The organism is Streptomyces sp. CBMA291, from assembly GCF_014596525.1.
In the GTDB taxonomy this organism is placed as follows: Bacteria; Actinomycetota; Actinomycetes; order Streptomycetales; family Streptomycetaceae; genus Streptomyces.
On the sequence record NZ_MSJP01000028.1, the window covers coordinates 1 to 56,922 of the forward strand.

55 protein-coding genes, 3 tRNA genes and 1 pseudogene (1 of these 59 only partly in view) are annotated in these 56,922 nt (G+C 70.8%); 31 read left to right on the forward strand and 28 right to left on the reverse strand.

Features of this window, described 5'->3' with window-relative positions; translation table 11 throughout:
* Positions 1-142 (forward strand): annotated as a pseudogene (locus tag BU197_RS07715) (IS5/IS1182 family transposase); the annotation flags it as partial.
* A gap of 6 nt (positions 143-148) precedes the next feature.
* Here the strand turns inward: BU197_RS07715 and BU197_RS07720 are convergent.
* The 9 genes from BU197_RS07720 to rpmH all read right to left on the reverse strand — a co-directional run bounded on the left by BU197_RS07720 (position 149) and on the right by rpmH (position 6,945).
* Positions 149-766, reverse strand: coding sequence for a GNAT family N-acetyltransferase (locus BU197_RS07720; protein WP_188267474.1), 618 nt, complete (start codon positions 764-766; stop codon positions 149-151).
* Between the two features lie 219 nt (positions 767-985).
* Positions 986-2,095 carry a ParB/RepB/Spo0J family partition protein gene (locus BU197_RS07725; protein ID WP_188267475.1) on the reverse strand — a complete coding sequence of 370 codons (1,110 nt, stop codon included), beginning with the start codon at positions 2,093-2,095 and terminating at the stop codon, positions 986-988.
* A complete protein-coding gene (locus tag BU197_RS07730) occupies positions 2,092-3,171 on the reverse strand; it encodes a ParA family protein (RefSeq protein WP_188267476.1) in 1,080 nt (359 codons plus the stop codon). Before BU197_RS07730 ends, BU197_RS07725 begins: the two co-directional genes overlap by 4 nt.
* A gap of 236 nt (positions 3,172-3,407) precedes the next feature.
* On the reverse strand, positions 3,408-4,124 hold the full coding sequence (gene rsmG / locus BU197_RS07735; RefSeq protein WP_188267477.1) for a 16S rRNA (guanine(527)-N(7))-methyltransferase RsmG: 717 nt from the start codon (positions 4,122-4,124) through the stop codon (positions 3,408-3,410).
* Positions 4,125-4,243: 119 nt separating this feature from the next.
* Complete coding sequence (locus tag BU197_RS07740) at positions 4,244-4,756, reverse strand: protein jag (protein WP_188267478.1); 513 nt, start codon at positions 4,754-4,756, stop codon at positions 4,244-4,246.
* Between the two features lie 29 nt (positions 4,757-4,785).
* Positions 4,786-6,087 (reverse strand): membrane protein insertase YidC, encoded by a 1,302-nt coding sequence (yidC, locus tag BU197_RS07745; RefSeq protein ID WP_188267479.1) that lies wholly within the window; start codon positions 6,085-6,087, stop codon positions 4,786-4,788.
* Positions 6,088-6,090: 3 nt separating this feature from the next.
* Positions 6,091-6,417: a membrane protein insertion efficiency factor YidD gene (yidD, locus tag BU197_RS07750; RefSeq protein WP_015034858.1), complete on the reverse strand. Its 327-nt coding sequence runs from the start codon at positions 6,415-6,417 to the stop codon at positions 6,091-6,093.
* Positions 6,414-6,785, reverse strand: a complete 372-nt coding sequence (gene rnpA, locus BU197_RS07755; protein WP_188267480.1) for a ribonuclease P protein component — start codon at positions 6,783-6,785, stop codon at positions 6,414-6,416. The genes yidD and rnpA overlap by 4 nt, the downstream gene beginning before the upstream one ends.
* A gap of 22 nt (positions 6,786-6,807) precedes the next feature.
* Entirely contained in the window at positions 6,808-6,945 is a 138-nt protein-coding gene (gene rpmH, locus BU197_RS07760) for a 50S ribosomal protein L34 (protein ID WP_005482975.1), read from the reverse strand.
* A gap of 396 nt (positions 6,946-7,341) precedes the next feature.
* On the opposite strand from rpmH, the gene dnaA reads away from it, so the two are divergent.
* From dnaA to BU197_RS07815, 11 genes are all read left to right on the forward strand, one after another.
* Positions 7,342-9,117, forward strand: coding sequence for a chromosomal replication initiator protein DnaA (gene dnaA, locus BU197_RS07765; protein ID WP_188267481.1), 1,776 nt, complete (start codon positions 7,342-7,344; stop codon positions 9,115-9,117).
* Positions 9,118-10,259: 1,142 nt separating this feature from the next.
* Positions 10,260-11,390, forward strand: coding sequence for a DNA polymerase III subunit beta (dnaN, locus tag BU197_RS07770; protein WP_188267482.1), 1,131 nt, complete (start codon positions 10,260-10,262; stop codon positions 11,388-11,390).
* Between the two features lie 121 nt (positions 11,391-11,511).
* The gene (gene gnd / locus BU197_RS07775) at positions 11,512-12,390 is read left to right on the forward strand and encodes a phosphogluconate dehydrogenase (NAD(+)-dependent, decarboxylating) (protein ID WP_188267483.1); all 879 of its coding nucleotides are present in this window, start codon (positions 11,512-11,514) and stop codon (positions 12,388-12,390) included.
* Positions 12,391-12,449: 59 nt separating this feature from the next.
* Entirely contained in the window at positions 12,450-13,571 is a 1,122-nt protein-coding gene (gene recF / locus BU197_RS07780; RefSeq protein WP_188267484.1) for a DNA replication/repair protein RecF, read from the forward strand.
* Positions 13,568-14,122, forward strand: a complete 555-nt coding sequence (locus BU197_RS07785) for a DUF721 domain-containing protein (protein ID WP_188267485.1) — start codon at positions 13,568-13,570, stop codon at positions 14,120-14,122. The genes recF and BU197_RS07785 overlap by 4 nt, the downstream gene beginning before the upstream one ends.
* Before the next feature lie 683 nt (positions 14,123-14,805).
* Positions 14,806-16,833, forward strand: a complete 2,028-nt coding sequence (gene gyrB, locus BU197_RS07790; RefSeq protein WP_188267486.1) for a DNA topoisomerase (ATP-hydrolyzing) subunit B — start codon at positions 14,806-14,808, stop codon at positions 16,831-16,833.
* 40 nt (positions 16,834-16,873) lie between these two features.
* Positions 16,874-19,489 carry a DNA gyrase subunit A gene (gyrA, locus tag BU197_RS07795; protein WP_188267487.1) on the forward strand — a complete coding sequence of 872 codons (2,616 nt, stop codon included), beginning with the start codon at positions 16,874-16,876 and terminating at the stop codon, positions 19,487-19,489.
* Positions 19,490-19,493: 4 nt separating this feature from the next.
* Positions 19,494-20,156: a DUF3566 domain-containing protein gene (locus BU197_RS07800; protein WP_188267488.1), complete on the forward strand. Its 663-nt coding sequence runs from the start codon at positions 19,494-19,496 to the stop codon at positions 20,154-20,156.
* Between the two features lie 108 nt (positions 20,157-20,264).
* Positions 20,265-20,338 (forward strand) — tRNA-Ile (locus BU197_RS07805).
* Between the two features lie 156 nt (positions 20,339-20,494).
* Complete coding sequence (locus tag BU197_RS30305; protein WP_003958712.1) at positions 20,495-20,629, forward strand: DLW-39 family protein; 135 nt, start codon at positions 20,495-20,497, stop codon at positions 20,627-20,629.
* Positions 20,630-20,766: 137 nt separating this feature from the next.
* Positions 20,767-22,122: a hypothetical protein gene (locus BU197_RS07815; RefSeq protein WP_188267490.1), complete on the forward strand. Its 1,356-nt coding sequence runs from the start codon at positions 20,767-20,769 to the stop codon at positions 22,120-22,122.
* Positions 22,123-22,160: 38 nt separating this feature from the next.
* Here BU197_RS07815 and BU197_RS07820 read toward each other — a convergent pair whose 3' ends face one another.
* Positions 22,161-23,558, reverse strand: a complete 1,398-nt coding sequence (locus tag BU197_RS07820) for a serine/threonine-protein kinase (RefSeq protein ID WP_188267491.1) — start codon at positions 23,556-23,558, stop codon at positions 22,161-22,163.
* A gap of 62 nt (positions 23,559-23,620) precedes the next feature.
* Entirely contained in the window at positions 23,621-24,169 is a 549-nt protein-coding gene (locus tag BU197_RS07825; RefSeq protein WP_188267492.1) for a helix-turn-helix domain-containing protein, read from the reverse strand.
* Between the two features lie 130 nt (positions 24,170-24,299).
* Between BU197_RS07825 and BU197_RS07830 the strand changes: the two genes are divergently transcribed.
* A tRNA-Ala gene (locus BU197_RS07830) sits at positions 24,300-24,372 on the forward strand.
* 89 nt (positions 24,373-24,461) lie between these two features.
* On the opposite strand, the gene BU197_RS07835 is transcribed toward BU197_RS07830, so the two are convergent.
* Entirely contained in the window at positions 24,462-25,883 is a 1,422-nt protein-coding gene (locus tag BU197_RS07835) for an NAD(P)-binding domain-containing protein (RefSeq protein ID WP_188267493.1), read from the reverse strand.
* Positions 25,884-26,117: 234 nt separating this feature from the next.
* On the opposite strand from BU197_RS07835, the gene BU197_RS07840 reads away from it, so the two are divergent.
* A complete protein-coding gene (locus BU197_RS07840; RefSeq protein WP_188267541.1) occupies positions 26,118-26,417 on the forward strand; it encodes an ArsR/SmtB family transcription factor in 300 nt (99 codons plus the stop codon).
* 82 nt (positions 26,418-26,499) lie between these two features.
* Here BU197_RS07840 and arsB read toward each other — a convergent pair whose 3' ends face one another.
* Together arsB and BU197_RS07850 are read right to left on the reverse strand one after the other, a co-directional pair.
* On the reverse strand, positions 26,500-27,588 hold the full coding sequence (arsB, locus tag BU197_RS07845) for an ACR3 family arsenite efflux transporter (RefSeq protein ID WP_223183757.1): 1,089 nt from the start codon (positions 27,586-27,588) through the stop codon (positions 26,500-26,502).
* A complete protein-coding gene (locus BU197_RS07850; protein ID WP_188267494.1) occupies positions 27,585-27,890 on the reverse strand; it encodes an ArsR/SmtB family transcription factor in 306 nt (101 codons plus the stop codon). Before BU197_RS07850 ends, arsB begins: the two co-directional genes overlap by 4 nt.
* 132 nt (positions 27,891-28,022) lie before the next feature.
* Between BU197_RS07850 and BU197_RS07855 the strand changes: the two genes are divergently transcribed.
* Entirely contained in the window at positions 28,023-28,430 is a 408-nt protein-coding gene (locus tag BU197_RS07855; RefSeq protein ID WP_188267495.1) for an arsenate reductase ArsC, read from the forward strand.
* A 281-nt stretch (positions 28,431-28,711) separates the two neighbouring features.
* A complete protein-coding gene (locus BU197_RS31270; protein WP_188267496.1) occupies positions 28,712-29,086 on the forward strand; it encodes a DUF6344 domain-containing protein in 375 nt (124 codons plus the stop codon).
* Positions 29,087-29,113: 27 nt separating this feature from the next.
* Here the strand turns inward: BU197_RS31270 and BU197_RS07865 are convergent, their stop codons facing one another.
* Positions 29,114-29,887 carry a DUF5324 family protein gene (locus tag BU197_RS07865; RefSeq protein WP_188267497.1) on the reverse strand — a complete coding sequence of 258 codons (774 nt, stop codon included), beginning with the start codon at positions 29,885-29,887 and terminating at the stop codon, positions 29,114-29,116.
* A 172-nt stretch (positions 29,888-30,059) separates the two neighbouring features.
* Between BU197_RS07865 and BU197_RS07870 the strand changes: the two genes are divergently transcribed.
* Both BU197_RS07870 and BU197_RS07875 read left to right on the forward strand, forming a co-directional pair.
* On the forward strand, positions 30,060-30,587 hold the full coding sequence (locus tag BU197_RS07870) for a peptidylprolyl isomerase (RefSeq protein ID WP_188267498.1): 528 nt from the start codon (positions 30,060-30,062) through the stop codon (positions 30,585-30,587).
* Between the two features lie 23 nt (positions 30,588-30,610).
* Complete coding sequence (locus tag BU197_RS07875; RefSeq protein WP_188267499.1) at positions 30,611-31,495, forward strand: rhomboid family intramembrane serine protease; 885 nt, start codon at positions 30,611-30,613, stop codon at positions 31,493-31,495.
* A gap of 458 nt (positions 31,496-31,953) precedes the next feature.
* Here the strand turns inward: BU197_RS07875 and crgA are convergent, their stop codons facing one another.
* Entirely contained in the window at positions 31,954-32,208 is a 255-nt protein-coding gene (crgA, locus tag BU197_RS07880) for a cell division protein CrgA (RefSeq protein WP_188267500.1), read from the reverse strand.
* Between the two features lie 140 nt (positions 32,209-32,348).
* On the opposite strand from crgA, the gene BU197_RS07885 reads away from it, so the two are divergent.
* From BU197_RS07885 to BU197_RS07910, 7 genes are all read left to right on the forward strand, one after another.
* Positions 32,349-33,116, forward strand: coding sequence for a DUF881 domain-containing protein (locus BU197_RS07885; protein WP_188267501.1), 768 nt, complete (start codon positions 32,349-32,351; stop codon positions 33,114-33,116).
* 43 nt (positions 33,117-33,159) lie between these two features.
* The gene (locus tag BU197_RS07890) at positions 33,160-33,855 is read left to right on the forward strand and encodes a class E sortase (protein WP_188267502.1); all 696 of its coding nucleotides are present in this window, start codon (positions 33,160-33,162) and stop codon (positions 33,853-33,855) included.
* Between the two features lie 64 nt (positions 33,856-33,919).
* Positions 33,920-34,081: a hypothetical protein gene (locus tag BU197_RS07895; protein ID WP_188267503.1), complete on the forward strand. Its 162-nt coding sequence runs from the start codon at positions 33,920-33,922 to the stop codon at positions 34,079-34,081.
* Entirely contained in the window at positions 34,078-34,716 is a 639-nt protein-coding gene (locus tag BU197_RS07900; protein ID WP_188267504.1) for an aminodeoxychorismate/anthranilate synthase component II, read from the forward strand. Before BU197_RS07895 ends, BU197_RS07900 begins: the two co-directional genes overlap by 4 nt.
* 13 nt (positions 34,717-34,729) lie before the next feature.
* Entirely contained in the window at positions 34,730-35,230 is a 501-nt protein-coding gene (locus BU197_RS31445; RefSeq protein WP_188279188.1) for a pentapeptide repeat-containing protein, read from the forward strand.
* On the forward strand, positions 35,118-36,005 hold the full coding sequence (locus tag BU197_RS30945; protein ID WP_411158461.1) for a class E sortase: 888 nt from the start codon (positions 35,118-35,120) through the stop codon (positions 36,003-36,005). Before BU197_RS31445 ends, BU197_RS30945 begins: the two co-directional genes overlap by 113 nt.
* A 48-nt stretch (positions 36,006-36,053) precedes the next feature.
* Complete coding sequence (locus tag BU197_RS07910) at positions 36,054-36,731, forward strand: class E sortase (RefSeq protein ID WP_188267506.1); 678 nt, start codon at positions 36,054-36,056, stop codon at positions 36,729-36,731.
* 94 nt (positions 36,732-36,825) lie between these two features.
* Here BU197_RS07910 and pknB read toward each other — a convergent pair whose 3' ends face one another.
* The 6 genes from pknB to BU197_RS07940 all read right to left on the reverse strand — a co-directional run bounded on the left by pknB (position 36,826) and on the right by BU197_RS07940 (position 45,056).
* The gene (pknB, locus tag BU197_RS07915; RefSeq protein WP_188267507.1) at positions 36,826-38,916 is read right to left on the reverse strand and encodes a Stk1 family PASTA domain-containing Ser/Thr kinase; all 2,091 of its coding nucleotides are present in this window, start codon (positions 38,914-38,916) and stop codon (positions 36,826-36,828) included.
* A gap of 142 nt (positions 38,917-39,058) precedes the next feature.
* Complete coding sequence (locus BU197_RS07920) at positions 39,059-40,525, reverse strand: peptidoglycan D,D-transpeptidase FtsI family protein (RefSeq protein WP_188267508.1); 1,467 nt, start codon at positions 40,523-40,525, stop codon at positions 39,059-39,061.
* Positions 40,522-41,964 carry an FtsW/RodA/SpoVE family cell cycle protein gene (locus BU197_RS07925; RefSeq protein WP_188267509.1) on the reverse strand — a complete coding sequence of 481 codons (1,443 nt, stop codon included), beginning with the start codon at positions 41,962-41,964 and terminating at the stop codon, positions 40,522-40,524. Before BU197_RS07925 ends, BU197_RS07920 begins: the two co-directional genes overlap by 4 nt.
* Positions 41,965-41,990: 26 nt before the next feature.
* On the reverse strand, positions 41,991-43,484 hold the full coding sequence (locus BU197_RS07930) for a Stp1/IreP family PP2C-type Ser/Thr phosphatase (protein WP_188267510.1): 1,494 nt from the start codon (positions 43,482-43,484) through the stop codon (positions 41,991-41,993).
* A 179-nt stretch (positions 43,485-43,663) separates the two neighbouring features.
* On the reverse strand, positions 43,664-44,191 hold the full coding sequence (locus tag BU197_RS07935; protein ID WP_188267511.1) for an FHA domain-containing protein: 528 nt from the start codon (positions 44,189-44,191) through the stop codon (positions 43,664-43,666).
* A 10-nt stretch (positions 44,192-44,201) separates the two neighbouring features.
* Positions 44,202-45,056: an FhaA domain-containing protein gene (locus BU197_RS07940; protein ID WP_188267512.1), complete on the reverse strand. Its 855-nt coding sequence runs from the start codon at positions 45,054-45,056 to the stop codon at positions 44,202-44,204.
* Positions 45,057-45,466: 410 nt separating this feature from the next.
* Between BU197_RS07940 and BU197_RS07945 the strand changes: the two genes are divergently transcribed.
* From BU197_RS07945 to BU197_RS07970, 6 genes are all read left to right on the forward strand, one after another.
* Positions 45,467-45,553: transfer RNA gene (locus BU197_RS07945), tRNA-Leu, on the forward strand.
* A 761-nt stretch (positions 45,554-46,314) separates the two neighbouring features.
* Positions 46,315-48,129, forward strand: coding sequence for a sensor histidine kinase (locus BU197_RS07950; RefSeq protein ID WP_188267543.1), 1,815 nt, complete (start codon positions 46,315-46,317; stop codon positions 48,127-48,129).
* 42 nt (positions 48,130-48,171) lie between these two features.
* Complete coding sequence (locus BU197_RS07955) at positions 48,172-48,831, forward strand: response regulator transcription factor (RefSeq protein ID WP_188267513.1); 660 nt, start codon at positions 48,172-48,174, stop codon at positions 48,829-48,831.
* A gap of 333 nt (positions 48,832-49,164) precedes the next feature.
* Positions 49,165-50,625 (forward strand): DUF2252 domain-containing protein, encoded by a 1,461-nt coding sequence (locus tag BU197_RS07960; RefSeq protein WP_188267514.1) that lies wholly within the window; start codon positions 49,165-49,167, stop codon positions 50,623-50,625.
* A 249-nt stretch (positions 50,626-50,874) separates the two neighbouring features.
* Positions 50,875-51,615, forward strand: coding sequence for a hypothetical protein (locus tag BU197_RS07965; protein WP_188267544.1), 741 nt, complete (start codon positions 50,875-50,877; stop codon positions 51,613-51,615).
* A 66-nt stretch (positions 51,616-51,681) separates the two neighbouring features.
* A complete protein-coding gene (locus BU197_RS07970) occupies positions 51,682-52,026 on the forward strand; it encodes a rhodanese-like domain-containing protein (RefSeq protein WP_188267515.1) in 345 nt (114 codons plus the stop codon).
* 167 nt (positions 52,027-52,193) lie between these two features.
* Here the strand turns inward: BU197_RS07970 and BU197_RS07975 are convergent, their stop codons facing one another.
* The 6 genes from BU197_RS07975 to paaA form a co-directional block, all read right to left on the reverse strand.
* Positions 52,194-53,327, reverse strand: a complete 1,134-nt coding sequence (locus BU197_RS07975; protein WP_188267516.1) for an acyl-CoA dehydrogenase family protein — start codon at positions 53,325-53,327, stop codon at positions 52,194-52,196.
* Positions 53,328-53,517: 190 nt separating this feature from the next.
* Entirely contained in the window at positions 53,518-54,606 is a 1,089-nt protein-coding gene (locus tag BU197_RS07980; protein WP_188267517.1) for a 2Fe-2S iron-sulfur cluster-binding protein, read from the reverse strand.
* The gene (paaD, locus tag BU197_RS07985) at positions 54,607-55,104 is read right to left on the reverse strand and encodes a 1,2-phenylacetyl-CoA epoxidase subunit PaaD (protein WP_188267518.1); all 498 of its coding nucleotides are present in this window, start codon (positions 55,102-55,104) and stop codon (positions 54,607-54,609) included.
* Positions 55,098-55,796, reverse strand: coding sequence for a 1,2-phenylacetyl-CoA epoxidase subunit PaaC (gene paaC / locus BU197_RS07990; RefSeq protein ID WP_317452229.1), 699 nt, complete (start codon positions 55,794-55,796; stop codon positions 55,098-55,100). The genes paaD and paaC overlap by 7 nt, the downstream gene beginning before the upstream one ends.
* Before the next feature lie 179 nt (positions 55,797-55,975).
* Positions 55,976-56,263 carry a 1,2-phenylacetyl-CoA epoxidase subunit PaaB gene (gene paaB / locus BU197_RS07995; RefSeq protein ID WP_188267519.1) on the reverse strand — a complete coding sequence of 96 codons (288 nt, stop codon included), beginning with the start codon at positions 56,261-56,263 and terminating at the stop codon, positions 55,976-55,978.
* On the reverse strand, positions 56,260-56,922 hold the 3' portion of the coding sequence (gene paaA, locus BU197_RS08000; RefSeq protein ID WP_188267520.1) for a 1,2-phenylacetyl-CoA epoxidase subunit PaaA. Its footprint extends 369 nt past the window's final position; 663 of the gene's 1,032 nt are visible here — the last part of the coding sequence; its start codon lies beyond the right edge, outside the window; its stop codon occupies positions 56,260-56,262. Before paaA ends, paaB begins: the two co-directional genes overlap by 4 nt.

Below are 56,922 nucleotides of genomic sequence, written 5' to 3' on the forward strand. Positions count from 1 at the left end.
GGTCGTCGAACGCACCAACGCCTGGATCCACGGCTTCCGGCGCCTACGGATCCGCTGGGACATCCGCGACGACATCCACGAAGCCTTCCTGAAACTCGCCTGCTGCGTGATCACCTACAGACGAGTCAAAGCATTGTGTTAGCTCCTCTTAGAGGGGCCGCAGGGCCGGTTCCTTCTGTACGGCGCCGAGGAGGCGGTCGAGGGCCATCTCCACGTCCTCCTTCCAGGAGAGCGCCGTACGGAGATCCAGCCGCAGCCTCGGGAAGGCCGGGTGCGGCCGTACGGTCTTGAAGCCCACCGCCAGGAGGTGATCCGCCGGCAGCACACAGGCCGGTTCCTTCCAGCGCGCGTCCCCGAAAGCCTCGATCGCCTTGAACCCGCGCCGCAGCAGATCCTTGGCCACCGTCTGCACGACCACCCTGCCAAGCCCCTGCCCCTGATAGCCGGGCATGATCCACGCCGTCATCAGCTGTACCGCGTCGGCGGCCACCGGACTCGTCGGGAAGGCCGTCGATCTCGGTACATAGGCCGGGGGAGCGTAGAGAACGAAGCCGACCGGCACGTCGTCGACATAGACGACCCGGCCGCAGGAGCCCCACTCCAGGAGAACGCCCGAGATCCAGGCCTCCTTCTCCGGCTCCGCGCGCCCCGCCTTCAGGGCAGCCTCGCCACTGACCGGGTCGAGCTCCCAGAACACACAGGAGCGACACCGCTTGGGCAGATCCGGAAGGTTGTCCAGCGTGAGCGGTACGAGCCGACGCCCCACGGCAGCTCCTCGTTTCCCTCGCCGACGAGTACGGATACGCCTTTCGAATCGTATCGATCGGGAGATCGGGAGGACACCGCTCACAGGCAAAGGGCGGGCCGCGTTCCGGTGAAGACCGGAGCGTGGCCCGCCCTGGGCGGCCTCGGGACGGCGGGAGGGGCCAGCCCTTCCCGCCCTCGGGACGGCGGGAGGACGGTCCCTCCACGCCTCCTCTCGCTGCTACCCCTTCGGGCTCTTGGCGTCCGTCTCGCCGTGCTTCTGGTCCATGACGCGGCCCTCTCCGGGGGCCATGGTCGACAGAATCCGCTCCAGATCTTCTATCGAGGCGAACTCGACGACGATCTTGCCCTTCTTCTGGCCGAGGTCGACCTTCACCCGGGTGTCGAAGCGGTCCGAGAGCCGGGTGGCGAGATCGGTGAGCGCGGGCGCCACCCGGGTCCCCGCACGGGGGCCCTTCGCCTTGATCTCGCCGGTGGGCGCCTCGGAGCCCATGAGGCTCACGATCTCCTCCACGGAACGTACCGAGAGCCCCTCGGCGACGATCCGGTACGCGAGCTTGTCCTGGGCCTCCGGATCCTCCACCCCGAGCAGGGCGCGGGCGTGGCCGGCGGAGAGCACTCCGGCGGCGACCCGGCGCTGCACCGCCGGGGGGAGGCGCAGAAGGCGCAGCGTGTTGGAGATCTGCGGGCGGGAGCGCCCGATCCGCTCCGCGAGCTGGTCGTGGGTGCAGCCGAAGTCCTTGAGCAGCTGCTCGTAGGCGTGTGCCTCTTCGATCGCGTTCAGCTGGGCGCGGTGCAGGTTCTCCAGGAGGGCGTCCAGGAGCATCTTCTCGTCGTCGGTGTCCCGGACGATCGCGGGGATGCGCTCCAGACCGGCCGCCTTGGAGGCGCGCAGCCTCCGCTCGCCCATGACCAGCTCGTAGCTCTCGGCGTCGGTCCTGCGCACCACGACGGGCTGGAGGAGGCCGACCTCCTTGATGGAGACGACGAGTTCGGCGAGGGCGTCCTCGTCGAAGATCTCGCGCGGCTGGTGCCGGTTGGGCACGATCGCGTCAAGTGGAAGCTCGGTGAAGTAGGCGCCCGCCGGGGGCTCCGGCAGGACGGGGACCCCCGCGCCGCCACGGAGCCGCAGGGAGTCCGGGGACTGCCCGCTCTGCGGGAGGTTCGCCAGCTTCGCGGCGGCCACTCCCCGGCCCGGGGGCAGCACCGGGACCGCCGTGGGGGAGACCGTGCCGGTCCCGGCGGTGGTCGTCGGCACCTGCCGCTCCGGGGAAGCCGCGGGAATCAGCGCACCGAGTCCACGTCCCAGTCCTCTGCGTCGCTCGCTCACTGCATCCCCTCCGACATACTGCGCTGGTTGTTCTGGTGCCCGGTCTGGTGGGCGTGGTGCGGGTCGTAGTGCATGGCCGCCCCCCGCAGGGCGATCTCACGGGCCGCTTCGAGGTACGACAGGGCGCCGCTGGAGCCCGGGTCGTAGGTGAGGACCGTCTGCCCGTAGCTCGGTGCCTCCGAGATGCGGACCGAGCGCGGAATGCTGGTCCGCAGGACTTCCTCGGCGAAGTGGGTGCGCACTTCTTCGGCGACCTGGGAGGCGAGCCTCGTCCGGCCGTCGTACATGGTGAGCAGGATCGTCGAGACGTGCAGTCCGGGGTTGAGATGCCCCCGGACGAGTTCGACGTTCCGCAGGAGCTGCCCGAGTCCTTCCAGGGCGTAGTACTCGCACTGGATCGGGATCAGCACCTCCGCTCCGGCCACCATGGCGTTGACCGTCAGGAGGCCGAGGGAGGGCGGGCAGTCGATCAGGATGTAGTCGAGAGGCTGCTCATAGGCCTGGATGGCCCGCTGGAGCCTGCTCTCCCGGGCCACCAGCGACACCAGCTCGATCTCCGCACCGGCGAGATCGATGGTGGCGGGGGCGCAGAAGAGGCCTTCCACGTCGAGGACGGGCTGCACCACTTCGGAGAGCGGTCGGCTGTCCACCAGGACGTCGTAGATCGAGGGGACCTCGGCGTGGTGATCGATCCCGAGCGCCGTCGAGGCGTTGCCCTGCGGGTCCAGGTCGACGACCAGGACGCGGGCGCCGTGGAGGGCCAGGGAGGCGGCCAGATTGACCGTCGTGGTCGTCTTGCCCACGCCGCCCTTCTGGTTGGCGACCACCATGACACGCGTCTGAGCAGGGCGGGGCAGCCCCTCACCGGCACGGCCCAGGGCCTCTACCGCCAGTTGGGCGGCGCGACCGATGGGGGTGTCGTCCATCGGGGGAGGTGTTTCACGTGAAACATCCTCCCCCACCGATTCGGCTCGGGGACCGGGGACCGGGTCGGTCATCGGTCCCGCGATGTTGGCGTCGGACCGCAAGGATTCACTCTCCTCGGCTTCAGGCTCGCGATGTGAAGAGCCTGCCATGCTTCCGGGGTCGTGAACCAGCGAGGTCGGTGGTTCTGTGGATGAATCCGCCTCTGGGGACAACTCCGTGACCCTCGCGGGTGGATTCACACGGGATCTCTGGTCCCGGGCTGTGACAGCCGCGCGCCCGCGACTGATCATCCCTTGCAGCAGTGAGCGACGTTTCACGTGAAACACGATGCCCCTGCTGCTTCACCGGGACCGTTCGACACTCCGAAATGGGGCGTATACGGAACTTAGCGACGTCGGCGGGTCTTGCTCGTCCGGGCCGCCTTGGCCCGCTTGGCCGCGAACCGTACGCCACCGGGGCTCTCCCCGACCTCCACCCGCACGACCGTGGAGAGCGGGTCGACGATCCCCTCGCCCACGTGCAGCACCGAGGTCTCCACCACACCGAGGCGGGAGAGCGCGGCGCGGGCACCGTTGATCTCCTCCTCCGCGGTGTCGCCCTTGAGCGCCAGCATCTCGCCGTACGGCCGCAGCAGGGGAACGCCCCAGCCGGCCAGCCGGTCGAGCGGGGCCACCGCGCGGGCGGTCACCACATGGACCGGGGTGATCTTCCCGAGCATCTCCTCGGCCCGCCCGCGGACCACGGTCACATGGTCGAGCCCGAGCAGCTCGACGACCTCCTGAAGGAAGTTCGTCCGGCGCAGGAGGGGCTCAAGGAGGGTGATCTTCAGGTCGGGCCGGACCAGCGCCAGCGGGATGCCGGGAAGGCCGGCGCCCGAGCCCACATCGCAGACCGTGACGCCCTCGGGGACGACCTCCGAGAGGACGGCGCAGTTCAGCAGATGGCGTTCCCAGAGCCTGGGGACCTCGCGCGGGCCGATGAGACCGCGCTTCACGCCCGCGTCCGCAAGAAGCTCCGCGTACCGCACGGCCTCCGGGAAGTACTCGCCGAAGACTGTCCGCGCCTGCTCCGGAGCCTCGGGGAGCTCCGCTGCCTCCGTCACGGGAACCGTCCTTCCGTACCGCACGCGTCGCGTGCGAGCGCACTGTGGTGGCTGACTATCAAGGCTGACAAAGATCGGCCCCGCCTGTTGAACAGACGGGGCCGAGACTACGTGAGGGGTCAGGCCGGGAGCACGACGACGAAGCGCTGCGGCTCCTCGCCCTCGGACTCGCTGCGCAGACCGGCGGCGGCGATCGCGTCGTGCACGACCTTGCGCTCGAACGGCGTCATCGGGTCCAGCTTGACCGGCTGGCCCGAGGTCTTCACGTCGTTCGCGGCCTTGGCGCCCAGCTCGGCCAGCTCGGCGCGCTTCTTGGCCCGGAAACCGGCGATGTCCAGCATCAGACGGCTGCGGTCGCCGGTCTCGCGGTGCACGGCGAGACGGGTCAGCTCCTGGAGCGCCTCCAGGACCTCGCCGTCGCGGCCCACGAGCTTCTGGAGCTCGCGGCTGGCGGAGTCGCTGATGATCGAGACCGCGGCGCGGTCCGCCTCGACGTCCATGTCGATGTCGCCGTCGAGGTCGGCGATGTCGAGCAGGCCTTCGAGGTAGTCGGCCGCGATCTCACCCTCCTGCTCCAGGCGGGTCAGGGTGTCGCCGCCCTCGGCGGCGGCGGGGATGGTGCCTTCCGTCACGGATGGACTCCTTCTGGCTTCGGGGCGGCTTACTTCTTGGAGGACGGGTGCTTGGGCCGCTGCGGGCCCTTGCGCTGGCCGGACTTGCCCTGGCGGGAGCCTCCGGAGTTGGCGCGGCTCGGACGGGCGGGCTTGTCGGCCGGGGTCTCGTCCTTCGCCTCGGCCTGGTCCGCGGGCTTCTTCTCCAGCGAGGGGGCCGTGTCCTCGGCGGTCGGCTCGGCGGCCGTCGCCTCGGTGTCCTTGACCGCGTCCTTGGCCACACCGGACTGGCGCTGGGACTTGGTCTGGCGCTTGGGCTGCTGGCGCTTGGCGGTACCGGCCTCGGCCTCGGCGGCGGCGGTGTCGCTCTTGATCACGGTGCCGTCGGGCTGGGCGGCGAAGCCGGCCTTGGCGAGGCTCGTGACGAAGCGGCGCTCGTTCTCGTTGCGGTCGCCGCCCTTGGCGACGATGACCTTGACCATGGCCTTGCGGCGGCGGCCGCGGACCTCACCGTGCAGGGCGACGTTCTTCACGAGGCGCTGGAGGTAGGAGTCCTGGGCCTTGCTGCCCGGCGTCGGGTTCTGGTTGATCACGTACATCTGCTGGCCCATGGTCCACACGTTGGTGGTCAGCCAGTAGACGAGGACACCGACGGGGAAGTTGATGCCCATGACGGCGAAGATCACCGGGAAGATGTACATGAGCATCTTCTGCTGCTGCATGTACGGCGTCTTCACGGTGAGGTCGACGTTCTTCATCATCAGCTGGCGCTGGGTGAAGAACTGCGAGGCCGACATCATGATGATCATGATCGCGGTGACGATGCGGACATCGGTCAGCGAGGCGTCGAGCGCGGCGACCTTCTCCGGGCTGTCCATGAACTTGGCGGCCAGCGGCGCGCCGAAGATGTGGGCCTGACGGGCGCTGGCGAGCAGCGGGCCGTCGATGACGCCGATCTCCTTGCCGGAGGCGATGCCGGAGAGCACGTGGTACAGCGCGAAGAAGAACGGCGACTGGGCCAGGATGGGAAGGCACGAGGAGAGCGGGTTGGTGCCCGTCTCCTTGTACAGCTTCATCATCTCTTCGGACTGACGCTGCTTGTCGCTCTTGTAGCGCTCCTGGATCGCCTTCATCTTCGGCTGGAGCGCCTGCATGTTCCGCGTCGACTTGATCTGCTTGACGAACAGCGGGATCAGACAGATACGGATCAGGACCACGAGGGACACGATGGACAGACCCCAGGCCCAGCCCGTGTCAGGGCCGAAGATCGCCCCGTACATCTTGTGGAACTGGACGATGACCCAGGAAACGGGCCAGGTGATGAAGCTGAACAGACTGGCGATCGTGTCCACTAATCAGGCTCCTTGAGCATTGGGCGAGGTCTCGGCGGCCGGGCTCGTCTCGGCGGTGGACCCGCCCTTGTCGCCGCGCAGCGCGTTCCGCAGCATTTCGTGCCAGCGGGGGCGCTTGCGCGGGGGGACATGGTCCACACCTCCGGGCGACCACGGGTTGCACCGCAGGATGCGCCAGGCGGTCAGGGCCGTCCCCTTGATCGCGCCATGCCGGTCGATGGCCGTGAATCCATAGTGGGAACACGACGGGTAGTACCGGCAGACGGGCCCGAGCAGAGGGCTGATCGTCCACTGGTACAGCTTGATGAGAGCCAGCAGCGGGTACTTCATCGCGTGCCCCCTCCCAGCAGCCGCTGAAGAGCGGCGTCCAGGTCTCGGGCCAGCTGTGTGTGGTCGGCGTCACCGGCTCCGGGCAACGCCCGTACGACCACCAGGCTACCGGCGGGCAGCTCGGTGAGGCGGTCGCGGACGAGATGGCGGAGGCGACGCTTGACTTGGTTGCGTACGACCGCCCCGCCCACGGCTTTGCTCACGACGAAACCCGCACGCGTCGGGGGAGCGTTCTCCCCAGGCGTGTGCGGGTCCGTTGCACCGCTGCGTAGGTGGACGACGAGGAGCGGGCGACCGGCCCGACGCCCTCGGCGTACCGCAGTTGCGAAGTCCTCGCGCCGCCTCAGCCGATTCTCGGTAGGCAGCACGTCATGACCTGTTTGAGAAGGATCAGGCGGACAGGCTCGCGCGACCCTTGGAACGGCGGTTCGCCAGGATGGCGCGGCCGGCACGGGTACGCATGCGCAGGCGGAAGCCGTGGGTCTTGGCACGACGACGGTTGTTCGGCTGGAAGGTGCGCTTGCTCACTCGGGGGCTCCAGAAATGATTCGTAGATGGCGGGACATCGCCTGGCTGTCACCGTGCGCCCACGAGTAGCTCGCAATACGCCCGAGTGCACCGCTACACGGACAGTCACCGTGATCTTTGCCCATCGGAGGCAGGCGGCAGCAGCCATCGACAACTCGACCTGGCTACGGTACGCGCGGCTACGCCATCCGGTCAAACCGACCTGTCGCCACCCCCCATTGTGCACAGGCTGTGGACAACAACTTGAACCACCTCACGAGGCCCGACTACCGTGGGTGGACTCCACAACCTTTTCCCTTCTGTCCTCACCTGTCCTCCTGGACCAGTCCTCACGGACATCGACCCAGCCGTCCCCGAGAACCACTCCTTCGTGGGACCTGCGAGAAAGCGTGCCCTGTGGCTGACGTACCTGCCGATCTTGCCGCAGTGTGGCCGCGCGTCCTGGAGCATCTTCTCGCCGAGGGACAGCAGGGGATCGAGTCCAAGGACAAGCAGTGGATCGAGCGCTGCCAGCCGCTCGCCCTGGTCGCCGACACCGCGCTGCTCGCCGTCCCCAACGAGTGGGGCAAGCGCGTCCTCGAAGGCCGGCTCGCCCCGCTGATCAGCGAGACCCTCAGCCGTGAGTGCGGCCGGCCGATCCGGATCGCGATCACCGTCGACGACTCGGTCGGCGAGCCGGCCCCGCCCGCTCCCCCGGTGCAGCAGCCGTCACGGTACGACGAGCACGGGCAGTCCGAGCCGTACGAGAAGTACGACGGCTACGGCCACCGTCCGATGTCCGACGACGGGCTGCCCACCGCGCGCCCTGCCTACCCCGACTACTCGCAGTCGCGGCCCGACCCCGGCGCCTGGCCGCGGACCCAGGAGGACCTGTCCTGGCAGCAGCCGCGGCTCGGCGGCTACCAGGAGCGGCCCCCGTACACCGGCCCCGAGCAGTCCCGGCAGCCGCGCTACGACGAGCCCTCGCGGGGTTACGAGCCGCAGCGGCCCGAGCGCGCCGAGCTGCCCGAGGCGCCCGGCCACGGTCCCCGTCCCGGGCCACGGCCCGGCGGTCCCGGACCCGGTTCCGGCGGCGGTCCGGGGGGCCGCGGCGGGCACGGTTCGGGCACCGGGCAGGAGGCGGGCGCGCCGGGCGAGCAGCACGCGCGGCTGAATCCGCGGTATCTCTTCGACACCTTCGTGATCGGTTCCTCGAACCGGTTCGCGCACGCGGCGGCGGTCGCGGTGGCCGAGGCGCCCGCGAAGGCGTACAACCCGCTCTTCATCTACGGGGAGTCGGGGCTCGGCAAGACCCACCTGCTGCACGCGATCGGGCACTACGCGCGGAGCCTCTACCCGGGCACGCGCGTGCGGTACGTGAGCTCGGAGGAGTTCACGAACGAGTTCATCAACTCGATCCGGGACGGCAAGGGCGACGCCTTCCGCAAGCGCTACCGCGATGTGGACATCCTGCTCGTCGACGACATCCAGTTCCTCGCGAGCAAGGAGTCGACGCAGGAGGAGTTCTTCCACACCTTCAACACCCTGCACAACGCGAACAAACAGATCGTGCTCTCCTCGGACCGGCCGCCCCGGCAGCTGGTGACCCTGGAGGACCGGCTCCGCAACCGCTTCGAGTGGGGTCTCACCACCGATGTGCAGCCGCCCGAGCTGGAGACGCGGATCGCGATCCTCCGGAAGAAGGCGGTGCAGGAGCAGCTGAACGCGCCGCCGGAGGTGCTTGAGTTCATCGCCTCCCGGATCTCGCGGAACATCCGTGAGCTGGAGGGCGCGCTGATCCGGGTGACGGCCTTCGCGAGCCTCAACCGGCAGCCGGTGGACCTGGGGCTGACCGAGATCGTCCTCAAGGACCTCATCCCGGGCGGCGAGGACTCGGCGCCGGAGATCACCGCGCCCGCCATCATGGCGGCCACGGCCGACTACTTCGGGCTGACGGTGGAGGACCTGTGCGGATCGTCGCGCAGCCGCGTCCTGGTGACGGCCCGGCAGATCGCCATGTACCTGTGCCGGGAGCTGACGGACCTTTCGCTGCCGAAGATCGGCGCGCAGTTCGGCGGACGCGACCATACGACGGTGATGCACGCGGACCGGAAGATCCGCGCGCTGATGGCGGAGCGGCGCTCCATCTACAACCAGGTGACCGAGCTGACCAACCGCATCAAGAACGGCTGACGGAGCGGCACGAGCGCCGCGCCGAAGGGCGCTTCGGGGACCAGACCTCCCCGGGGCGCCCTTCGGCGTTCCCGGCCGCCCGAGGGGGCCGCCCGGCCGCTCCGGACGCCCCTTCAAGCGCGCGGAGAGCCTCCCGGAGCGGTCCACAGGCCTCCCGAACCGGCGCGGACGGACCTTCCGGACCGGCCCTCAGTCCGGACCGAACCGGAGGAGACAGACCTCCCGAACCGGCGCGGACAGGCCTTCCGGGCCCGTGCGGACGAGCCTCCCGGAGCGCTCCCGGGGCGTCACGGCAGACCTTCCGCCCGCTTCTGGAGGCCTCCCGGAGCGCTCCGGAAGCCCCTCCCGACACGTTTCAGAGGCTTCTCCGGAGCCTCTCGGCCCCGTGCACAGCTGTGTACGGGCTCCTGTGGGCCGTCTGGGTTGTTCGAATACGTCGCCGTGGTGGCGAGTTCTCCACAGATTGCGGGATGATCTCCCGTCCACAGGTTGGGGACTACGAAGTTATCCGGAACCTGTCCACAGGCTGACCTGGTGACAAGCCATCACCCCAGGTCATCCCCCTGTGGATTTGTGCAGAAAAGATATCCACAGACTGTGGATGAAGTCTTCGTCCACAGGGGGCCCTGAAAGTTGTCCACCGGCTACCCACAGGGAAGAGGCGGTTGCCCACAGCTTCTCCACACCCCTGTCCACTGTTCGGCAACAAAACGGCCCCCCTCACCGCACCGAGTGAAAGCCGTCACATCGATGTGGACGGTTGGGCTGTGGGGAACCTGGGTAAAGCTGGGGACAGCGCTGGGGACAACTCCCCATGGCCTGTGCATGGGCTGTGCACAACTTTGGGATGTCCACAGAGACCCCGGGTTATCCACTGGTTCTACCCACAGGGTCGGTGGACAAAAAACAGCACCTGACCTGCGAAAACGGGGTTATCCACGGTTTCCACAGGCCCTACTACTACTCCCACATAGAGTTAGCTCGGAATCCGCTTCGAAGTGGGTGCTGTGGACAACTTGGCCTCGGAGCGCCGACTCGCCCTCGACTCGACTTGACCGCCGAGCAGCGACGAGTGTCGGCGGCGTAGGTCAGACTGGTTCTCGCAGTCGACGAAGAGCCAGCAACAGCAGGAGGCGGTTCCGGTGAAGATCCGGGTGGAGCGCGATGTACTCGCGGAGGCGGTGGCCTGGGTGGCCCGAAGCCTCCCGGCCCGTCCGCCGGCGCCCGTGCTCGCGGGCCTTCTGCTGAAGGCCGAGGACGGCGCGCTGAGCTTCTCCAGCTTCGACTACGAGGTCTCGGCCCGCGTCTCCGTCGAGGCGGAGGTCGAGGAGGACGGCACCGTCCTGGTCTCCGGCAGACTGCTCGCCGACATCTGCCGCGCCCTCCCCAACCGCCCGGTGGAGATCTCCACCGACGGCGTGCGGGCCACCGTGGTCTGCGGCTCCTCCCGCTTCACCCTCCACACCCTGCCCGTGGAGGAGTACCCGGCGCTTCCGGAGATGCCCACCGCGACCGGCACCGTCCCCGGCGAGGTCTTCGCCTCCGCCGCCTCGCAGGTGGCGATCGCCGCAGGCCGTGACGACACGCTTCCCGTCCTCACCGGTGTGCGCATCGAGATCGAGGGCGACACCGTCACCCTGGCCTCCACCGACCGCTACCGCTTCGCGGTCCGCGAGTTCCTGTGGAAGCCGGAGTCCCCGGACGCCTCCGCCGTCGCCCTGGTGCCCGCGAAGACCCTCCTGGACACCGCGAAGGCGCTCACCAGCGGCGACACGGTCACCCTGGCGCTCTCCGGCTCCGGCAAGGGCGAAGGCCTCATCGGCTTCGAGGGCGCGGGCCGCCGCACCACCACCCGGCTCCTCGAAGGCGACCTGCCCAAGTACCGGACGCTCTTCCCGACCGAGTTCAACTCGATCGCCGTGATCGAGACCGCCCCCTTCGTCGAGGCCGTCAAGCGCGTGGCCCTGGTGGCCGAGCGCAACACCCCGGTCCGGCTGAGCTTCGAGCAGGGCGTGCTCATCCTGGAAGCCGGTTCCAGCGACGACGCACAGGCTGTGGAGCGGGTCGACGCACGGCTGGAGGGCGACGACATCTCGATCGCCTTCAACCCGACCTTCCTCCTGGACGGCCTGAGCGCGATCGACTCCCCGGTCGCCCAGCTCTCCTTCACCACCTCCACCAAGCCCGCGCTGCTGAGCGGCAAGCCGGCCCTGGACGCCGAGGCGGACGAGGCGTACAAGTACCTGATCATGCCGGTGCGCCTCTCCGGCTGACCCGCCTCACGGGGGTCCCCCGGGCTTCGCCTGAGCGGCTGACCCCACAGGTGTGCACCCGCGTCCGGGCGTAGGCTCGGACGCGGGTACGAACCGCACACGACGCTTAAGGAATCATCTGATGGAGCTCGGTCTCGTCGGTCTCGGCAAGATGGGCGGCAACATGCGCGAGCGCATCCGCCGCGCAGGCCACACCGTCATCGGATACGACCGCAACCCGGACCTCGCCGACGTCCACAGCCTGGAAGAGCTTGTGGGCAAGCTCAAGGGCCCCCGTGTCGTGTGGGTCATGGTTCCGGCCGGTGCCGCGACCCAGTCCACCATCGACGAGCTGGCCGGACTGCTCTCCCCCGGCGACATCGTCGTGGACGGCGGGAACTCCCGCTGGACCGACGACGAGAAGCACGCCGAGGAGCTGGCGGCCAAGGGCATCGGCTTCGTCGACTGCGGCGTCTCCGGCGGCGTCTGGGGCCTGGAGAACGGCTACGCCCTGATGTACGGCGGCTCCGCCGAGGACGTGGCGAGGGTCCAGCCGATCTTCGACGCCCTCAAGCCCGAGGGCGAGTTCGGCTCGGTCCACGCGGGCAAGGTCGGCGCCGGACACTTCGCGAAGATGGTCCACAACGGCATCGAGTACGCGATGATGCAGGCCTACGCCGAGGGCTGGGAGCTCCTGGAGAAGGTCGACTCCGTCACCGACGTGCGCGAGGTCTTCCGCTCCTGGCAGGAGGGCACGGTCATCCGTTCCTGGCTGCTCGACCTCGCGGTGAACGCGCTGGACGAGGACGAGCACCTCGACCAGCTCCGCGGCTACGCGTCGGACTCCGGCGAAGGCCGGTGGACCGTCGAGGCGGCCATCGACAACGCCGTGCCGCTGCCCGCGATCACCGCCTCGCTCTTCGCGCGGTTCGCCTCCCGCCAGGACGACTCCCCGCAGATGAAGATGATCGCCGCGCTGCGCAACCAGTTCGGCGGGCACGCGGTCGAGACGAAGAAGTAATCCACAGGCTGTGCGCCCCGCGGTGCACAGCCGCCGGGGAAGAAGGTCGGCGTCCAACCATGCACGTCACGCATCTCTCGCTGGCCGACTTCCGCTCGTACGCCCGGGTCGAGGTTCCGCTCGACCCGGGCGTCACGGCTTTCGTCGGCGCCAACGGCCAGGGGAAGACCAATCTGGTCGAGGCCGTCGGCTATCTCGCGACCCTCTCCAGCCACCGGGTCGCCTCCGACGCACCCCTCGTCCGCATGGGGGCCGAGCGCGCCGTCGTCCGCGCCGCCGTCACCCAGGGCGAGCGCTCCCAGCTGATCGAACTCGAACTCAACCCCGGCCGCGCCAACCGCGCCCGCGTCAACAGGTCCTCGCAGGTCAGACCGCGTGATGTGCTGGGCATCGTACGGACCGTGCTGTTCGCCCCCGAGGACCTCGCCCTGGTGAAGGGCGACCCCGGCGAGCGCCGCCGCTTCCTCGACGAGCTGATCACCGCCCGCACCCCGCGCATGGCCGGGGTCCGCTCCGACTACGAGCGGGTGCTCAAGCAGCGCAACACCCTGCTGAAGTCGGCCGCGATGGCCCGGCGGCACGGCGGCCGCGGCATGGACCTGTCGACCCTCGACGTCTGGGACCAGCACCTGGCGCACGCCGGAGCGGAGCTGCTCGCCCAGCGGCTCGACCTGATCTCCGTACTGCGCCCGCTCGCGGACAAGGCGTACGAACAGCTGGCACCCGGCGGCGGGCCCGTCCACCTGGAGTACCGGCCCTCCGCGCCCGGCACCGGACAGACCCGCGAGGAGCTGTACGGGCAGCTGATCGCCGCCCTCGCCGAGGTGCGCAAGCAGGAGATCGAACGGGGCGTCACCCTGGTCGGGCCGCACCGCGACGAACTCCTCCTCAAGCTCGGCGAACTGCCCGCCAAGGGGTACGCGAGCCACGGCGAGTCCTGGTCGTACGCGCTGGCGCTGCGGCTCGCCTCATACGAGCTGCTGCGCGCCGAGGGCAACGAACCCGTCCTGGTCCTGGACGACGTCTTCGCCGAACTCGACGCGCGGCGGCGCGAGCGGCTCGCGGAGCTGGTGGCCGACGGCGAGCAGGTGCTCGTCACCGCCGCCGTCGACGACGACGTGCCGGGCGTCCTCGCCGGGACGCGGTACCGGGTGGCCGGCGGGACCGTGGAGCGGGCATGAGCGAGGAGACTTCCCCACAGCCTGTGGACAGGCCCGCCGCGCCCGAGCCCTCCGGGGTCGACCTCGCCCGGGTCGCCCTGCGCGCCGCCAAGGAACAGGCGAAGGCGCGGGGCGCCGCCGCCCAGCAGAAGAAGCAGGCCCGGCGCGGCGGCGGACTGCGCTCCGGGGCCCGCGCCGACGGACGCGACCCGATGGCACTGGGCGCCGCGATCAACCGGCTGATCACCGAACGGGGCTGGGAGACCCCGGCGGCCGTCGGCGGCGTCATGGGCCGCTGGCCGCAGATCGTCGGCGAGGACCTGGCCAAACACTGCGTACCGCTGAAGTTCGACGAAGAGCCGGACGCCCGGGTGCTGACCGTGCAGTGCGACTCCACGGCGTGGGCGACCCAGCTGCGGCTGCTCGCGCCCCGCCTCGTCGCCCGCCTCAACGAGGACCTCGGCCACGGCACCGTACGGCTGATCAAGGTCCTCGGCCCCGGGGCACCCCGCCGCGGCTACGGCCCCCTGCGGGCTCCCGGCTCCATGGGCCCCGGCGACACGTACGGATAGCCCGGGGCGCGGCGAACGCCTGACGGGCCCGGCGAACCGGCGGCCCGGCCACCCTTGCCCTCCCGGGCGGTCCGGCCACCCTCGCTCTCACCGGCGGCCCGGCCAACCCCGACGGCCCGGCCGCACCCTTGTCCCCACCGACAGCCCGGCCACCCGACGGCCCGGCCACCGGCCACGCCCGGCGACCCGGCAAACGAGCCACCGGCCACCGGCCACCGTCACCCGGCGTCCTCCCCAGCCCGGCCAGGCCCCAGCCCGGCCAGGCCCCCTGCCCGGTCCCACCCCCGCCCCCACTCCACCCCACCCAACCCCGCCCCGCCCCAAGGGCTCCCAGTCCCCTCCAGTCAGTACCCCTCCGCCCCCTCGCGGACCGTCAGGTTCCGCCCGGTGCCGCCCGCCCCGGCCCTCTCCACCCGCCCCGGCGGAGGGGCCTACCGCGCTCCGGTGGCGTGAACGCCCACAACGCGCTACGGCCCGAAGCGCTAGGTGGCCGTCAGGGGCCTCTGGGGCCCCTTCCCGAATATGGGGAGTCGTCTCGCGCCCGTCGAGGGCGGCACATGAGCATTCAGGTACCGGCAAACCCCCATGACTGTCGGCGCTACCGGTAGACTGGGAGACAATCCCGCCACCCTGCGGAACATGTCGAACGACGCAGCCGCTCCCGTATGCCCGGAGAACGGCCTGTGCTGTGCCAGAAAGGGCGCTTCGTGGCCGATTCCGGCAACCCCAACGAGAACAACCAGTACACCGCCAGCAACATCCAGGTCCTTGAGGGCCTGGATGCGGTGCGCAAGCGCCCCGGTATGTACATCGGCTCGACCGGCGAGCGCGGTCTGCACCACATGGTGCAGGAGGTCGTCGACAACTCGGTCGACGAAGCCCTGGCCGGTCACGCGGACACCATCGACGTGACGATCCTGGCCGACGGCGGTGTGCGCGTCGTCGACAACGGCCGCGGCATCCCCGTCGGCATCGTCCCGTCCGAGGGCAAGCCGGCGGTGGAGGTCGTGCTGACGGTCCTCCACGCGGGCGGCAAGTTCGGCGGCGGCGGCTACGCGGTCTCCGGCGGTCTGCACGGCGTCGGCGTCTCCGTCGTCAACGCCCTCTCCACCAAGGTCTCGGTGGACATCAGGACCGACGGCCACCGCTGGACGCAGGACTACAAGATGGGCGCCCCGACCGCGCCCCTCGCCCGGCACGAGGCGACCGACGAGACCGGCACCACGGTCACGTTCTGGGCCGACCCGGACATCTTCGAGACCACCGAGTACTCCTTCGAGACGCTCGCGCGCCGCTTCCAGGAGATGGCCTTCCTCAACAAGGGCCTCACCCTGCGCCTCACCGACGAGCGCGAGTCGGCGAAGGCCACGGTCGGCGCGGACGCCCCGGCCACGGAGGAGGCGGAGCCCGCGGCCCGCACGGTGGCGTACCACTACGAGGGCGGCATCGTCGACTTCGTGAAGTACCTCAACTCGCGCAAGGGCGAGCTGGTCCACCCCACCGTGATCGACCTGGAGGCCGAGGACAAGGACAAGAGCCTTTCCCTCGAGGTCGCCATGCAGTGGAACAGCGGCTACAGCGAGGGCGTGTACTCCTTCGCCAACATCATCCACACCCACGAGGGCGGCACGCACGAGGAAGGCTTCCGTGCGGCGCTGACCTCGCTGATCAACAAGTACGCGCGCGACAAGAAGCTGCTCCGCGAGAAGGACGACAACCTCACGGGCGACGACATCCGCGAGGGTCTGACCGCGATCATCTCGGTCAAGCTGAGCGAGCCCCAGTTCGAGGGCCAGACCAAGACCAAGCTGGGCAACACGGAGGTCAAGACCTTCGTCCAGCGCGCCGTCTACGAGCACCTCAACGACTGGCTCGACCGCAACCCGAACGAGGCCGCGGACATCATCCGCAAGTCGATCCAGGCGGCCACCGCGCGCGTGGCCGCGCGCAAGGCGCGCGACCTGACCCGCCGCAAGGGTCTCCTGGAGTCCGCCTCGCTGCCGGGCAAGCTCTCCGACTGCCAGTCGAACGACCCCGCCAAGTGCGAGATCTTCATCGTCGAGGGCGACTCCGCCGGCGGCTCCGCCAAGTCCGGCCGCAACCCGATGTACCAGGCCATCCTGCCGATCCGAGGCAAGATCCTGAACGTCGAGAAGGCCCGCGTCGACAAGATCCTCCAGAACACCGAGGTCCAGGCCCTGATCTCGGCCTTCGGCACCGGTGTGCACGAGGACTTCGACATCGAGAAGCTCCGCTATCACAAGATCATCCTGATGGCGGACGCCGACGTCGACGGCCAGCACATCAACACCCTGCTCCTGACCTTCCTCTTCCGCTTCATGCGGCCGCTGGTCGAAGCCGGGCACGTCTACCTCTCCCGCCCCCCGCTCTACAAGATCAAGTGGGGTCGGGACGACTTCGAGTACGCGTACTCGGACCGGGAGCGGGACGCGCTCGTCGAGCTGGGCAAGCAGAACGGCAAGCGGATCAGGGAAGACTCGATCCAGCGCTTCAAGGGCCTCGGCGAGATGAACGCCGAGGAGCTGCGCGTCACCACCATGGACGTCGAGCACCGCGTCCTCGGCCAGGTCACCCTGGACGACGCCGCCCAGGCCGACGACCTCTTCTCGGTCCTCATGGGCGAGGACGTCGAGGCACGCCGCTCGTTCATCCAGCGCAACGCCAAGGACGTTCGCTTCCTCGACATCTGAGTCGGCCCCGCTGACCGTACGAAAGGACTGACGACCAGCAATGGCCGACGAAACCACGCCCACCACCGAAGAGCAGGAACCCGTGCTGCGGATCGAGCCCGTCGGGCTTGAGACCGAGATGCAGCGCTCGTACCTCGACTACGCGATGTCCGTCATCGTCTCCCGCGCGCTCCCCGACGTACGGGACGGCCTCAAGCCCGTCCACCGGCGCGTGCTCTACGCGATGTACGACGGCGGCTACCGCCCCGAGAAGGGCTTCTACAAGTGCGCCCGCGTCGTCGGCGACGTCATGGGCACGTACCACCCGCACGGCGACTCCTCGATCTACGACGCGCTCGTCCGCCTCGCCCAGCCCTGGTCGATGCGGATGCCGCTCGTCGACTCCAACGGCAACTTCGGCTCCCCGGGCAACGACCCGGCCGCCGCCATGCGCTACACCGAGTGCAAGATGGCGCCGCTGTCGATGGAGATGCTCCGGGACATCGACGAGGAGACCGTCGACTTCACGGACAACTACGACGGCCGCAACCAGGAGCCGACCGTCCTCCCGGCGCGGTTCCCGAACCTGCTGGTCAACGGCTCCGCCGGTATCGCCGTCGGCATGGCCACCAACATCCCGCCGCACAACCTGCGCGAGGTCGCGGCCGGTGCCCAGTGGGCCCTGGAGCACCCCGAGGCCAGCCACGAGGAGCTGCTCGACGCCCTGATCGAGCGGATCAAGGGCCCGGACTTCCCCACCGGCGCGCTCGTCGTCGGCCGCAAGGGCATCGAGGAGGCGTACCGCACCGGACGCGGCTCCATCACGATGCGCGCGGTCGTCGAGGTCGAGGAGATCCAGAACCGCCAGTGCCTGGTGGTCACGGAACTGCCCTACCAGACCAACCCGGACAACCTTGCGCAGAAGATCGCCGACCTGGTCAAGGACGGCAAGGTCGGCGGCATCGCCGACGTCCGCGACGAGACCTCGTCCCGGACCGGTCAGCGCCTGGTCATCGTGCTCAAGCGGGACGCCGTCGCCAAGGTCGTCCTCAACAACCTGTACAAGCACACCGATCTCCAGACGAACTTCGGCGCCAACATGCTGGCGCTCGTCGACGGCGTGCCGCGCACCCTCTCGCTCGACGCGTTCATCCGCCACTGGGTGACGCACCAGATCGAGGTCATCGTGCGCCGGACCCGCTTCCGGCTGCGCAAGGCCGAGGAGCGCGCCCACATCCTGCGCGGTCTGCTCAAGGCGCTCGACGCGATCGACGAGGTCATCGCCCTCATCCGGCGCAGCGACACCGTCGAGGTCGCCCGCGGCGGCCTGATGGGCCTGCTCCAGATCGACGAGATCCAGGCCAACGCGATCCTGGAGATGCAGCTCCGCCGTCTGGCCGCCCTGGAGCGCCAGAAGATCGTCGCCGAGCACGACGAACTCCAGGCGAAGATCAACGAGTACAACGCGATCCTGGCCTCCCCCGAGCGCCAGCGCGGGATCGTCAGCGAGGAACTGGCCGCGCTCGTCGACAAGTTCGGCGACGACCGGCGTTCCAAGCTCATCCCCTTCGACGGTGACATGTCCATCGAGGACCTGATCGCCGAGGAGGACATCGTCGTCACCATCACCCGCGGTGGCTACGTGAAGCGGACCAAGACCGAGGACTACCGCTCGCAGAAGCGCGGCGGCAAGGGCGTCCGGGGCGCGAAGCTGAAGCAGGACGACATCGTCGACCACTTCTTCGTCTCCACCACCCACCACTGGCTGCTGTTCTTCACGAACAAGGGCCGGGTCTACCGCGTCAAGGCGTACGAGCTGCCCGACGCCGGCCGGGACGCGCGCGGTCAGCACGTCGCCAACCTGCTGGCCTTCCAGCCGGACGAGCAGATCGCCCAGATCCTCGCGATCCGCGACTACGAGGCCGCGCCCTACCTGGTGCTCGCGACCAAGGCGGGTCTGGTGAAGAAGACCGCCCTGAAGGACTACGACTCGCCGCGCTCCGGCGGTGTCATCGCGATCAACCTGCGCGAGACCGAAGGCGGCGGCGACGACGAGCTGATCGGCGCCGAGTTGGTCTCCGCCGAGGACGATCTGCTGCTGGTCAGCAAGAAGGCGCAGTCGATCCGGTTCACCGCGACGGACGACGCCTTGCGCCCGATGGGACGCGCCACTTCGGGTGTCAAGGGGATGAGTTTCCGCGCGGACGACGAACTGCTCTCGATGAATGTCGTCCGGCCCGGTACGTTCGTCTTCACCGCGACCGACGGCGGGTACGCGAAGCGCACCCCGGTCGACGAGTACCGCGTCCAGGGTCGCGGTGGCCTCGGCATCAAGGCCGCCAAGATCGTGGAGGACCGGGGCTCGCTGGTGGGCGCGCTGGTGGTCGAGGAGTCGGACGAGATCCTCGCCATCACCCTGTCCGGTGGTGTGATTCGTACGCGAGTCAACGAAGTCAGGGAGACCGGCCGTGACACCATGGGCGTCCAGCTGATCAACCTGGGCAAGCGTGACGCCGTCGTCGGCATCGCGCGCAACGCCGAGGCGGGCGGTGACGACGACGTCGAGGAGGCCGACGACGCCGTCGAGGCGTCCGAGGACGCGGTGGTCGAGACCGGGGTGGTCGAGACCGGGACAGTCGAGGGCACCGAGCCCTCGGCCGGGGAGCACGAGGAGTAAGAGCGTGAGTGGAGCCACGGGCGCCGGATCGGCGGCTGCCGGAGCTTCTGCTGGTGCTGGAGCGAACGGCGCCCGTGGCCCCGCCACGGACTCCCAGGGGGTAGCGGTGACGGACACTCGGGGGCAGCAGCCCTCGTACGAGAGCTACAACGGGCCGCTGCCCGGCGAGCGCGGAAGCGCCCAGCCGGCGGGGCCCTACCATCCGCCGCAGGCGTACGGCGCTCCGGCGTCGGACGCCCGGCAGTCGGGGACCGGCGCCGTGCGCCGGCCGCGTACGGGGGCGCGCACCACGCCCAGGACGCGCAAGGCGCGGCTGCGGGTGGCCAAGGCCGACCCGTGGTCGGTGATGAAGGTGAGCTTCCTGCTCTCCATCGCGCTGGGGGTCTGCACGGTCGTCGCGGCGGCCGTGCTGTGGATGGTCATGGACGCCATGGGCGTCTTCTCGACGGTCGGCGGCACGATCAGCGAGGCCACCGGCTCCAACGAGTCCAACGGCTTCGACCTCCAGTCGTTCCTGTCGCTGCCGAGGGTGCTGATGTTCACCTCGGTCATCGCGGTGATCGACGTGGTCCTGATGACCGCCCTGGCGACGCTCGGCGCGTTCATCTACAACCTGTCGGCGGGCTTCGTGGGCGGCGTGGAACTCACGCTGGCCGAGGACGAGTGACCTTCTGACGACGGCGCGGGGGCCGGGCGGTAGCCGATTTTGGGACTGGCCCCCACGTGCGCTAATCTTCAGGAGTCAGCGCGCGGGACATACACCGCAAGGCGCGGCGGGGCTATAGCTCAGTTGGTTAGAGCGCATCCCTGATAAGGATGAGGCCACAGGTTCAAATCCTGTTAGCCCCACAGGCAGGATCGGCCCGGACGGTTTCCCCGTCCGGGCCGATCTTTTTGTCATGGGGCGGTCGACGGCGGAACCCCGTACAGGTCACCGATCGGTATCGGTCGATGTGTAGAGTGGACGTCAGTAGTCCCTACGTCAACGAAGGACGAGGTCGCGCGGTGAAGAAGCTTCTCCTGGTCGCACTGGCCGCCATCGGCGGGCTCCTCGTGTACCGCCAGATCCAGGCGGATCGCGCCGAGCAGGACCTGTGGACGGAGGCGACCGACTCCGTGCCCGCAGGTTCCGGTGTCTGAGACGCAGACCGTCTGTGGGTGAAGCCCCGGCCACGCTTGAGCGTGCCGGGGCTTCGCTCTGTTCCGAGCACCATGATCCCTTGCTTGTGTGAAGAGCCGACGGTGTGAAGTGCCGGCGGTGTGCCGAGGAGGAGCGCGTGAGGAAGCGGGCCGGTGCGAGCCGGTGGGCGGGGGCCCTGATCACGACGGCCGCGGCGGTGGGCGTGACGGCGGCGGGGACGGCCCCGGCGACGGCCGCGGGGCCCCCGCCCGCGCGGGCGGCGGTCTCCGCCGTACGAGGGCCCGCACAGGCCCCTCCCGGATACGGCTTCGACGGCTCGGCCGAGCGCGTCCGGGGGGCCGCCTCAAGCTCCGACGCGGTCGCGCTGTCGACCGGGCGGACCTACCGGGACACCCTGCGGAAGGACGGCCGGGTCTACTACCGGGTCGACCTCGACGCGGAACTCAACGCGTACGTCTCCGTCGTCGCCGTCCCCAAGGCGGGCGGCAGGGTCGAGTACGGCGACGGTTTCGAGGTCAGCCTCCAGGACGGCTCCGGCGTCGAGTGCGGTGCCCAGCGGGCCCGTTTCTCCTCCGCCGAGTACCCCCGGCCGCTCGCCGCCTACGCCCGCCGCACCCTCGACGGCACCGGCTCCACCTGTCGGCAGGCGGGCGCCTACTACGTGCTCGTCGAGCGCCAGTCGAAGCCCGGCTCCTCCCCGGACGACTGGGACCTCGAACTCCGCTACACGACCGAGCCGGGGCTGCGGAAGGCCGGTCCCGCCGAGCTGCCCGAGGTCTGGCCTTCCGGCACGCCCGCCCCGCCCGCCGGGGGCCCTCGCGGGCGGCAGGGCGGCTCGGGGATCGTGGACGCCGTCTCGCTCGGGGAGGGCGAGTGGCGCGCCGACATCCGCCCCGGGCAGACGCTCTTCTACCGGGTCCCCGTCGACTGGGGTCAACAGCTCTTCGCGGGCGCCGAACTCGGCAGCGGCGCCACCGGAAAGAAGTACATCGGCAACGCCCTGGTGCTCTCCCTGGAGAACCCGGCGCTCGGGCACGTCGCCGACCGGACGGTCTCCTACGACGGGAAACCCTCCACGCTGGCGCTGGCCCCGCTGCGGCCGGTGGCCCACGAGAACCGCACCTCGTACGCCGAGGACACCGGCGGCATGCGGTTCGCCGGCTGGTACTACCTCGCGGCCACGCTGAACCCGGCGGTCGGGCAGGAGTACGGGGAGGGCACGGTGCCGCTGACGCTCCGGATCGTGCTGCGGGGCCAGGCCGGGCCCGGTCCGGGGTACGTGGCCGACCCGGGCCCGTTCGCGGTGACCGCCGCCGACCGGAAGGCGGCCGAGGAAGGCGCCGCCGGGTCGGCGGGCGAGACCGCCGCCGCCGGACGGAGCGGGCCGATGCGCGCGCTCGCGGCGACGGGGCTCGGCGGGGGCACGCTGTTGCTGCTGTGGCTGGGCGGGTGGACGGTACGGGCGAGGCGCGGAGCGAGGGCGAGGGCTTAGGAGCCCGCCCGTCTCTCTCCCCCCCCGGCTCCCCAGGGTCAGATCCGGCCGAGGGCCCAGAAGCCGACGGCGTAGCAGAGCAGGGCGAGCAGCAGGACCGGGACGGCCACCTTGGCGGGCGGGCCCGCGCGGCGCGCCGGGGCGGGTGAGGACTGAGAGACGTACGGGACCGGCGGGGTCGGCCCGGTCATCGGTCCGGCCGGTCCGGCCATCAGACCCGTCGGTCCCGCTGTCGGCCCGGTCATCGGTCCGGTCAGTCCGGCCGCCGGTCCCGCTGTCGGTCCGGTCATCGGTCCGGTCGTGGCGTACGGGTTCTGCGCGGCGGGTGTGGCGGGTGCGGCCGTCGGGTGGGCGGTGTACGGCGGGGCGTACGGGGAAGGCACGGGCGGTCCATAGGCGGCGGGGGCCGCCATGGGGGCCGGTGCTCCCGTGGATGGCGGTGCCGCCGTGGGTGTCCGTTCGGAGGTCGGGGCGGCGGGGCCCGTGACCGGGGCGGGCAGCCGGAAGCTGCCGGTCTCGGAGGGGTCGACGGGGCTCGCGGGCGGCGCGGGGCGCGTGACGGGTCCCTCGGGGCCGAACCCCGGGGGAAGGGGGCCGAGCCGGTCGAGTACGGAGACCGGGTGCGCGTCGGGGCGGGGCTCGGGCAGCAGCTCGACGGCCGCGCCGAGGGCCTTGCGCGCGCCCGTGGCCGTACGGAACCGGGTCTGCGGATCGGGCTGGAGCAGCCCGGCGAGAACCTGCCACAGGGGCTCGGGGACGCCCTCGGGGGCGCCGGGCGTGCCGTGCTCGACGAAGTGCGCGACCAGGGCCCCGGAGTCGGGCTTGCGGCCCTGGAGCAGATGGAGCGCGACCAGGCCGACGGCGAACAGGTCGGCGGGGACGTCGGGTTCGGCGCCGTAGAGCTGCTCGGGCGCGAGGTAGCCGGGGGTCCCCACCACGTAGGCGGTCTCGGTCAGGCGCGGCTCGCCCTTCCGCATGGCGATGCCGAAGTCGGAGAGGCGCAGATGGGGCCGGCCGGTGCCGGTGACCTCCAGGAGGAGGTTGGCGGGTTTGACGTCCCGGTGCACGACCCCTTCGGCGTGCACCGAGGCCAGGCCCGAGAGGAGCTGGTCGAGCAGGACGCAGACGAAGCGGGGCGGCAGCGGGCCCTGGTCGCGGACGACCTCGGCGAGGGAGCCCCCGGCGACGAGGTCCATGGTGAACAGGACCTTGTCGTCGTCGGCGGCCCAGCTGGCCGGGGCGAGGACATGCGGGTGGTCGATCCGCAGCGCCTGCTCGCGTACGAAGCGGAGCAGGGTGTGGGCGTCGCTCTGGAGGAGCACCTTGGCCGCCACGTAACGGCGGCGCCGGTGGTCCCAGGCGCGCCAGACGGCACCCGCGCCGCCCCTGCCGATCGGGTCGACAAGCTCGTACCGTCCGGCGAAGACCTCACCCATCGTGCTGTGCCCGCTCCCCGTCGCCTCGGTGTCCGGCGGTGGACCCGGCTCCGCCCGCCGGGTCAGTTCTGGTGCGCCTCGTAGTGGGCGACCGCGTCCGCCGTACGGCCCGCGCCGTACACCCGGAGGAACTCTGCCAGTTCGGGGTGGGCGGGGGCGAGCGAGTCGGCGGCGTCGATGATGTCGCCCGCGGCCGCCACGGAGCGGAGCAGGGACTGGATCTCGCGGACCACCCGGCGGACGGTCGGGGCTCCGGAGCCGGTGGTGGGCGGGGTGGCGCCGGTCAGCACGGAGCCGCCCTGCGACTTCTTGACCTCGTCCATCCGGTCGGCCGCCTCGGCGGCGCTGACGCTGCCGTCGGCGACCTGGACGGCCAGCTCCTGGAGGGCCTGGACACGCTGGACGACGGCCGGGTTGCCGATCTTGGCCCGCTGGCCGCTCATCAGCTGGGAGAGCATGGGCGCGGAGAGCCCGAGCACGGCCGCGAGCCGCGCCTGGTTGAGCCCGAGGTCGTCGATCAGGCGACGGAAGAGCGCCCCCAACGGCTCCCCGTACCAACTGCGCTGAAGCTCCCGGGCTCTGGCCGTGGCTTCCTGCTGCGCTGCGTCCATGACTAACTCCCCATCCCTGCGGTTCACCACTGCGAACCTCGATCAGCATCTTACGGAGCGTGGTCGCCGACCGGGAGTCCCAATCCTTTTGCCGGGCATGGGGGGAGACCCGGTACGCTGTTCTCGTTCCGGGGCCTTAGCTCAGTTGGTAGAGCGCTGTCTTTGCATGGCAGATGTCAGGGGTTCGACTCCCCTAGGCTCCACCCGGAAAATGCCCCCCGACCGGCGGAAACGCAAGGTCGGGGGGCATTTCGGCGTCCAGGGCCGGGCCGGTGGCCGGGCCGGTGCGGACTCAGCCGCAGCAGGACGGGGCCGGGGGCCGCGCGTCCAGCTGGAGGAGCCGGGGCGCGGGGGCGCAGCAGCCGCCGTCGGAGGCCGTGGCGGGCTCCGTCTGGTCGAAGAGTCCGGAGCCGCCGCAGACCCCGGTCTCGGGGAGGACGAGTTCGGTACGGGCGGCGGCCTCGTGGTCGCCCGCGAGGGCGGCGGCGACGGAGCGGACCTGCTCGTAGCCGGTGAGGGCGAGGAAGGTCGGGGCGCGGCCGTAGGACTTCATGCCGACGAGGTACACGCCGGGCTCGGGGTGGGCCAGCTCCTTCGCCCCGTGCGGGTGGACGGTGCCGCAGGAGTGCTGGTTGGGGTCGATCAGCGGGGCGAGGGCGGCCGGTGCCTGGAGGCGCTCGTCGAGGCCGAGGCGGAGTTCGCCGAGGAAGCCGAGGTCGGGGCGGAAGCCGGTGAGCACGACGATCTCGTCGACCGGGTCGAGCCGTCGGCCGTCCTCGGCGACGAGGACCAGCCGGTCGCCCTCGCGTTCGATCGCCTCGGTGCGGAAGCCGGTGACGGCGTCGGCGTGCCCTTCCTCGACGGCCGCCCTGGCGGCGAGGCCGAGGGCGCCGCGGGCGGGGAGCTGGTCGGCGGTGCCGCCGCCGAAGGCCGACCCGGTGAGGCCCCGGCGCAGTACCCAGGTGGTGCCCGTGCCCGCGCCTTCGCCGGTCTTCGCGAGGGCGGCGAGCTGGGCGAGGGCGGTGAAGGCGGAGGCGCCGGAGCCGATGACGGCGGTGCGCTTCCCGGCGTGGCGGGCGCGGACGGCGGGGTCGGTCAGGTCGGGGACGCGGTAGGAGATCCGGGCGGCGGCCGCGCGCTCGCCGAGGGCCGGGAGGCCGTCGCCTCCGGCGGGTCCGGGGACCGCCCAGGTGCCGGAGGCGTCGATGACGGCGCGGGCGGTGAGCTTCTCCTCGCCGCCGTCCCGGCGGGTGAGGTGGACGGTGAAGGGCCGGTTCTCGCGGTCGGCGTCCACGATCCGGTCGCGGCCCGCGCGGGAGACGCCGGTGACCCGGGTGCCGTAGCGGACCCGCTCGCCGAGGGCGTCGGCGAGCGGCTGGAGGTACCGCTCCGCCCAGTCGCCGCCGGTCGGGTACGTCCCCGCCTCGGGCCTGGTCCAGCCGGTGGGGGCGAGGAGCCTCCCGGCGGCGGGGTCGGTCAGTTCGTCCCAGGTGGAGAAGAGCCGGACGTGGGCCCAGTCGCGGACCGCCGCGCCCGCTCGCGCGCCCGCCTCCAGGACCAGCGGCTCGATGCCCCGCTCCACGAGACGGGCGGCGGCGGCCAGGCCGACGGGACCGGCTCCGACGACCACGACGGGCAGCCGGCGGGCGGGGGTGCCGGGGCCGGTGCCGGGGGTGGAGTCGGGGCCGGAGGCGGAGTCGGCGGTGGTGTCCATGGGATTCCTTTGTTTCGACGTTTGTCGATGTATGGGTCCAGGGTGGGCCTGTGTATCGACGCATGTCAATATAGACATGTGTCGAATCCTTTGAGGTCACCCGTGCCCGCGTCCGCGTCCGTGTCTGCGTCCGTGTCTGCGCCGGTGCCCGTAGCCGGGCCTGGGCCCGCGTCCGTAGCCGCGCCTTCGGCCGGGGTCGGGCTCGGGGCCGGGGTCGAGCCGTGCTGTCCGCCGCTGGCCGAGCGTCCGCTGACGCCCGAGGAGGCCGAGCGGACCGCGCGTATGTTCAAGGCCCTCGGCGACCCGGTCCGGCTGCGGCTGTTCTCCTCGATCGCCTCGCACGAGGGCGGCGAGGCGTGCGTCTGCGACATCGCCGACGTCGGCGTCTCCCAGCCGACCGTCTCCCACCACCTGAAGAAGCTGAAGGAGGCCGGGCTGCTCTCCTCCGAGCGGCGCGGCACCTGGGTCTACTACCGGGTCGAGCCCGCCGTCCTGGCCGCGATGGGGCAGCTGCTGACCAGGGCGGCGGGCTGACACCCGTATACGCGTCGGCCTGGGTCGTCTCTTCCGGATCCTGCCGGGCGGCGCGGGCCAGGCAAGATCCGGAAGAGACGGCCTAGCGCGCGGCGCCGTGCGCGAACCGGCGGCGCCAGGCCAGTGAGACGTAGACGAGTCCGACCAGGACCGGGACCTCGATGAGCGGGCCGACGACGCCGGAGAGGGCCTGGCCGCTGGTGACGCCGAAGGTGGCGATGGCGACGGCGATGGCCAGCTCGAAGTTGTTGCCCGCGGCGGTGAAGGCGAGGGTCGCGGTGCGGTCGTAGGGCAGGCCCACCGCCTTGCCGAGCGCGAACGAGCCGAACCACATCACCGCGAAGTAGACGAGCAGCGGCAGCGCGATCCGGACGACGTCGAGCGGCTGCGAGGTGATCGTCTTCCCCTGGAGGGCGAAGAGGACCACGATCGTGAACAGCAGCCCGTACAGGGCCCAGGGGCCGATCCTGGGCAGGAACCGGCTCTCGTACGCCTCCCGGCCCAGCCTCCGCTCGCCGAGGCGGCGGGTGAGGAAGCCCGCGAGGAGCGGGACGCCCAGGAAGACGACCACGTTCAGGGTGATCTTCCCCGTGGAGATGTCGAGGCTCTCGCCCTCCCCGAGGCCGAGCAGGCCGGGCAGGACGTCCAGGTAGAACCAGCCGAGCAGACCGAAGGCCAGGACCTGGAAGACGCTGTTGAGCGCCACGAGGACGGCGGCCGCCTCCCGGTCGCCGCAGGCCAGGTCGTTCCAGATGACGACCATGGCGATACAGCGGGCCAGTCCCACGATGATCAGACCGGTGCGGTACTCGGGCAGGTCGGGCAGGAACGTCCAGGCGAGCGCGAACATCACCGCGGGGCCGAGGACCCAGTTGAGCACCAGGGAGGAGACCATGAGCCGCCGGTCGCCGGTGACGGCGTCGAGCCGGTCGTAACGGACCTTCGCGAGCACCGGGTACATCATCACGAGCAGCCCGACGGCGATCGGCAGCGAGACCCCGCCGATCTCGACCTTCGCGAGCGCGTCGTCAAGCCCGGGGACCAGCCGTCCCAGGCCCAGCCCCAGGGCCATGGCGAGCAGGATCCAGACGGCGAGGAAACGGTCGAGCGTCGACAGCTTCGCCACCACCGAGGGGGGCGCGGACGTGCCCTGCCGGGCGTCGGCGCTCAACAGGACCTCTTGGTGCCGGAGTGGGCGCGGGCGGTGGCGGCCAGGGCGCCCAACCGCCCGGCCAGCCCCTCCAGGACCTCGGGGCGCAGCCGGTAGTAGGTGAACCGGCCGCACGGCTCCGTCTCCACCACACCCGCCTCGCGCAGGACCTTGAGGTGGTTGGAGAGGTTGGTCTGCCGGGCCCCCGTCTCCGCCACGAGGTGGGTGGTGCACAGGGTCTCGCGGGCGAGCAGGGTCACGATCCGGAGCCGGAGCGGGTCGGCCAGCACCCGGATCAGGTCAGTGTCGACTGATGTCAGCATGTGCTGATACTTTCACACCGTCCCGTTCCAAGACCGTCCCACTCCAAGACCGTCCCGCTCCGACGGCACCCCCGCGCCGGCGTTCCGACGGCATCCCGCGCCGTGCCGTTCCCGCCTCCGGGGGAAGAACCGATGACCGCTCCGCTCGCCACCGTCCTCTTCGTCTGCGTCCACAACGCGGGCCGCTCCCAGATGGCCGCCGGGTTCCTGCGCCACCTCGCGGGCGACCGGATCGAGGTCCGCTCGGCGGGCTCGCTGCCGGGCGACCGGATCAACCCGGCGGCCGTCGCCGCGATGGCCGAGGTCGGCATCGACATCTCGGGGCGGCGGCCCGAGGTCCTCACCCCCGAGGCGGCCCGGACCTCCGACTACGTCGTCACCATGGGCTGTGGCGACGCCTGCCCGTACTTTCCCGGCACGACCTACCTGGACTGGGTGCTGGACGACCCGGCGGGCCGGGGTGTCGAGGCGGTCCGCCCCATCCGCGACGGGATCAGGACCCTCGTGGAAGGCCTGATCCGCGAGATCGACTCGCCCTGATCAGGCGAGAGGGCCCTGACCAGCGAGATCGACGTGCCTTGAGCACGCGAGAACGCTCTGGTCGGCGGGACCGAACCGCTCTGGTCGGCGGGACCTGATCGCTCTGGTCAGCGGCAGCCCAGAACCCGTCCGCTCGTCCGGACGGGTGGTGTTCATCGGAAGAACTGCGCGGCGGCGGCGTCGCTCCGTGCACTTCGGCAGCGCATCCCCATGATGAGGAAAGTACGTAAACCGCGCAATCCGAAGTAATCCATCCGAGAACAGCACGAAAGTGAGGGGCCGTGGCCACCGCCAAGGTCAAGCAGTTCTGGACCGCCTTCGTTTCCGTCCTCTTCGCCCTCCTCTCCTCCGTGGGTCTCACGGGCACCGCGTCGGCGGCGGCCCGGCAGCCCGGCGGAACGGCCGTCGCCCCGGCCGTCGTCCACCCCGTCACCGCCGCGGGGGAGCGCGTCCTCGCCTCCGTACCGGCGCAACGGGCCCATCGATGGCCGTCGCACGGGGACCGCTCCCTGCCGCCCACGCTCAAGCAGCGCATCGCGGCCGAAGCGCACGGTTCCTCGCCCGCCGCCCGGCACCGTTCCTCCGCCGACCCGACCGTCCTGGCCGAGCACGAGGAGTCGGCGGCCCTCGCGGAGACGGCGCTCTCCGCCGCGTAGGGGCGGGGGAGTGGTCCCCGGAGACGGTCAGCCGCGCTTGTCGCGTTCGGCGGCGGCCTCAGCCGCGGCGGCAGCCTCGGCCTCGGTCCTCTCCGCCTCCTTCTCCGGATCGAGAATCTCCTCCTCCTGATCGAGAGCCCCGGCCTCCGCGTCGAGAGCCCCGGCCCCCGGATCGAGGGAAGTGCCCCGGCCGTCGACGGACGCCGGGACGGTGCCCTCGGCCACGTCGGTGGGAGCGGGCGGCTCGACCAGCCAGTCGGGATTCGACTGCTTGTCCCACCACTTCCAGGCGGCGAACGCGCCGCCGGCCAGCAGACTCAGCACCACCACGCCCTTGGTGAGGCGACCGACCTTGCCCCGGCACTCCTGCTTCCGCACGATCCTCTGAATCTCCCCCGGAGTCACCTGACCGCGCAGCGCGGCCCAGGCGGCGGTGGAACGCGACCCGGCCTCCTCAAGGACGGGACCGGTCGCGACGACCGCCCGCTCGACCCGGGGAACGGTGTAGTCGGCCGCCTGACGGGCGGCCTGGCGGGTCCTGACCGCCGCACGCTGTGCGGCCGCGTCGACCCCCGGCGGCACATGCGGCGCGACATGCGCGTCATACCGCGCGCGCGCCTGCTCCCGGGCCGCGAGCGCCGCCTTCGAGACCTTCGGCGCGAGCAGTACGCGCGCCTCGTGCGCGTAGTGCGCGGCCTGGTCCTTGGCCGTGCCGGCGTACGGCGCCACCACTTCCGCGGCGTGCAGGACGCTCTCCTTCGCCGAACCTGTGGCGGTGCGCACGCTGTCCATGCGGGTCACGGGATTCCTCCTCCTCGGTGGCGATGTCGGTTTTTCACCTTTCCATCCTTTTCGGAATCATGCCCCCCAAGGCAAGGTCCGGCATGCGGGGCGGGCATCCGGGGCATGCGAGGATCGGACACGCCAGCGACAGACGCGGCATGACGCGAGACGACGTGGACGGAAGGCGACCGTGGCCGAGCAGCTGTACGCGATCCTCAAGACGAGCCTGGGCGACATCGAGGTCCGGCTGATGCCGTTCCACGCGCCGAAGACGGTCCGAAACTTCGTCGAACTCGCCTCGGGCGAGCGCGAGTGGACGCACCCCGCGACGGGCAAGGTCTCCTCCGACCCGCTCTACGACGGCACGGTCTTCCACCGGGTCATCAAGGGGTTCATGATCCAGGGCGGCGACCCGCTCGGCGACGGCACCGGCGACCCGGGCTACTCCTTCGCCGACGAGTTCCACCCGGAGCTGTTCTTCGACCGCCCCTATCTCCTGGCCATGGCCAACGCCGGTCCGGGCACCAACGGCTCGCAGTTCTTCGTCACCGTCGCCCCCGCGACCTGGCTGAACCGCAAGCACACCATCTTCGGCGAGGTCGCGGACAAGAGGAGCCGCGAGGTCGTCGACGCCATCGCGGCGCTGGCCACCGACCCGCGCACCGAGCGCCCGGTGGAGGACGTGGTCGTCGACACCGTGGTGATCGAGAAGCGCTGAGCCGGAAGGAACGGGAACCCCGCATGGATCCGCGGCCCTCCACGGACCGGCTCGCCGGTCCGGCGCGCTGCTACCGCCACCCGGAGGCCGAGACCGGCATCCGCTGCACCCGCTGCGACCGGCCGATCTGCACCGCGTGCATGGTCTCCGCCTCCGTCGGCTTCCAGTGCCCCCCGTGCGTCCGCGACGGCTCGGGCACCGGCCACTCCGCCGGGGCCAACCAGCCGAGGACGCTCACCGGCGGCCGGATGGAGACGGACGGACGCCTCGTCACCAAGATCCTGATCGGCGTCAATCTCGCCGTGTACCTCGCGGTGCTCGTCCTCGGCGACCGGTTCGTGGACCGGCTGGTGCTCATCGGGCACGCGTTCAACCCGTGGCTCGGCGAGGTCGTCGGGGTCGCGGACGGCGAGTGGTACCGGCTGCTCACCGCGACCGTGCTGCACCAGGAGATCTTCCACATCCTCTTCAACGTGATGGGCCTGTGGGTGATCGGCGGGATCGTCGAGCCCGAGCTGGGCCGGGCCAGATTCGCGCTCCTGTGCCTGCTCTCCGGACTCTCCGGCTCCACCCTCGCCTATCTCGTCGCCGCGCCCAACCAGCCCTCCCTCGGCGCCTCCGGCGTGGTCTACGGCCTGATCGGCGCCTGGGTGGTGCTGGCCCGCAGGCACCGGCACGACATGCGGCCGGTGATCCTCTTCGTGGCGCTCTCGCTGCTCGTCACGTTCACCCGTCCGGGGATCTCCTGGGAGGCCCATGTCGGCGGTCTCGTCGCGGGCGCCCTGGTGACGTACGCCCTGGTGCACGCGCCCCGGGCGCACCGGAACCTGGTGCAGTACGGGGCCTGTGGCCTGGTGCTGCTGCTCGACGTGGGGCTCGTCCTGGGCCGGACGATGGCACTCACCTGAGGAGAAGCACTCACCTGAGGAGCACCGCTCACCTGAGGAGAGGTGCTCACCTGAGCAGAACCTGCCGTGGACGAGCTTTCCCGGGGAGCTTTCCCCAGAGTTATCCACAGACTGGAGCGGGTTGTCCCCCGTAGAGGGGGAAAGAGCGCGCCCCTCGTCTCTGACCTGGGCATTTTCCAGGGAGACGAGGGGCGTGACTCATCTGAGCAGGGGTGATTCCGGTCATACGGGGATCATTCCGGCGTCAATCCGGTGCCGATCAAGCGCCCGCAGGGCATCCGCAGGACCCCCGGAGGGTGTGCGGGAGTGCTCCACGAGTGTCGATCGACGCCAACCCGCACGAGTTATCCACAGATCTTCTTAAGTTATCCAGTGCTGTGCACAACTCTGTGGATAAGCTCAGGGGAGAACTTGCCGAGGAGTGTGGACGGAAGCCTGTCCGGGAGCGTGGACGGACGCTACTTCCACTGCGTGGAGACGCCGAACCCGGCCGCGATGAAGCCGAAGCCCACCACGATGTTCCAGTTCTCGATCGCCTTGACCGGCATCGAACCGTCGGTGACGTAGAAGACCACGATCCACACCAGACCGATCGCGAACAGCGCCAGCATCACCGGCGCCACCCAGCTGCGATTGGTCAGCTTGATGTTGGTCGCCTGCTTCGCGGGCGGGGGCGTGAAGTCGGCCTTCTTGCGGATCCGTGACTTCGGCACGAGGGACTCTCCTGTCGATGCGCTGCGTGACCGCGCAGGGAACTGTGGCTGGCGCCGGGATGTGACGAAGGAGGACGTCTGCGTCCCCCAGGCGTCCGTTAGCGTAGTGGTTCCGCGGCACCGAAGGGGATCAGGGTACGTTGAGCAATTCCATCGGTACTCCCGAAGGGCCGGGCCGCCCCGCCAGGTGGCGCCCCGTCCGGCTCCTCACCCTTGCCGTCTTCGCCCTCGCCGGACTCATCTTCTTCACGAGCTTCGACACCGCCAAGGGCACCAACCTGCGCACCGACGCCTCTCTTCTCCGCCTCTCCGACCTGATCGAGGAACGCGGCCACAAGAACGACGGACTCGACGAGACCACCGCCGCCCTCCGCGAGGAGGTCGACGCCCTCGTCACCCGCGACGACGGCTCCACCCGCGCCGAGACCGAGGAACTGGCCGCCCTCGAAGCGAAGGCGGGAACCGCCGAGGTCGCCGGCTCCGGCCTCACCGTCACCCTGAACGACGCCCCGCCGAACGCCCAGGCCGCCCCCGGCTACCCCGACCCCCAGGCCAACGACCTCGTCATCCACCAGCAGGACCTCCAGGCCGTCGTCAACGCCCTGTGGCAGGGCGGCGCCCAGGGCATCCGGGTCATGGACCAGCGGCTCGTCTCCACCAGCGCCGTCCGCTGCGTCGGCAACACCCTGATCCTCCAGGGCCGCGTCTACTCGCCCCCGTACAAGATCACCGCCGTCGGCGACCGGGGGAAGCTGAACAAGGCCCTCGCCGGGTCCCCCGCGCTCCGGAACTACCAGCTGTACGTGAAGGCCTACGGGCTCGGCTGGAAAGTCGACGAGCACAAGACGGTGACTCTTCCCGGCTACTCGGGCACAGTGGACCTCCACCAGGCGAAGCCGCTGGGCTGACCCGGGGCCGCCTCCCCGGCGCGCCCCCGAGCGGGGAGGGCGCGTGCGGCTCGTCGTACGGACCCTCAGCGAGCTGTGCCTCACCGTCGGCACCCTGACCGTGCTCTTCGTCGTGTACGTCCTCCACTGGACCGGCATCCAGGCCCGCGACGCCGGAGCCGGACGCATCGACACCCTCCAGCGGGAGTGGGCCGCCGCGAGCACCACCGCCCGGACCGGCCCCGAAGGCTCCCCCGGTCCTGCGGCCGGACCCGGTCCCCTCCCCTACGTCCCCGGCGAGGGCCTCGCCGTCATGTACGTCCCCCGGCTCGGCGCGGACTGGAAGTGGCCCGTCCTCGAAGGCACCGGACCGTCCGTCCTGCGCGAGGGCCTCGGGCACTACGCGGCCACCGCCCGCCTCGGCGCCACCGGAAACTTCTCCGTCGCGGGACACCGCCGCACCCACGGCGACCCCTTCAAGGACTTCCCCCGGCTGCGCCCCGGCGACGCGGTGGTCCTGACCGACGGGACGACCTGGTTCACCTACCGCGTCGACCGGGGCCCCTACCGGACCGTGCCCACCGACGTCGGGGTCGTCGCCCCCCTGCCCCGGAAGTCCGGATACGCCGGTCCCGGCCGCTATCTCACCCTCACCACCTGCGACCCCGAGTGGGGCAGCAGCCACCGGCTCGTCGTCTGGGCCCACCTCGACTCCACCGCCCCGGCCGCCGACGGGCTCCCACCGGCTTTGGCGGGCTGACCCCCCACGGGCCCCTCGCCCCGTACTCTGGTCCCCGTAACGAACGGAAGGGGCGGTCGACGTCATGTACGGCTGGATCTGGCGGCATCTGCCGGGCAACGCGTGGGTACGGGCGCTGATCTCGATCGTGCTGGTCCTGGCGATCGTCTACGCCCTCTTCCAGTACGTGTTCCCCTGGGCGGAGCCGCTGCTTCCGTTCAACGATGTGACGGTGGACGGCCAGTGAGCGCGCGAATTCTCGTCGTCGACAACTACGACAGCTTCGTCTTCAACCTCGTTCAGTACCTCTACCAGCTCGGCGCCGAGTGCGAAGTCCTGCGCAACGACGAGGTCGAGCTGAGCCACGCCCAGGACGGCTTCGACGGCGTCCTGCTCTCGCCCGGACCCGGCACGCCCGAGCAGGCGGGGATCTGCGTCGACATGGTCCGGCACTGCGCCGAGACCGGCGTGCCCGTCTTCGGCGTCTGCCTCGGCATGCAGTCGATGGCCGTCGCGTACGGCGGAGTCGTCGACCGCGCGCCCGAGCTGCTGCACGGCAAGACCTCCCCCGTCACCCACGGGGGCCAGGGCGTCTTCACCGGGCTCCCCTCGCCGTTCACCGCGACCCGCTACCACTCGCTGGCCGCCGAGCCCACCGCCCTGCCGGACGTGCTCGAAGTGACCGCGCGGACCGAGGACGGCATCATCATGGGCCTGCGACACCGGGAACTGGCCGTCGAAGGCGTCCAGTTCCACCCGGAATCCGTCCTCACCGAGCACGGCCACCGGATGCTGGCCAACTGGCTGGAGCAGTGCGGCGACACCGGGGCGGTCTGCCGCTCGACGGGGCTCGCGCCGGTGGTGGGCAAGGCCGTCGCGTGACGACGGGCTCTCCGTGGTTCCGGGCGAACGACGAGCCCGGCCCCGAGCCGATACCCCAGGACCCCCACGGGCCGCGCCCCCCCGCCCCCGCGCCGGGATACGGACAGCCGCCCACACAGGGATACGGCCCCGGGCAGGAGTACCCACCCGGCTACGCCGAGCCCACCGGGCAGGGCCCCGCGTCCGGCTACGGAGAGCCCGCCTACGGAGAGTCCGGTTACGGGGAGCCCGGTTACGGAGAGCCCGGTTACGGGGAGCCGTCCCCGCACCCGTACGGGCAGGCCCCCGCGCCCCATCCGTACGAGGAGACCTACGCGGGGCCCTACACGCCCCCGTACGAGCCGCCCGAGACGTCCGAGGCACCCGAGGCCGCTGTGGAGACGACAGCGCTTCTGGAGGCCGTGGAGCCGCTTCCCGGGCCGGACCAGACCGCGGGCACGGGTCCGCTTCCCGGCCCCGGCCGGGCCGAGCGGCGCCGCGCCGCCGCCAAGGGCGGCCGTGCCAAGGGCCGTAGAGGCGCCCCCGCGCCCCCGCCCCCGCCCGGCGCCGGATCCCCCGCCGCCCCGCTCTCCCGCGTCGAGGCCCGGCGCGCCGCCCGCGCCGCCAAGGAGAGCGTCGGCGTCGTCGCCAGCCGGGTCGTCGGCGAACTCTTCATCACCTTCGGCGTCGTCATGCTCCTCTTCGTCACCTACCAGCTCTGGTGGACGAACGTGCTGGCCGGTCAGGAGACCGACCGGGCCAAGGCGCAGATCGAGGACACCTGGGCCAAGGGCGAGCAGGGCGGGGCCGAACCCGACGCCTTCGAACCCGGCCAGGGCTTCGCCATCATGTACATCCCCAAGCTGGACGTCGTCGTCCCCATCGCCGAGGGCACCAACAAGACCAAGGTCCTCGACAAGGGCATGGTCGGCCACTACGGCGAGGGCGGCCTCAAGACGGCCATGCCCTCCGACAAGCAGGGCAACTTCGCCGTCGCAGGCCACCGCAACACGCACGGCGAGCCCTTCCGGTACGTCAACCGGCTGAAGCCCGGCGACCCGATCGTCGTCGAGACCCGCAACACCTACTACACCTACGAGATGGCGAGCATCCTCCCGCAGACCTCGCCCTCGAACGTCTCCGTCATCGACCCGGTGCCGAAGGCCTCGGGCTTCACGAAACCCGGCCGGTACATCACGCTGACCACCTGCACCCCCGAATTCACCAGCACCTACCGCATGATCGTGTGGGGAAAGCTGGTCGACGAGCGCCCGCGGAGCAAGGGAAAGCCCCCGGCGCTCGTAGGCTGAGTCCGCACATTTCCGGAACATCTCCGGACAGGACGACGGGACGACCTCGTGGCACGCGCGCGCAACCGGATCGCCGGGTTCATCAGCTTCCTCGGCGAACTCCTCATCACGGCGGGCCTGGTGCTCGGCCTCTTCGTCGCCTACTCCCTGTGGTGGACGAACGTGCTCGCCGACCGCGCCGCCGACAAGGACGGCGCCCAGGTCCGCGGCCACTGGGCCGAGGAGAGCCCCGGAGCGCTCGACACCAAGGACGGCATCGGCTTCCTCCACGTACCGGCGATGAAGAACGGCGAGGTCCTCGTCAAACAGGGCGTCGGCACGGACGTCCTCAACCACGGCGTCGCCGGGGTCTACGACGACCCGATCAAGGCGGCCCTCCCGCAGGAGAAGCAGGGCAACTTCACGCTCGCCGCCCACCGGGACGGACACGGCGCCAAATTCCACAACATCCACAAGTTGAGGATCGGCGATCCGATCGTCTTCGAGACCAAGGACACCTGGTACGTCTACAAGGTCTACGAGACCCTGCCGGAGACCACCAAGTACAACGTGGACGTCCTCCAGCCGGTCCCGCTGGAATCCGGCAAGACCAAGCCCGGCCGGTACATCACGCTGACCACCTGCACCCCGATGTACACCTCCGACTACCGCTACATCGTCTGGGGCGAGCTGGAGCGCACCGAGAAGGTCGACGCCGCGCGCACGCCCCCGGCCGAACTCCGCTGACCGCTCCGCCGGGGAACCGGACGGACAAGAGGGCCCCGGCATCCTGTGCGGATGCCGGGGCCCTCCCCGTCCCACCGGATCCGGTGGGACGGGCTCAGTCGAAGAGACCGGCGCCCGGGAAGCCGGGGTTGCCGCCAGGGTTGCCCCCGTCGCCGTTGCCCCCGCCGTTGTCGCCGCCGTTGTTTCCGGGACCACCGTTGCCGGGGCCGTTGCCGCCGAGGGTGTACACGACCACCGTGTCCCCGGTGTTGACCATCTGACCGGCCCCCGGGTTCGCGCCGATCACCCGGTCGTCCTCGCCGCCCGAACCCTGCTGCTGGACGACCAGGCCCATGGCCTCAAGCTGCTGCTTGACGTCCTTGAACTTCTTGCCGCCGATGTCGGTGGGGATCTGGACCTGCGTCTGCTGCGGGCCCTTGGAGACGCGCAGCTTCACCGTGGTGTCCTGCGGCGCCGACGCGTTCCCCTCCGGGGTCTGCGCCAGGACCTGGTCCTTGGGCTGCTCGCTGTCGACGTACTCCGTCGTCACGTTGAAGCCCAGCTGCTTGAGCTGCTGCTCCGCCTGCGACACCGGGTTGCCGACCACGACCGGCACCGTCTTCAGCTTCTGCTTCGAAACGGTGATCGTCACCTCGGAGTTCTTCTCCGCCTTGGTGCCGCCGTCCGGGTTCTGGCGCAGGACCGAACCGGGATCCTTGTCGGACTCCTCCTGCTCGACCTTCACCTTGAAGCCCTTGGACTTCAGGGAGTCCTCGGCGCGCTCCTGCGACTGCTCGACGACATCCGGGACCTCAAGGAGGGGCGCGCCCTCGGAGACGTACACCTGGACCGTGCCGTCGGTGTCCATCTTCGCGATGTTGTCGGCGACCGGGGTCTGACGGCAGATCGAGCCCTTGGGCTGGTCGCAGCGCTCGGTTCCGGCCTGGAGGACCTTCACCGACGCGTTGGCCGCGAGGCCCTGCGCCCCCTCCATGGTCTGGCCGACCAGTTGCGGGACGACGACCTGCGGGTTCTTGTCCTTCTTGTCGAAGAGGGAGACGACGATGAAGACCGCGCCGACCAGCAGTATGACGGCCGCCACGACCAGCATGATGGTCGAGGTGTTGGACTTCTTCTGGCCGCCCCTGCCGCGCCGGTCCGGGCGGTCGTCGTAACCGCCGTAGCCCCCGTAACCGCCGTCGTTCGGGTTGACCGGCGGCATCATCGAGGTCTGGCCGGCCGGGTCGCTCTGGTGCAGCGCCGTCGTCGGCTGGTCCTCCGGCGGATAGCCGCCGTAGCCGCCGCCGTACACGGGCGCGCCCGCCATGCCCATCCCGATGCCCATCGCGGCGGCTGCCGCGACCGGCTGCCCGTCGAGGCACGCCTCGATGTCCGCGCGCATCTCGTCGGCGGACTGGTAGCGGTAGTCGGGGTCCTTGACCAGGGCCTTGAGGACGATGGCGTCCATCTCGGGCGTGATCTCGGGGTCGAAGTTGCTCGGCGGCTGCGGTTCCTCGCGTACGTGCTGGTACGCGACGGCGACCGGGGAGTCGCCGATGAAGGGCGGCCGGACGGTGAGCAGTTCGTAGAGCAGACAGCCGGTGGAGTACAGGTCGGAGCGGGCGTCGACCTGCTCGCCCTTGGCCTGCTCGGGGGAGAGGTACTGGGCCGTGCCGATCACCGCGGACGTCTGCGTCATGGTCATGCCCGAGTCGCCCATGGCGCGCGCGATGCCGAAGTCCATGACCTTGACCTGGCCGGTGCGGGTCAGCATGACGTTGGCGGGCTTGATGTCGCGGTGCACGATGCCGGCGCGGTGCGAGTACTCCAGTGCCTGGAGGATGCCGACCGTCATCTCCAGGGTGCGCTCGGGCAGCAGCTTGCGCCCGGAGTGCAGCAGCTCGCGCAGGGTCGACCCGTCGACGTACTCCATCACGATGTACGGGATGGAGACCCCGTCGACGTAGTCCTCGCCGGTGTCGTAGACCGCGACGATCGCCGGATGGTTCAGCGAGGCGGCGGATTGTGCCTCACGGCGGAACCGGGCCTGGAAGGACGGATCGCGGGCCAGGTCGGCCCGCAGCGTCTTCACGGCGACGGTGCGGCCGAGCCGGGTGTCCTGCCCGAGGTACACCTCGGCCATGCCACCGCGGCCGAGCACCGAGCCCAGCTCGTACCGGCCGCCGAGGCGACGCGGCTCTTCCATAGCTAATCCAGCCCTCTCCGTCTGTCCCGACCGCACCCATGGGTGGTCCGGCGGTGTGTGCTGTTCGCGCATACGGTACCGGCCCGGGGCATGCCGTCCGCCAGGGACCGGTGCCCGATACCCGACCGGTACACGAGTGGGATCAGCCCTTGGTCTTCATGACCGCCTTCATGACGGCCTTCGCGATCGGGGCGGCGAGACCGCCACCGCTGATGTCCTCGCGGTCGGTGCCCTGGGAGTCCTCGACGACGACGGCGACCGCGACCGGGGAGCCCTCGGCGGTCTTCGCGTACGAGATGAACCAGGCGTACGGGCGCTTGGCGTTCTTCTCGCCGTGCTGGGCCGTACCCGTCTTGCCGCCGACCCTGACGCCGTCCATGTGCAGATCGGCGTTGCCGCCGGTGCCCTTGGTGACGACGCTCTCCATCATCTGCTGGAGGAGCTGGGCGTTCTTCGGCGAGACCGGGCGGCTCATCTCCTTGGGCTCGTTCTGCTTGACGAGGTCGACGTTCGGGGCGCGCAGCTGGTCGATCATGTACGGCTGCATCAGCTTGCCGTCGTTGGCGATCGCCGCCGTGACCATCGCCATCTGGAGCGGGGTGGTCGCGGTGTTGAACTGGCCGATCGAGGAGAGCGCGTTGCCGCCGCGGTCGGCCTTCTTGTCGTAGACCGAGGCGGAGGAGCGGACCGGGGTGAACTGCTCGGCGTTGAAACCGAACTTCTCGGCCATCTCGACCATCTTGTCGCGGCCCACGTCGTCGCCGAGCTTGGCGAAGACCGAGTTGCAGGAGACTTCCAGGGCGCGGGTGAGGGTGGCGTTGGCGCAGCCCTGGGCGTGGTTGATCATCTCCCGGTTGGAGAGGGGGATCTTCCAGCCCTCGGGGGTGTCGGTCGCCGCGTTGATGTCGGTGACCTTGCCGTTCTCCAGTGCGGCGGCGGCGGTGACGACCTTGAAGACGGAGCCGGGGGGGTAGGTCTCGCGCAGGGCGCGGTTCAGCTTCGGCTTGTTCTTGTCCTTCTCCAGGGCCACCCAGGCCTTCTCGTCCTCGCCGGAGTATCCGGCGAAGGAGGAGGGGTCGTACGAGGGGGTGGAGGCCAGCGCGAGGATCTTGCCGGTCGTCGGTTCGATGGCGACGACGGCGCCGGTCTTCTTGCCGAGCCCCTCGAAAGCGGCCTTCTGCGCGGCGCCGTTGAGGGTGGTGACGACGTCGCCGCCCTTCTTCTGCTCGCCGGTGAACATGGCGAGCGTGCGGTCGAAGAAGAGCCGGTCGTCGTTGCCGGTGAGGATGCCGTCCTCGATCTTCTCGATCTGGTTGGCGTCGTACGCCTGCGAGGCGTAGCCGGTCACCGGGGCCCACATGGGGCCGTCGATGTAGGTGCGCTTGAACTTGTAGAACGTGTCCTTGGAGTCGACGGAGCCGGTGATGGGCTTGCCGTCGACGATGATGTTGCCGCGCTCGTTCGCGTACCGCTCGATCTGCACCCGGCGGTTCTTGGGGTGGGAGGTCAGCTCGTCGGCGCGGACGAACTGGAGCCAGTTGTCGCGCAGGAGCAGGGCGAGGACGAGCAGGCCACAGAAGATCGCGACCCGCCGCAGCGGCTTGTTCACGGACGGACCACCTGGGTCATCTCGGCGTCGGGGGACGGGGCGGGCGCGGGCGCGGGGCGGCGCGCGGTGTCGCTGATCCGGATCAGGATGCCGATCAGGGCCCAGTTCGCGATCACGGAGGAACCGCCGTACGCGAGGAACGGCATGGTCATACCGGTGAGCGGGATGAGGCCCATGACACCGCCGGCGACGACGAAGATCTGGAGGGCGAAGGCGCCGGAGAGGCCCATCGCGAGCAGCTTGCCGAAGGGGTCGCGGGCGGCGAGGGCGGTGCGGACACCGCGCTCGACGATCAGACCGTAGAGCAGCAGGAAGACCATCACACCGGCGAGGCCGAGTTCCTCGCCGACGGTGGCGAAGATGAAGTCGGAGTTCGCGGCGAAGCCGATGAGGTCGGAGTTGCCCTGGCCGAGACCGGTGCCGAGGATGCCGCCGGAGCCGAACGACATCAGGACCTGGGTCATCTGGTCGCAGGCGTACGCCATGTTGGTGCCGGGAGGAGCCGTCTTCAGACACTCGAAGGGGTCGATCCAGGCCGCCACGCGGGACTGGACGTGGCTGGCGAAGGAGCTGACGGCGACCGCGCCGCCCGACGCCATCAGCAGACCCATGACGATCCAGCTGGTCCGCTCGGTGGCCACGTACAGCATGATCACGAACATGCCGAAGAACAGCAGCGAGGTGCCGAGGTCGTTCTCGAAGACCAGGATGAGGAGGCTGACCGCCCAGATCGTGAGGATCGGGCCGAGGTCGCGGCCACGCGGCAGGTAGAGCCCCATGAACCGGCGGCTGGCCAGTGCCAGCGCGTCCCGCTTCACCATCAGATAACCGGAGAAGAACACGGCGAGGACCAGCTTGGCGAACTCGCCGGGCTGGATGGAGAAGCCGCCGACGTTGATCCAGATCTTGGCGCCGAAGACGTCCGTGCCCAGACCGGGGACGAGCGGCAGCAGCAGCAGGACGAGCGCGACCGCCATCGAGATGTACGTGTAGCGCTGGAGGATCCGGTGGTCCTTCAGGACCAGCAGCACGCCGATGAGCATGGCGACGCCGATCGCCGAGTACATCATCTGACTGGGGGCGTCGGGGCTGAAACTGCCGTGCTCCCGGATGGACTTGGCGATCAGCCGGGGCGACTGGTCGAGCCGCCAGATCAGCACCAGGCCGAGCCCGTTGAGCAGGGTCGCGAGGGGCAGCAGCAGCGGGTCCGCGTACGGTGCCCACTTCCGCACCACCAGGTGCGCGACACCCGCGAGCAGGGTCAGGCCGAGGCCGTAACCGAGCATGCCTGCCGGGACCTTGCCGTCGATGGCCAGGCCCACGTTGAGGTACGCGAACACCGGGATGACGACGGCGAACGCGAGCAGCGCCAGCTCCGTGTTGCGGCGGCTCGGTGCCTCGATCGCGCCGATCGTGGTCGTGTTGGTGACAACGCTCATGGTGGTGAAAGGCCCCCTACGGGTGCTTACTGCTTGCCGCAGTTCGAGGCCAGCCGCTGCTCCTCCGCGGTAAGGGCGGGACCCGGCGACGGAGCGGCTGTGGTGGGCTTGGATTCGGGTGCGGCGGCGCCGTCCGCGTTCTCGGGCGTCTCGGCCGGCTTGGTCGGCTGGGCGGCGGCCTTCTCGGAGGCGGCCCGGCGCTGCTCGGTCTTCTTGCAGGCGGAGACCTGGAGAGCCAGCTCGGAGATCTTCGTACGGGCCTTGTCGAGGCTGCCGCCCGCGATCGTGTCCTCGACCTGCTTCCGCTGGTACGCGGGAAGGTACTTGAGCTCGATCTCGGGGTGGTCCTGCTCGACCTTCGACATCGAGATCCACGCCAGGTCCTGGCTGATGCCCTGGTAGAGCGCCACGTGCTGGTCCTTGGCCCCGACGAAGTACTGCTTCTGCGTCCAGCGCCAGCCGCCGTAGAGACCGCCGCCGACGAGGGCCAGGACGAGGACGAGGAAGAAGAGGCGCTTGAGCCACTTGAGGCCCGTCCGCGGCTTCACGAAGTCGTCGTCCGTGTACTCCTCGTAGGAGCCTTGCGGGGCCATGCCGTAGCCGTGGTCGTCGCCGCTGCCGGGCGGGCCGAACCCACCGGCGGGCGGCTGCTGGTGCGAGGCCGGGCGGCCGAGACCGGAGGCACGGCCGGCCGGGGTCTGCATCGCCCCGCCGTCGTTCAGCTGCGCCTGGTTCTCCGCGACCGCGCCCACGATGACCGGGGTGTCGCTGAGGTGACCGGCGAGGGTGTCGCCGCCGTCGACGTCCAGGACGTCGGCGACGATCACCGTGATGTTGTCGGGGCCACCGCCGCGCAGCGCGAGCTGGATCAGCTCCTGCACGGTCTCCTGCGGGCCCTGGTAGCTGGCGAGGGTGTCTTCGAGGGTCTGGTGCGAGACCACGCCGGACAGGCCGTCCGAGCAGATCAGATAGCGGTCTCCGGCCCGGACCTCACGGATCGACAGATCCGGCTCGACGTGGTCGCCGCTGCCGAGCGCCCGCATGAGAAGCGAGCGCTGCGGGTGGGTCGTCGCCTCCTCCTCGGTGATCCGGCCCTCGTCGACGAGCCGCTGCACCCAGGTGTGGTCCTGTGTGATCTGGGTCAGCACCCCGTCGCGGAGCAGATAGGCGCGGGAGTCGCCGACGTGCACCAGACCGAGCCGCTGGCCGGTCCAGAGCAGGGCGGTGAGCGTGGTGCCCATGCCTTCGAGCTGCGGGTCCTCCTCGACCATCATCCGCAGCTGGTCGTTGGCGCGCTGCACCGCCGTGCCCAGCGAGGTGAGGATGTCGGAGCCCGGGACGTCGTCGTCGAGGGTGACGAGGGTGGAGATCACCTCGGAGGAGGCGACCTCCCCGGCCGCCTGGCCGCCCATGCCGTCGGCGATCGCGAGAAGGCGCGGACCGGCGTATCCCGAGTCCTCGTTCCCCTCGCGGATCATGCCCTTGTGCGAGCCCGCGGCGAATCGCAAGGACAGTGTCATGCGCACCTGCCCTGTCGACGCCTCATCGGGGTACAGCCGGTCTCGACCCACACTGCCCACCCTCCGGTCGATCCGGTCACACCGGTCGCTTCGATCGCTCCGGTCGGGAGCGTGGCACGGACGCTGGAGGGGCCCGTCCCGACTCGCTCGCTCCGCTCGCGCCTATTCATGATGTAGCACTACTTCCGCAGCTCGATGACGGTCTTGCCGATGCGGATCGGCGCGCCCAGCGGAATCGGGGTCGCGGTGGTGAGGCGGGTCCGGTCGAGGTACGTGCCGTTGGTGGACCCGAGGTCCTCGACGATCCACTGCCCGTCCCGGTCCGGGTAGATCCGGGCGTGGCGGCTGGAGGCGTAGTCGTCGTCGAGGACGATCGTCGAGTCGTGCGCCCGGCCCAGCGTGATCGTCTGGCCCTGGAGGGCGACGGTCGTGCCGGTGAGGGTGCCCTCGGAGACGACGAGTTTGGTCGGGGCGCCCCGGCGCTGCCGCCCGCCGCCCGCGCTCTGCTGGCCGCGCTGCTGCGGTGGCGCGGCGGTCTGCCGCGCCTGCTGCTGTTGTTGGGGTCGCGCCTCCTGGCGCCGTGAACCGCGCTGGGTGACCCGCGTACCGAAAAGGTCACTGCGGATGACCTGGACGGCCACGATGACGAACAGCCACAGAACGGCCAGGAAACCCAACCGCATGACCGTCAGGGTCAGCTCTGACATTGCCCCCGCTTCACCCTTCGGCTTGCCGGTAAACGATGGTGGTGCTGCCCACGACGATCCGCGAGCCGTCGCGGAGCGTAGCGCGGGTGGTGTGCTGCCCGTCCACCACGATGCCGTTGGTGGATCCCAGATCCTGGATCGTCGAGGGCGTTCCGGTCCGGATCTCGCAGTGCCGGCGGGACACGCCGGGATCGTCGATCCTCACGTCCGCGTCGGTGCTGCGGCCGAGGACCAGGGTCGAGCGCGAGATCTGGTGGCGGGTGCCGTTGATCTCGATCCAGCGGCGCGTCTGGGCGCCTGCCCCGCCGGTGCCGCCGGGGCCGGGGGCCCCTGCCGCGGGCCGGTGACCGGGCGTGCCGGGAGGCGGGGACGCGGGCATGGGCGGGGCGCCGGCCGGGGGATACCCGTAGCCGCCGCGGCCCTGCGCCTGGCCCTGCTGCTGGTGGGGCTGGTGTCCGCCTGCGGGCGGCTGCGGCTGCGGCTGGGACGTGCTTGACGCCAGCGTGCGGCTGCGGACGCGGTACAGACCGGTGTCGAGGTCCTCGGCCTTCTCCAGATGGACCTTGATCGGGCCCATGAAGGTGTACCGCTGCTGCTTCGCGTAGTCCCGGACCAGGCCCGCGAGCTCGTCGCCGAGCTGACCCGAGTAGGGGCTGAGACGCTCGTAGTCCGGCGTGCTCAGCTCCACGATGAAGTCGTTGGGGACGACGGTCCGTTCGCGGTTCCAGATCTGCGCGTTGTTGTCGCACTCGCGCTGGAGCGCGCCCGCGATCTCGACAGGCTGGACCTCGGACTTGAAGACCTTGGCGAAGGTGCCGTTGACCAGACCTTCGAGACGCTGCTCGAAACGCTTCATGACTCCCATGGGGCACCTCCTCCGTCGTTGTCGTCCTGGTACTGCTTACAGATCGTATCCACGCGTCGGGAAATCGGCTGGTTCCCCTTCCCCGCCCTGTGGACGAGTGTCACCTCTCACAGGCTTTCCCCACGGATCGTAGAGGCGCCCTGTGGACAGTGTCCCGCACCTGGCTGTGGGGAGAGGGCGAGAGGGTTCCCGTACGGAGGCCCGGAGCGGGTGTCCCGGACGGTTCCGGGGCGGTCCGTACCGTTCCTCCGCCGATGCTCCTCCCCCGCGCCGTCGCCCCCTCCCCTCACCTTGTTCTGCCCGAGCGCGGCCGAAACAACGGATGTGAATCCACGGCCTGCGACGTGCTAATCTTCAGATGTCGCCAGGCGCTCACACCGAAAGGTGAGGGAGCCCGGAGCACACCCAATGCGCGGGTGGCGGAATAGGCAGACGCGCTGGATTCAGGTTCCAGTGCCCGAAAGGGCGTGGGGGTTCAACTCCCCCCTCGCGCACCAGAGGATATCCGTAGGGATGTCCTGGTAGGAACGACGAAACGGTCGGCATCGCAATGATGCCGACCGTTTTGTTTGCGTTCTGGGGATGCTGGGGATGGGGCGGGGCGGGGCGGGGGCGGGGGTGGGTGCGGGTGTGGGTGGTACGGGGGTACGTGGACTGCCGGTGGCCTTCGGACCGTCAGCGGCCTTCGGGGGCCCGGCGGCCTCCGAGGGTGTCGGCGGTGTGACTTCCGTCGGGTCGGGCGGTGACCTGCCGACGCATTGCGGGATGTGATCTGTCTTACTCGATCGGTTCTGCGGGGTGGCTTTCAGGGAGCCGGAAGCCGGAAGACGGAGGCCGGGCGGCGTCGTCTTGTGGAAGCGGGGGTGTCGTCGCGAGGCGACGGGTGGGGTGTCTGGGGTGTCCGGAGTGTCGGTCGACGGGGTTGACCGTCGTCGGCTGTCGGCGCGACCGTCGTACTGCCCGGAGAACCCGGTAAGGCCCAGGCCGCCGTTTCACGAAGCCGAGCCGCTGCCGACCGTGCCGACCGTGACGACGGGAGGCGCGTACAGCTTGTCCGTGTCCCAGACGGTGTCGGTCTGGTGCCCCCCCCCGGCTCTGAGCGCGTGGGGTCGTTGGGCCTTTAGTCCGCTGGGCCGCTGGGCCGTTGGTTTCCGGTGGGTGAAGTCTCTTTCGTGCCGCGACTTTTGTCGTTGCCGGGCGAGACGAAAGAGAGAAGCCGTGGGCCGAGGGCGCTGCCTAGGGTGCGAGCGTGAAAGCGATGTCGAAGTCGGAGAAGCCGGGCGCGCGGGGGTCGGTGCCCGAGGGCGGGCGGGGGGCCCGTGCGGGTGCCTGGGGCGTTCTCGGTGCCGCGTGGGCCTGGTTCGCGGTGCCGGGGCAGTGGTCGGGGCGCAGGACCACCGGTGAGCTGGCGTTCGCCGCCGTCCTCGCACTGCTGAGCGCCGGAACGGAGGAGCTTCTCGGCGGCGAGGGTCTGCGGCTGGCCGGGGTCGCCGTCGGCTCCGCCCTGCTCTTCCTGGTGCGCCGCAGACTGCCCGCGAGCGTCCTCGTGGTGACCGCGGGGCTCGCGCCCTTCCTGCCGGGCATGGGGCTGCCGCTGCTCGTCGCGGGCTGGTCGGCGGGCCGGTACGTCGTCGGGGTGGGACGGGCCCTCGCCGCGTTCATCGTGGCCTTCGTGCTGAACGTCGGCGGCACGGTCCTGGACGTCCTGGACTCGCGGCAGCTGCTCACCGTCGCCCTCATGACGACCCTCTACTACCTGGGAGCCGTCCTGGCGCCGGGGCTCGCGCACCGCTACTGGGGACAGCGGCGGACCCTGCTGCACGCCCTCCAGGAGCGCAACGCGCAGCTGTTGAGGGAGCGTTCCATGGTCGTCTGGCAGGCGCGGCAGCGGGAGCGGCAGCGGATCGCTCAGGACATGCACGACAGCCTCGGGCACCAACTGGCCCTGATCGCCGTGCACACGGGCGCCCTGGAGGTCGACCGGGAGCTGGGCGACCGGCAGCGCGAGGTGGTCGGCGTCCTGCGGAACGCGTCGGTGACGGCGATGCACGAGCTGCGGGAGGTCGTCGGGATACTCAGGGACGGCGTCGAGGCCTCGGGCGGCGAGACGGCCGGCTCCGCGCGGACCGGGGACGAGACGGGCAGGGCGGCGCGCGGGATAGCGGGCATCGAGGGACTCGTGGAGTCGGCACGGGCCGCCGGGACCGAGGTCGGGCTGCGCAGCGCGGGGGAGGAACGGCCACTGGCGCCGGCCGCCGACCACGCCGTGTACAGGATCGTCCAGGAGGCCCTGACGAACGCCTACAAGTACGCCCCCGGCTCCCCGATCGGAGTCGAACTGCGCTACGAGCCCGACACGTTCGTCGTCGAGGTCGTCAACGCCCGGCCCACGTCGGGCCCCGCGAAGGACGTCGTCAGCGGAGGACAGGGGCTGACCGGCCTCGCGGAGCGGGCGCGGCTCGTCGGCGGCATGTGCCACGCGGGCCCGGCCGACGGAGGCGGCTTCCGCGTCGCGGGAATGCTGCCGTACGGGGCCGCGCCCGTGGCGGAGGCGGCTCCTTTGGTCGATGCGGCCGACGACTTCCGGCAGCAGACCACCAGGCCCCTGGCGGGAGATGGTCGTCCGGTCGAGGTCGGACCGGCCGACTGGACGTTCACGGAGCGGGAGCTGGCCATGGCGGTTCGCGGGGGCAGGGGCAGAAGCACGGGCGGTTCGATCGCGCTGGGCTGCGGCATAGCGTTCGCCGCGCTGGTGCTGCTCGTGGTCGCGGGGGGATTCGGCCTCTACTTCCTGATGGGATCGGTGAAGGACGGCCTGATCACGGCCGACCAGTACGAGATGATCGAGGTCGGGATGACCGAGGCGGACGTACGGGATCTGCTGCCCTCGGGCGACACGATCGCCACCGCGGGCATCGAGGGCAAGGGCCCTGCCGAGCCGGAGGGTTCGGAGTGCCTGACGCTGATGTCCTACGAGTTCGGTGCCGACTCCGAGAAGGAGCCCGTCTACCGGTTCTGCTTCAAGGACGGCAAGCTGATCGAGAAGAAGTCGTACGAGATCGACGCGCGGTAGCGCGCAGGGGACCGCTCGTACCGGAGCACGGGGGAAACAGCTGTGGCAGGGCAGCCCATCAGGGTCGTGATCGCCGATGACGAGCCTCTGATCAGGGCCGGGATTCGGATGATCCTCAACTCGGATCAGGGGATCGCGGTCGTCGGAGAGGCCGCCGACGGGCGGCAGGCGGTCGAGGCGGCCCGAGCGCACGCGGCGGACGTGGTGTTGCTCGACATCCAGATGCCGGTGCTCGACGGGCTCTCCGCCCTCCCGGAGCTGCGCAGGGCGGCCCCGGCGGCCCGAGTGATCATCCTGACGACATTCGGCGAGCGGGACAACGTGCTGCGGGCACTGGAGTACGGCGGGGCAGGGTTCCTGCTCAAGGACACGGCCCCGGCCGAGCTGATCGGCGCGGTCAGAGCGGCAGCGGCGGGAGACGCCTATCTGTCGCCCGCGGCGACCCGGCACGTGGTGGAACGGCTCGCCTCGGGCCGGGAAGCAGCCCGTGCCGAGGAGGCACGAGGCCGGGTGGCGGCCCTCAGCGAGAAGGAATGCGGGGTCCTCGCCCTGCTCGGAGAAGGCCTCTCCAACGCGGACGCGGGACGCCGACTGCATATGAGCGAGGCGACGGTGAAGACATATGTGAGCCGCATCCTGTCCAAACTGGGCTGCGAGAACCGCGTCCAGGCAGCCTTGCTGGCCAGAGACGCGGGGCTGTAGGGGGACTTGGGGGCGGACGGGGGACGGGGGACGGCGGACGGACGCGGGTGGGGGCGGACGGGAGTGGGCACGGACGCGGACGCTGACGGGGGCTTGGGGACGGGGGCTTGGGGACGGGGGCTTTGGGACGGGGGCTTTGGGACGGGGGCTTTGGGACGGGGAACGGGAACAGGGCGGGAGGGGAGGGGGGAGGGGGGGAGGGCCCCAGAAGTCCGGACAGTGCGACCGCCGGGCCGCCTCAGGAGTTATCCACAGGGGAAGACGATCACCGAGGTGCGGCGGTAACGTCGGCGCCGGATGATGTTGAAAAGTCGCATCGGGGGAGGAAGTGCCATGGACGAGATCCAGGCCGTGGTGCCGGGGCAGCGCGGTTCGGGCGGGGAGCGGGACGGCGGGCGTGTGCCGTATGTGCCGGGTTTCGCGCGTCGGGCCGTCGTCGGTACCGGCGTCTCCCCCAAGGTCCGGGGCAAGGAACTGCGTGACCGCGTCCCCCGCTCCGTGCACAGCGCGCCCGCCCTCGCCGCCGACCGGCCGGACGCAGTCCGGGCCGTCGAGGAGTCGAACCGGGGCCGTGTGCCCGAGCTTGCCCCGCTGCGGGTCGGCCGGATGGCGGCGGGCCCCTTCGCGTTCCTGCGGGGTTCCGCCGGGCTCATGGCCCACGACCTCGCCGGCACCCCCGTCACCGGCATCGCCGCCCAGCTCTGCGGCGATGCCCACGCCGCCAACTTCGGTCTCTACGGAGACGCCCGGGGTCGGCTCGTGATGGACCTCAACGACTTCGACGAGACCATCGTCGGGCCCTGGGAGTGGGACCTCAAGCGGCTCGCCACCTCCCTCGTCCTCGCGGGCCGGGAGGTCGGCGCCGACGAGGACGTCTGTCGTGCCGCCGCCTTCGACACCGTCGGCGCCTACCGCCGGACCATGCGGCTGCTCGCCCGGCTCCCCGCGCTCGACGCCTGGAACGCGATAGCGGACGAGGAACTGGTCTCCCACACCGACGCCCGTGATCTCCTCGGCACCCTGGAACGGGTCTCGGCCAAGGCGCGGAACAACACCAGCGCCCGTTTCGCCTCCCGTTCCACCGAGGCCGTGACCGAGGCCGAGGGCGGCGGCCGCCGGTTCGTCGAGGCGCTCCCGGTGCTCCGCCGGGTGCCCGACGCGGAGGCCGCGGCCGTCGCCGCCGCCCTCGGCCCGTATCTGGAGACCGTGTCCGAGGACCGGCTGCCGCTCCTCGCGCGGTACGCGGTGCACGACGTCGCGTTCCGGGTCGTCGGCACCGGCAGTGTCGGCACCCGTTCCTATGTCGTGCTTCTGCTGGACCACCGGGGCGAGCCCCTGGTTCTCCAGGTGAAGGAGGCCAGGGCCTCCGCGCTGCTTCCCCACCTCCCGGCCGCCGGTTTCCTCGCGCCGGACGCCGGGCACGAGGGGCGACGGGTGGTCCTCGGCCAGAAGCGGATGCAGGTCGTCAGCGACATCCTGCTGGGCTGGACGACGGTGCGGGGGCGTCCGTTCCAGGTGCGCCAGTTCCGCAACCGCAAGGGGAGCGTCGACCCGCTCGCGCTCACCCCCGCGCAGGTCGACGACTACGGCCGGATGACCGGCGCGCTGCTTGCCCGCGCGCACGCCCACAGCGCCGATCCGCGTCTGATAGCCGGGTACTGCGGGAAGGGCGAGGAGTTCGACGAGGCCGTCGCCGCCTTCGCCGTCTCGTACGCGGACCGCACCACGGCCGACCACGCGGACCTGCTCGATGCCATCCGAACGGGCCGTATAGCTGCGGACCCGGGCGTCTGACCCCGGGGGCGGACCGTAGGCTGGGCGGGACGAGCCGGATCGAGTACGTAGGCGGGCGTGGACGTGAGCGGGCACCAGGGTGCGAACGAGGGCTCCGAGGCCGGGTCGGTGCGGGACGAGCAGACCGAGCAGGCCGGACCGGACGGTCGGGCCGGGCAGGAAGGTCCGGCCGGGCAGGACGGGCAGGACGGGCGGTCCGGGGACGGTTCGGGGCAGGACGAGCGGCCCGAGGCGCGGCTTGAGCGGGCCGTGCGGGTCGCCGAGCAGGCGCTGATCGAGTTCGAGATCGCCGTCGAGACCTTCCGGGTCGAGGTGGACAACTTCTCGCGGCTGCACCACCAGAAGCTCGGTCCGATGTACGCGCGGCTCGACGAGCTGGACGCCCGGATCGCCGAGGCCCGTGCGGCGCGTACCGGCGACCCGGAGGATCTGCGGAAGGCCCGGGAGGCGCGGGCCGCAGTGCTGCCGATGCCCGGGGTGGACGAGCTGTTCCACGACTGGCTCGACTCCGACGGCCTGTCCCCCGAGGCGGCGGCGATGCTCACCGACAGCCCGGTGCAGCCGCCCAAGCGGGTCCGTCCCGGCGACGAGGCCCGCCGGCTCTACCGGGAGCTGGCGCGCAAGGCCCACCCCGATCTGGCCCGCGAGGAGGACGAGCGCAAGCGCCGCGAGGAGTTCATCACCCGGGTGAACGCCGCCTACGCCCGCGGTGACGAGGGCCTGCTGCGCGAGCTGCTCGCCGAGTGGGAGGCGGGCCCGGTGATCGCCGAGCGGCTCAGCGAGAGCGAGGAGCTGTACGCCCGTCTCGAATGGCTGGCCGAGCGCAAGGACATGCTGTCAGTGCTGGCGCGTGAGCTGGAGGAGAGCGCGATCGGCGCGATGCTGCGGATGGCGCCGGACGATCCGGACCGTCTCCTTGAGGAGATCGCCGAGCAGCTGCTCGGGCAGGTCGCCGAGCGGGAGAACGAGCTTGCGGAGCTGGTGCAGTAGGTTTTCCGTGCGCCCGAATCCTTCGGGTCGTACGCCGTGTGAGACCCACGAGAGAAGGCCCCTCCCATGAATTTCTCCCCGCTGCCCTCGGTGGACGCGGCTTCCGTGCCGGCCGATGCCCTGGTGCTGGACGTCAGGGAGGACGACGAGTGGGCGGCCGGGCACGTCGAGGGCGCGCTGCATGTGCCGATGAGCGACTTCGTGGCCCGCTTCGGCGAGGTCACGGAGGCCGTCGCCGAGCGGGGCCGTGCGTATGTGATGTGCCGGGTGGGCGGCCGGTCGGCGCAGGTCACGCAGTACCTGGTGCAGCAGGGCTTCGACGCGGTGAACGTCGAGGGCGGAATGCTCGCCTGGGACGGCGCCGGACGGCCGATGGTCAGCGGGAGCGGCAGCCCGGCCTTCGTCCTCTGACGCACGCCCGGCCTTCGTCGGCTGACGTACGGGCCTGACGGCCCCGAGGCTGACGTTCGGCTCCGACGGCCCCGAGCCTGACGTACGGGCCTGACGGGTGGGGCCGACGCCCGCCCGAGTCCGGCGTACGGGTCCGACGGCCTCCGGGGCGCCGGAACCGGGGGCCGTCAGCCGAGCAGGTGGGCGGCCAGCAGGTCGCCCAGTGCTTCCTCGTGGGCCGGAGCGGGGCCGAGGCACAGTTCCAGGTACTTGGCCCAGGCGTGGTAGCGGTGCAGCGGGTAGTCGGTGTCGGCGCCGACTCCGCCGTGCAGATGCTGTGCGGTCTGCACCACGCGCCGGACCCCTTCGGAGGCCCAGATCTTCGCGACGGCGATGTCCCCCGCGACGGGCAGCGGGGCCTCGGCGTCGGTGCCGAGGCGCCAGGCGGCCTGCCAGAGGGTGACTTCCATGGCCCGCAGGTCGATGTAGCGGTCGGCGGCCTGGACGGCGACGGCCTGGAAGGTGGCCACGGGGTGGCCGAACTGTTCGCGTGTGCCGGTGTACCGGCTCGTCATGGTGAGGACGGCTTCGCCGAGGCCGAGGGCGAGCGCGCAGGTGCCGGTGGTGAGGAGTCCGCGCAGGCGTTCCCAGGCACCCTCGGCGTCGATGACGTCGGCGGCGTCGAGCCGGACGGAGTCCAGGCTCAGCTCGGCGAGGAGTTCGCCGTGGGTGGAGTACTGCGCGGCGAGGCCGAGGCCAGGGTGGGCGCGGGGCGACAGGGCGAGGACGGTGTGGCCGTCGGCGGTGTGCGCGGGTACGGCGATCAGGTCGGCGCGGTGGGCCCAGGGAACGCCGGTCTGGCGTCCGTCGAGGATCCAGCCGTCGCCGTCACGGCGTGCGGTGACGGCGGACTCGGCGGGTTCGTGGCCGGTGCGCCCCTGGGAGGCGGCGGTGAGGACGAGTTCGCCCCGGCCGACGCGGGGGAGGAGTCGGGCGGCGGTCGCGCGGGGCGCGTACCGCTCGATGGTCATGGCGACGGCGCTGGTCTCCAGGAGGGGGACGCGGGCGAGGACCCGGGCCGATTCGCGCAGGACGAGGCAGAGGGCGACGGGGTCGAGCCCCGCGCCCCCGTGGTCCGGGGAGACGGTGAGGGCGAGGAGCCCGGTGGCCGAGAGGTGGGACCAGAGCGGCCGGTCGAAGTCCTCGGCCACCGCTCCCCGGGTGAGGGCGGGACTGGGGACGGAGTCGGGTGCGACATCCGCGAAGACGGCCCTGGCCGCCTCGACGGCCGCCTGCTGCTCTTCGGTGAAGGTGAAGTCCACTGCCCTGACCTCCAGTTGGAGCCCACACGCATCTGACGGATCGTCAAAATAGGGCAGTGGTGAGGGGAAAGGAAGGGGTGACGCACCCCAGGCCCCGCCAGAGGCGGCCGTACGGCGCTTCGGGCGAGGCGGGCCCGAGGACATTCCGAGGCGCGTCCGAGGGTGATCGAGACGCGTCCGAGGGGGCGTCTCAGCGGTCGAAGTCCAGTTCCACATCCGGGGTCACGGGGTGGGACTGGCAGGCCAGGACGTATCCGGCGGCCGTCTCCTCCGGTTCTAGGGCGAAGTTGCGGTCCATCCGCACTTCCCCGCCGACGAGGAAGGCACGGCAGGTGCCGCACACCCCGCCCTTGCAGGCGTACGGGGCGTCGGCGCGGGCGCGGAGCACCGTGTCGAGCAGGCTCTCCCCCCGCTCCACCGGCCAGTTGCCGGACCGGCCGTGCAGGGTCGCCGTCAGGGTGGCGTGCGCGGGGGTGTCTCCGGCCGGGACCTTGGCCGGGGCGGAGCCGTCGTCGACGTGGAAGATCTCCTGATGGACGCGGGCGCGGTCGACGCCGAGCGTGCGCAGGGCCCGCTCGGCGCCCTGGACCAGGCCGAAGGGACCGCAGAGGAACCAGCCGTCGATGCTGGCGACGGGCAGCAGCGCGGGCAGCAGCGCCGTGAGCCGCTCGTGGTCGAGGCGGCCCGACGGCAGCCCGGACTGCTGCTCCTCCCGGGAGAGGACGGTGACCAGCTGGAAGCGGTCGGGGTAGCGGTCCTTGAGGTCGGCGACCTCGTCGAGGAACATCGTGGAGGCGGCCGTACGGTCGCTCCGGATCAGGCAGAACCGGGCCTGGGGCTCGCGGGCGAGCAGGGTGGCCGCGATCGAGAGGACCGGGGTGATGCCGCTGCCGCCGACGACGGCGGCGAAGTGGCCGGGGCGCGGGGAGAGCGTGAAGCGGCCCCGGGGTTCCATGACGTCGACGAGGTCGCCGACGGCCAGTTCCTTGAGGGCGTACGTGGAGAACGAGCCGCCGTCGACGAGCCGGATGCCGACCCGGAGGACGGGGGGCTCGCCGATTGGGGCGGCGGGGGTGCAGATCGAGTAGGTGCGCCGGACGTCCTGTCCGTCTCCGCCGGTGCGGCGCAGGGCGAGATGCTGGCCGGGCAGGTGTCGGTAGGCCTCGTGGAGTTCGGGCGGGACGGTGAAGGTGACGGCGACGGAGTCGTCGGTGAGCTGTTCGACCCCGCTCACCCTGAGCGGGTGGAACCCGGCCCGCTCGGCGCCTGAGGAGGCCATCTACAGCTCCTTGAAGTGGTCGAACGGTTCACGGCAGGCGGTGCAGCGGCGCAGGGCCTTGCACGCGGTCGAGGAGAAGCGGCTGAGGAGTTCGGTGTCGGTGGAGCCGCAGTGGGGGCAGCGGATGGCGAGGGTGAGCGGGACGGGGCCGTCCGCCGGGCCCTGGGGGCGGGGCGGGGCGACGCCGAACTCGGCGAGTTTGCGGCGTCCTTCCTCGCTGATGTCGTCGGTGGACCAGGCGGGGGCGAGGACGGTGACGACGGAGACCTCGGGGACGCCGTGCTCGTGGAGGGCGCGCTCGATGTCCGAGGACATGGCCTCGACGGCGGGGCAGCCGGTGTAGGTGGGGGTGAGGGAGACCTCGACGCTGCCGGGTCCGGTGACCTGGACTCCGCGCAGGACGCCGAGGTCGGCCAGGGTGAGGACGGGCAGCTCGGGGTCGGGGACGGCGCCGGCGATCCGGGCCAGCTCCTCTTCCAGGGCCGTCATGGTCACCATGTCGCCCCCGGGTGGCTGCGGTGCAGATGCTGCATCTCGGCGAGCATCCGCCCGAAGGGTTCGGTGTGCAGGCCCTGGCGGCCCGCCCCGGCGGACCAGGCGCCGGTGCGGGGGCCGGTGGGCGTGGCGAGGCCGGCCTTGCCGAGGACGTCGGTGACGGCGGCGAGCCAGTCGCCCTCCAGGGCCTCGTGGTCCACGTCGAGGCCGTCGACGGGCTGGAAGAGTTCGCCGGTGTACCGCCACAGGGCGTCGCAGGCGCGCCGCATGCGGTGGTGGCTCTCCTCGGTGCCGTCGCCGAGGCGCAGGGTCCAGTGCTCGGCGTGGTCCCGGTGGTAGGCGACCTCCTTGACGGCCTTGGCGGCGAGTGCGGCGAAGGGCCCGCTGCCGTCGGCCAGTCGCCCGTACAGAAGGTGCTGGTAAGTGGAGAAGTAGAGCTGCCGGGCGATGGTGTGGGCGAAGTCGCCGTTGGGCTGTTCGACGAGCTGCGCGTTCCGGAAGGAGCGCTCCTCACGGAGGTAGGCCAGTTCGTCCTCGTCGCCGACGAGCGAGAGCAGGACTCGGGCCTGGCCGAGGAGGTCGAGCGCGATGTTGGCGAGGGCGACCTCCTCCTCCAGGACGGGGGCGGAGCCGGCCCATTCCCCCAGCCGGTGGGAGAGGACGAGGGCGTCGTCGCCGAGGGCGAGCGCGGCCACCCGGGGGACGGACGCGTGGGGAACGGCCTCCCGGGGAGCGGACGCGGCGGAAACGGAACCGTGGGGAGCGGACGCGGGGGCGGTGGACACACCGGCGGCGGGCGCATCGGCAGGGGACGCACCGGCAGCGGGCGCACCGGCGGCGGGCGCGAGGGCGGTGGTGTCGGTCTCGGCGGTGCTCACAGGTGCTTCACCCCCTCCGGGATCTCGTAGAACGTCGGGTGGCGGTAGGGCTTGTCCGCCGCCGGTTCGAAGAAGGGGTCCTTCTCGTCGGGCGAGGAGGCGGTGATCTCCGAGGAGGGGACGACCCAGATCGAGACGCCTTCGCTCCTGCGGGTGTACAGGTCGCGGGCGTTGCGCAGGGCCATCTCCGCGTCGGGGGCGTGGAGACTGCCCGCGTGGGTGTGGGACAGTCCGCGGCGGGAGCGCACGAACACCTCCCACAGCGGCCAACCGTCGCTCGTCATTCCTGTGCCTTCCCGTCTCCGCCGTGTCCGCCGGTGTCCTGGTGCTTTCTGGCATGGGCCGCGGCGGCTTCCCTGACCCAGGCGCCGTCCTCGTGGGCCTGGCGCCGTCTGCTCAGCCGCTGGTCGTTGCACGGGCCGTTCCCCTTGAGGACGTCCCGGAACTCGGCCCAGTCGATCGCGCCGAAGTCGTAGTGCCCGCGCTCCTCGTTCCACCGCAGGTCCGGGTCGGGGAGGGTGAGGCCGAGGGCTTCGGCCTGCGGGACGGCGATGTCGACGAAACGCTGGCGCAGCTCGTCGTTGGAGTGGCGCTTGATCTTCCAGGCCATCGACTGGGCGGAGTGCGCGGACTCGTCGTCCGGGGGGCCGAACATCATCAGTGAGGGCCACCACCAGCGGTCCACGGCGTCCTGGGCCATGGCGTGCTGCGCCTCGGTGCCCCGGGAGAGGGCGAGCAGTGCTTCGTACCCCTGGCGCTGGTGGAAGGACTCCTCCTTGCAGACGCGGACCATCGCGCGGGCGTACGGCCCGTAGGAGCAGCGGCAGAGGGGGACTTGGTTGGTGATCGCGGCGCCGTCCACCAGCCAGCCGATGGCGCCGACGTCGGCCCAGGTCAGCGTGGGGTAGTTGAAGATCGAGGAGTACTTCTGGCGGCCCGAGTG

Bases quoted from the DNA above. Each gene is read 5' to 3' on its own strand.
- BU197_RS07730 (WP_188267476.1), bottom strand. From the start codon at position 3,171: ATGGCAGGCTCTTCACATCGCGAGCCTGAAGCCGAGGAGAGTGAATCC.
- yidD (WP_015034858.1), bottom strand. From the start codon at position 6,417: ATGAAGTACCCGCTGCTGGCTCTCATCAAGCTGTACCAGTGGACGATC.
- gnd (WP_188267483.1), top strand. From the start codon at position 11,512: ATGGAGCTCGGTCTCGTCGGTCTCGGCAAGATGGGCGGCAACATGCGC.
- recF (WP_188267484.1), top strand. From the start codon at position 12,450: ATGCACGTCACGCATCTCTCGCTGGCCGACTTCCGCTCGTACGCCCGG.
- BU197_RS07785 (WP_188267485.1), top strand. From the start codon at position 13,568: ATGAGCGAGGAGACTTCCCCACAGCCTGTGGACAGGCCCGCCGCGCCC.
- gyrA (WP_188267487.1), top strand. From the start codon at position 16,874: ATGGCCGACGAAACCACGCCCACCACCGAAGAGCAGGAACCCGTGCTG.
- BU197_RS07820 (WP_188267491.1), bottom strand. From the start codon at position 23,558: ATGGGTGAGGTCTTCGCCGGACGGTACGAGCTTGTCGACCCGATCGGC.
- BU197_RS07825 (WP_188267492.1), bottom strand. From the start codon at position 24,169: ATGGACGCAGCGCAGCAGGAAGCCACGGCCAGAGCCCGGGAGCTTCAG.
- BU197_RS07835 (WP_188267493.1), bottom strand. From the start codon at position 25,883: ATGGACACCACCGCCGACTCCGCCTCCGGCCCCGACTCCACCCCCGGC.
- BU197_RS07850 (WP_188267494.1), bottom strand. From the start codon at position 27,890: ATGCTGACATCAGTCGACACTGACCTGATCCGGGTGCTGGCCGACCCG.
- BU197_RS07855 (WP_188267495.1), top strand. From the start codon at position 28,023: ATGACCGCTCCGCTCGCCACCGTCCTCTTCGTCTGCGTCCACAACGCG.
- BU197_RS07875 (WP_188267499.1), top strand. From the start codon at position 30,611: ATGGATCCGCGGCCCTCCACGGACCGGCTCGCCGGTCCGGCGCGCTGC.
- BU197_RS07895 (WP_188267503.1), top strand. From the start codon at position 33,920: ATGTACGGCTGGATCTGGCGGCATCTGCCGGGCAACGCGTGGGTACGG.
- pknB (WP_188267507.1), bottom strand. From the start codon at position 38,916: ATGGAAGAGCCGCGTCGCCTCGGCGGCCGGTACGAGCTGGGCTCGGTG.
- BU197_RS07925 (WP_188267509.1), bottom strand. From the start codon at position 41,964: ATGAGCGTTGTCACCAACACGACCACGATCGGCGCGATCGAGGCACCG.
- BU197_RS07930 (WP_188267510.1), bottom strand. From the start codon at position 43,484: ATGACACTGTCCTTGCGATTCGCCGCGGGCTCGCACAAGGGCATGATC.
- BU197_RS07935 (WP_188267511.1), bottom strand. From the start codon at position 44,191: ATGTCAGAGCTGACCCTGACGGTCATGCGGTTGGGTTTCCTGGCCGTT.
- BU197_RS07940 (WP_188267512.1), bottom strand. From the start codon at position 45,056: ATGGGAGTCATGAAGCGTTTCGAGCAGCGTCTCGAAGGTCTGGTCAAC.
- BU197_RS07950 (WP_188267543.1), top strand. From the start codon at position 46,315: ATGTCGAAGTCGGAGAAGCCGGGCGCGCGGGGGTCGGTGCCCGAGGGC.
- BU197_RS07960 (WP_188267514.1), top strand. From the start codon at position 49,165: ATGGACGAGATCCAGGCCGTGGTGCCGGGGCAGCGCGGTTCGGGCGGG.
- BU197_RS07970 (WP_188267515.1), top strand. From the start codon at position 51,682: ATGAATTTCTCCCCGCTGCCCTCGGTGGACGCGGCTTCCGTGCCGGCC.
- BU197_RS07980 (WP_188267517.1), bottom strand. From the start codon at position 54,606: ATGGCCTCCTCAGGCGCCGAGCGGGCCGGGTTCCACCCGCTCAGGGTG.
- paaD (WP_188267518.1), bottom strand. From the start codon at position 55,104: ATGGTGACCATGACGGCCCTGGAAGAGGAGCTGGCCCGGATCGCCGGC.
- paaB (WP_188267519.1), bottom strand. From the start codon at position 56,263: ATGACGAGCGACGGTTGGCCGCTGTGGGAGGTGTTCGTGCGCTCCCGC.